Genomic DNA, 57,671 nt, shown 5'->3' on the forward strand with positions numbered 1-57,671 from the left:
TAAAGCTCGGAATGACCGTGTCGAGCTTGACCAGTTGTACGTCGAGGTCGGTAACGTTCGTGATCGTGTAGCGGAACTCGAGCTGCCCCAGGGTCGCCACCGGGTCCGGATTGGCTTCGATCTGCACACGAAGGGCCGGAGCTGTTGATATGCTCGTCGTCTCGTCCGCACTGGCCGATCTCTGGACGCCGGCGATCGTCCCGGTGGCACCGGCGCTCGCGCTGAGCAGCGTGCCGCCGGCAAGCCCCGGGGCCGGCGCGATCCGGAACGAGCGCCGAGTCGCGAAACCCGGTTTCAGGCTGGCGATCGACCACGAGACCATCGGCGAGTTTCCGCCGGTGATCAGGCCGTTGTCGCTCGCTTCGAGGATGGTCGCTCCGTTTGGAGCGAATGCATGCAGGTCGGTCTGGTCGGCGGATCCGACGAGATCCGACTGCTGACTCAAAGTGACGCCATAGATGATCTCTCCGCCGGAATCGGCCGGCGGATCGAAGTCGTCCTGGATCGACACGTTCAGCTGCGGTGTCGCTTCGACGACGACGCTTCGGTCGGCGGTCTGCGTCGACACGCCCGTGCCGCTGGCCGTGACGTGATTCGTGATCGACGTTCCGGTCGGCGTCGAGAGCACCGTGACGATCAATCGCAGCACGCGAGACTGACCGAAGGGAATCGTCCCGACGGACCAGGTGGCTTTGTCGCCGGCGTCGCAGGTCGAGACACACGTCGATGGAAGACTCAGCGTGGCTCCGTCGGTGTGCTCCGGAATCACGGTATCCACGACGACCGCCGGAATATCGGAATTCCCGGTGTTGCTGACGATGTAGCGATATTCGATGCGCCCGCCGCTCACGACCGGATCCGGAGAGGCCTCGATACTGAGCTGCAGCGCAGCGCTGCACGGGATTGCCGAGGAGGCCAGTATGAGCGCCGACATCAGCGGGCTCGCCGCCACGACGCGCAACGACCGCGACGGCCGGCACCGCGATCCCGGAAGATCGACTTGCAGCGGCACGTGGCCGCCGACCCGAGTACTGCTTGATTTCATACGAGGCTTCTCCGCATGACGTGTTGACCGACAAGTCCGAAGCGCACTGCGAGCATGCGTGCCCTGCAGAGCTCGCTTCCAGAGACAGCAGTTGTTCGAGGACGCGCAGACTTGATGGCGGCGACGCACCTGAATCAAACCTGAGATGTGGCCTTCGACACGCGCCGCTGGCTTTATCGGCGCATTTTGTCGGGCAAAGATTCAAACAGCGCAGAGCGCCAGGCTTGACCCTGCTGCGACCAGCATGGTATCGGCGCGTCCGTCGCGGAGTGAGTCGCGTCGCTTCAGAACCGGGGTTTCCTGGCTGCTCGCGCGACTCCACGCACCTTCGAATTCACCGAAAGGGGATCCAACAATGAAAAAGGCACGGGTTCTGATGCCGATCATATCGGCTCTGGTCTTGGCAAACGTCACCGCCGCTCGCGCAGGCGCCTATGGCGAGACAGGAACGGCCGAGGAGACGCCGCACGCTGCGCCGCCTGCCTCGCTGGTCGCCGACGAGGAGGAAGAAGGCTGGACGTTCGTCATCACGCCGCAGCTCTGGGCGCCGCACATCGACAGCGGCGGCTTTGCCGGTAACTCGAACCTGCAGACGGTTTCCAACGTGCTTGCCGCCAACGGCATTTCGGATGGACGCTTCAAGGGCGCGAACAGCGAGGCCGTCGACGACCTGGATCTTCAGTGGGGATTCCAGCTCGGAGCGAAGAAGGGCCGGTGGGCGATCGGATTGAGCTATCAGAGCTCCGACTTCGAGACCCGGACCGACATGGTCTACCACGGCACGGGGTTCTCGGATCCGAACGTCGGCTCGCTGTCACCGGGAGAGGTCGCCGCGCAGGAATTCGTCAACACGTCGCGCACCGACGTCGACTTTGCCATGAGCTACACGTTCCCGGACGTGGTGCCGAACAGGCTCGATCTTGCGGCGGGGCTCGGGCTCAAGATGATCTACGCGGATTCGGTCCGCTACTACTCGAACCTCAACCAGTTCGTCGCAACGGTCAATGCAATCCCGCCGCCGGGCCTCTACGACATCTGCCACGGTGGAAAGACCTGCGACGACGGCACCGGCGTTCCGGGCGCCGGAGAGAAATTCGACCAGCGCGTCAAATCCACCACGTGGATGTACGGCGCGACGATCCCGCTGACCGCAGTGCTGCATCTGACGGAAGATGCCAAGTGGCTGCTTCCCATCAGCGTCGCACCGTTCCTCGGCGCGGAGACACGCGACGACCACCACGTGATCTACAAGGTGAACCATGATGCCGCCGGCTTCGCGACGACCGTCGACCGGCAGGACGGCACGTTCTTCGCGTACGGCGTGACGGCCGACGCAAGGCTTTCATGGGCGCTGTCCGATTCGCTTTCGGCCTATCTCGGCATGCGCGTGCAGTACATGAACGGTGACAGCCCGAACAGCGACGCGTATCTTGCGTATGGTCCGCTTCTCGGCATCTCCGCCAGCTTCCACGCGGGCTGATCCGGCAGGACGAGGGGAATCGTCGCAGCTGCGGCGATTCCTCTCGCTTTCCCATCGCATGCGAACCGTTGCTTTCGCGTTGCTCGTCTCAGTCGCGGCAGTCTGCTGGGGATGTGCGCCGCGACAGGATTCGGCTGCGGAATTTGATCGCGGCGCGGCTTCGGTAGTTGCGGGCGGTGACCGGACAGTCGGCCACACGCGCCAGGCGCACCATCGTCACCGGTCGCACACCGTGCTCCCGCCGTTCTGACGCTCGTCAGAAGATCGGACTGCTCGTGCTTCGTTTGGTTTTCGGCCTGGTCTTCGCCTGAGCGGCGGCTTCCTCGTAGAACCGGATCGCAGCGCGCTGCTCGGCAATCGCGTCCTGCAGTTTGCCGTCGCGCGCGAGACGCCGCGATTCTTCCTGCTTGGCCCCACCCTTGCCGTAAAGATCCGAAGCGAACTTGCCCGCTCCGGCGTCGAGCGCTTCGGACCGTCGTGCGTTGGCCTCGCTGATCGTCCGCTCGAGATCGCGCCCGAGCGACGCAACTTTTTCGACGGCGCGGCTTGCCGCGGCGCGATAGTCTCTGGTCGCGTCGCCATACAGTCGGGCGGCTTTCGCGTAGTCCGACGCGGCGAGCGCGCTCGCCGCCTGGTTCTCGCTCGACGCTGCCTTCGACAGCAGGTCCGCAGCATACATTGCGGCTTTCGCACGCACGGCCTCCGACTTTGCGGACGACATGTCGTTGCGTGCGGACGTGGCGCTGCTTTGCGCAGCAGTCGCCGCCTCGCGAGCTTTCGCCGCTTTGTCTGCTTCGGCCTTTCCCGCTTTGTCAGCCTCAGCCTTTGCCGCTTTGTCAGCCTCAGCCTTTGCTGCTTTGTCAGCCTCGGCCTTTGCTGCTTTGTCAGCCTCAGCCTTTGCCGCTTTGTCTGCTTCAGCCTTTGCGGCTTTGTCTGCTTCCGCCTTCGCCGCTTTGTCTGCTTCGGCCTTCGCCGCTTTGTCTGCTTCCGCTCTCGCCGCCTTGTCTGCCTCGGCCTTTGCAGCAGCTTCGGCTCGTGCCTTCTCCGCTTCTGCTCGGGCTGCGGCTTCTGCACGCGCGGCGGCGTCGACTCGTTCCTTCTCGGCTCGTTCGGCATCTGCACGGGCGGCAGCGTCGGCTCGAGCCTTGTCGGCTTGCTCGCGTTCGGCTCGAGCGGAATCTTCGTCCCGCGGGGCCTTCTGCGCTTCGCTGCCCGGTGACGGCTGCGGCGACTGCGGCACTTCGCCGCTGCGCGGCTGCGGCATCGGAACCTCGCCGTCCGTCGCGGGCCGTCGCGACAGCATCACCGCGACTACAGCTGCAATCGCGAGCACGCCGGCTGCCAGTGCGACTCGAGTCCGGACCGGCAAAGCGAGCATGTTCCAGCGGGCGGCAGATGCCGGCTTCGAGACCGGCGCAGCATAGACAACGGTGCGATCTTCGGGTGCAGCTTTGCGCGCTTCGGTCGAGGCCGGCGCGGGATGGCGCAGCAGTGTGCGATCGTCGGGCATGGCACCGCCCACGATCGTGGCGTCGCCGCCGTCGCGTTTCGGCGGTCGGCGCGCGGCAGATTGCTGCTTGCGACGTTCCGCGTCGCGCGCCTCGGCTTCGCGCTTTCGCCGTTCGAGCTCGCGGCGGCGCTGGTCTTCTTCGTCGCGGCGACGCTGATCTTCCTCTTCGCGGCGACGCTGTTCTTCCTTCTCGCGGCGGCGCTGTTCTTCTTCGCGCTTGCGCCGCTGATCCTCCGCGCGCTTGCGTTCCTCGTCGGCGGCACGCCGGCGCTGGTCTTCCGCCTCGCGCCTGAGCCGTTCTTCGGCCTCGCGACGCTCGGCTTCCCTTGCCTCCGCCTCGCGGCGCTCGGCTTCCTTTGCCTCAGCCTCGCGGCGCTCTGCCTCGCGTCGCCTGGTTTCCCTGGCCTCTGCCTCGCGGCGTTCGGCTTCCCTCGCCTCGGCCTCGCGTCGTTCGAGCTCGAGCCGCCGGGCCTCCGCCTCCTTGCGCTGGCGTTCGGCCTCAACCTCGATCCGGTGCTGCTCCGCTTTCCTGGCTTCCTCGCGCCGCCGCTCGGCTTCCTCCGCCTCTCGCCGGAGCTGCTCCGCGACGTCCTTCGCAACCTGCTCGTAACCGGCGCCCGCTCTCACGAACGATGCCAGTGCATCCTTTGAGCGGCCGGCCGCGAGCGCGTTGCTGCCGTCGGCGGAAATTTTTTCGACTACGGCCCACGCGCCGGCTGCATGAGCCGGGGCTCCCGATCGTTCCGCCGCGTCGCGCGCCGCTTCCATCCGCGCGCGCGCGGTTTCGGCCTCGCGCCGAAGCCGCAGCTCTTCCTCGCGATGGGCAATCGCTTCCGCGCGCAACGATTCGATGGCCGCCTTCAGCTCGTCCGGAGGCGGAATCTCGGCGGCCTGCTCGAGAATGCTGAGGCAGAGCGCAACGTCTCCGTCGGCGAGCGCGGCGCGCGAATCGTCGATCAGCTTGCGGGCGAGCTCTTCACGGCGCTGCGACGCTTCGAGCTCGCGCGCGTCGGCGAGCAGCTTCTGCACGCCGGCATGCTCGGGAACCTCGGCAAGGATCGCTTCGAATCGCGCCACGGCGTCGACGGCCTTTCCGCTGCGCAGACATTCCTCTGCCGTCCGGATGTCTTCGAGCAGCCCGTCCGCGCGCTCGATGCGGTGACGAATCTCGTCGAGGCGGCTTTCGATCTGCTGATCCCATCTCTGCAGAGTCGTCAGGCGCATCGTGCGCTCGCTGTCCGGCGGCAGGTCCGCAACGACCGCGCCGACCCGGCTGCCGTAGCGGCCGGCGAGCTCGCGGAATTCCTTCAGCCGGGGACCGAGAGAGCGGCGAAGGCGGTCGCTTTCGGAACGAAGATGCTGCTGTACGTCCTCGAGCTCGGTCTTCATCTCGCCGAGATCCGCGTAGCGCGCTGCGGCGTCGCGCTGGATGGACCGCTCGATGATGGCCGCCAGGTCCGCGGGAATCGCCGGGTCGAGCTCGCGCAGCGGCGGCACACGCTCCGAGCGAAGCTTCTCGAGAAGAGCGATCGGATCGTCACCGACGAACGGCGGGCGATAGGCGAGCATTTCGTAGCAGACCGCGCCCAGCGAGTACTGGTCCGACCGCGCATCGGCCCGCCCGCGGACCTGCTCGGGCGACATGTACTTGATCGTGCCCATGATCAGACCGGTGCGGGTGGCCGAAGCCGACTGCGTCATCTTCGCGATGCCGAAGTCGATGATCTTGACCGAGCCGTCGCGCTGGACGACGACGTTGCCGGGCTTGACGTCGCGATGGATGATGCCCTGCCTGTGCGCGTAGTGCAGCGCATCGCAGAGCTGCACCATGATCGAGACCTTGTCTTCGATATCGAGCGCGACGCGGTCGACGATGAGCTTCTTCAGCTCCTGGCCGTCGAGCAGCTCCATGACGATGAAGACCCGCTCGCCCTCCTCGCCCACGTCGTAGATCGTGACGATGTTCTGGTGCCGCAGTCCCGCGCACGCCTGTGCTTCGGAAATGAAACGCGTGCGCAGGTCGTCGGTGATCTCGATGTCGGGCGAGATGACTTTTACCGCGACGAAACGGTTGAGACGCGCGTCGCGCGCCTTGAAGACCGTTCCCATGCCGCCGCGGCCGATGCGCTCGACGATGTCGTATTTGCCGATCTTCTCAGACATCGGTCATCCGCATGCTGCGCATGGTGCGCACGGTGCGCGCTCGGCACGATGCCGGCACGTCATTCACCGAACCGCACCACGATTGCGCTGATGTTGTCGCGCCCGCCCGCGCGGTTGGCGGCGTCGATCAACTCCTGCGCGGCGCGTTCCGGATCGCCGCGCCTTGCGGTCACGATCGCCAGGATTTCCGCGTCCGCCACCATGCTCGTCAATCCATCGGAGCACAGCAGCAGCACGTCGCCATCGGCGAGCTCGTGAGTCCTGACCTCGAAATCCGGGTCTTCGTGCGTGCCGAGCGCCTTGGTGAGCACGTTCTGGAGCGAGCTGCGCGCCGCGCTGTCGACCTCGTCCGGACCGAAGGCAGCATTGATCCAGGAATCGTCGCGGCTGAGCTGGGCGATCGTGCCGTCACGGATGAGATAGATGCGGCTGTCGCCGACGTTCGCATACGAGACGCATTCCCTGTCTCGTTCGAACAGAGCTGCGGCGACGGTGGTACCCATGCCGGCGTTGTCACGGGAGTCGGCGGCGAGCCGTCGAATCTCGCTGTTTGCAACCTGGATCGCCGACTTGAGGCGCTGCGCAATTGCGGGGTCGCAAGCGCCCGAGCCGTCGCGGGGCTCGGCTCCGTCGAGCGAGATCTCGCCGCGGATCGTCTCGACGGCGATCCGCGAAGCGATCTCGCCAGCCTTGCGCCCGCCCATGCCGTCGCAGACGAGGAACAGGTCCGCGGAGGTCAGGATCGAATCTTCGTTCTGCTTTCTCTGCCTGCCGGCATCGGTCTTTCCGCAGTAGAAGATCATACAGGACTCGCCTTGCGCGAAACGCCGATCTTATGCGGTCGGCCGCAGGTCAGGCAACGTGAGCGGGCAGGCCCGCTCACTGCGCATAGCCGAGCGACTTGAGCGCGCTCTTGTTCACATCGGCCGCCTTGCCGGCAACAGGCGATTCGATCGCGCTCGCTTCCCGGTAGACGTTTCCGGCTGGATCCGCCGGCAGCGGATTCTGCTCGCCGGGATCGGCCGCGAGGTCGTAGCGATCCCAGCGCTCGCCGACAAGCCCGCGGCGGCTTCCGATCACCCGTTCCTGCTGGTCACGCGCGCTGCGCATCGTGCCGCCGTAGAGATTGCCGTAGCTGGTTGCGATGCGCCCGGGCGGCAGCGGTTTTCGAAGATCGAGCCCGTCTGCCTCCAGGCCGGCCAGCGCCTCGAGCGTCGGCGCAAGGTCGATCAGCGACGCGACGCCGGCGCGCTCGCCCGGCTCGATGCCGGGAGCGGCGATCACGAGCGGCACTTCGGTGACTTCCCGATGGTGCGAGTGACCGTGCTCGATTCCGCCGTGTTCCCAGAATTCCTCGCCGTGATCCGACGTCAGCACGACGACGCCCCGATTCAGCACGCCCTGTTCGTCGAGCACGTCCAGAAGGCGCATCACTTCGTGGTCGTTATAGGCAACCTCGTCGTCATAGGCTTTGCGAACCGCGACGCGGAACTCGGGACCGGTCACGCCTCCGGTGCGCAGCGCTTCTCCGGTGATCGACTGCAGCTTCGCGTTGGTCGAGTGCATGTACGGCATGTGCGGTCCGATCAGATGCACCCACAGATAAATCGAAGGTCCGTGCGAGCCGCGCAGCCATTCGATCGCCTGACTCGTAACGACGGCCGAGTCCTGAGCCGGCAATCCGGCCGGAGGTCCGGCTAGCGTCAATCGAAACGGCGGAACGCCGGCGAAATCGCGAAACGTCTGGAAGCCGCGTGCAAGGCCGGTCGAGCGCGTGATCCATGGATTGGCGGTGAACGCGGCCGTTGCGTAACCGCGCCGCGAAAGATTCTCGGCGAGTGTCGCGACCGACGGATCGATTCCCTGGCAGCCGGAATCGATCACGCAGTCGGCGCCGTGCGTCGTCACGCTTCGGCCCGTCTGGATCGATGCCACCGCCGGAAGCGTCCACGACGAGCTCGAGACGGTCGTCGTCCACCATGCTCCTTTCTGCGAGAGCCGTTTCCACGACTCCATCGACGGCGCGGCATCCGCGCGCAGCGTATCGATGCTGATCACGACGATCGGCGGGCCTCCGGGCCCAGCCGGCGCAGGACTCGAAGCGGCTCCTCGCAACTCGTAGGCGAGCTCGCTCGAAGAGTTGCCCGATGTTCGCGCTCCTCCAAAACCGGCCGAAATCTGGCCGCTCAACGTATCGAGGTCGAGCGCGCGATTTGCGATGGGAGAAGCGATCGCGAGCACGAGCGCGATCGCGAACGGCACGTCGAAGCGCTCACAGAAATCACGGATCAGCGATGTGACGAGAAGGACGATTCCAGCCAGATAAAACAGCTGCCAGCGAAGAGGCTCGGCCGGACCTGCCACGGCGAGACCGGAAAGGACCACGAGAAGGGACGGCCACAGAAGGGTGCGCTGCCACGGCTCGTCGGCAAGACGCCATTGCAGCGCGCCGAGACCCGCGAAAGCGATGCATTCGAGGGCCCATTGCCAGGCGGCCGGACCCGGACTCAGGCCGCGGCCGACGATCCACTCGCCGGCCGGCACCGCAAGCCATACCAGCATGTGAATCAGCAGCGAGCTTCGCCGCCGAACGTCTGTCGCGAGAGATTGCTGTGCCATTTCAACCCCGCTCGCGCCCCCCGCGCGCGTTTGACGGCATGATCAGAATTACAGAACCACGATGTCGAGGATAGCGACGCCGCGCGTCGTGCTGTTTGGGGGGAACGCCGCGTGAAAAGAAAATGACATGAAGTGTTGAACAAGGCCCAGCATCACGCCTATGGTTGCCCGCATGAAAACATTAATCGCCGCCGCATTTTCCGCATTTATTCTTACTCTGTTCTCAGCCGCACCGGTGCGCGCCCAGGAAGAGGAGCTGACTTGCGAGGACTACCGCTGCGAGTTCCAGGCCCGCCTCGAATCCGAGTGTCAATGCACCGAGCAGACCAACCACGGCCAGTGGGTCAGCTGCGTCACGCACGTCATCAAAGGCCTTACCGAGGAGGGCCTGCCCAAGAACTGCAAGGGCAAGCTCGTGCGTTGCGCCGCCAAGTCGGTCTGCGGAAAGCAGGACCGCGGCTTCGCCACCTGCACGAAGACCGAGTACGGCACCTGCGTGGACAGCATCTGTGATACCGACGGCGTGACAGCATGCGCGTCCAACACCGATTGCGTGGCGGGCACGACTTGCCACATCACCCGTCATTCGCAGGAGTGCACGGACAGCGGCGGGCTTCTCAACCTCACGCCGACCTGCTGCTCCAGCTGCACGGTCCAGTAGCCGGCATTCTTCCAGATACCTGTGGAACCTGTCTCGAGGCCGGCTTAGTCCGGCCTCGAGTCGTTTGAGGCGGCCGACTCGAAGGAAATCGGGGACCGACACGGATTTGTGAAAATCGGTGCCGGTCCCCGATTTCCCCGCCCCGAAGTGGTCGCTTCTCGTGCGCTGCCGTGGACAATGGCCGTCTCGATGCGCGCGGGAAGATCCTCCGGACGGCTTCGCCTGCTGACGCACATCGGTGCGTGGCTTCTCATGACCTGCGTCGCGGTCGGCATCCTTCGATCAACGATCCCTCCCGAAAACGTCGGGCCCGATTTCATCCAGTTCTGGACGGCGGCAACACTTCTCGTCCACCACGAGGATCCGTACGACCCGGGCCATCAGGCCGCCATCCAACGAAGTCTCGGCTGGAAGAAATCCGAAGAGGGACTCGGGCTTTACGACTTCATGCCGTACTACTATCCGCCCTGGCTCGGGCTCGCGTGCATCGCGCTGCTGCCGCTCGGATATCCGCTCGCGAAGATGACGTGGATCGTGCTCGCCGCCGATGCACTGATCGCCGGCGCGCTGCTACTGAAAGATACGATCCGCGGGCTGACCGCTGCGGTCGCCATTGGCGTCGTCGTGCTGTTCGGCTTTTCGATCAAATCGGTCGCGATGGGCCAGATTGCGCCGCTGGTGGTGTTTCTCGCTGCGCTTGCATGGTGGCTGCTCGACCGTCGTCGCGACGTCGCCGCGGGAGCAGCGCTCGCGCTGCTTACGATCAAACCGCAGCTTACGCTGCTCGCGATCGCGGCGCTGCTCGTGTGGTGCATGCGTCGGCGGCGCTGGCGCGTGGTGGGGATGTTTGCCGCGACGCTCGCCGCGCTCGGGGCCGTGAGCGCCGCCTTCTTTCCGGGCTGGCTTCGGTCCATGCTCTCGGCAACCACCGCAACTCCGATGCCGACGAAGTATTTTCCGGGCATCGGGACCACCTGGTATTCGGTCCTCGACGCGGTCGGCATTCACGGAATGAATCTCGTCATCGTCGCGGCGGTGACCGGCGCCGTCCTGATCGTTGCACTGATGGAGGCCGCTCTTCGAAAGGACACGACCCTCGAACACGTGATCGGCCTCGGCCTGATCGCACCGTTCTTCGTCGCACCTTACGCACGCGCATACGATTTCCCGGTGCTGCTCATTCCGGCGCTGGCGCTGATCGGCTCGAAGATGACCGCAATGTCGCGCGGGCTCATGATCGCATCGCTCACCGTGCTGACCGGCCTCCATATCGCGGCTGTGACGACCAACTGGGAACCGGCGATCGTCGGCGTACGGCGACCGGAGTTCACGTATTTCTGGATACCGCTTCTGATTGCGCTCGTGTGGCTGGCGTTCGGCGGCTCGCGGACGGCGAGCGAATCCGCCGCGCTCGAGTCGCAGCCGCTGCGATCGCGTGAAGCGTAACGACAACCGGCGGCAAGAGATCCGGCACGGATATCAGGAAGGGATATCAGGGAGGGATAACGCGATGAGCTCACCCAGCATTTCGATCGAAGGCGCCGTGCGCGCCGGCACATCGCTCGCAGCAGGCGACCTTAAAGCGCTGCCGGGCCAGGTCGCCGACGTGGCTCCGCTCGTCGCCGGTCGCAGCGGAACGGCCGTGCGCCTCGCGAGCGTGCTCGATGCAGCGGGCGTGGATTCATCCGCAACGTACCTGACGGTGGAGTCCGACGATGCGTCGTTTGCAGCGAGCGTTCCGCTGGATGCCGTGCGCGAGGCGGTCATCGTCTATGCGCTCGACGGCAAGCCGCTGCCGCGGGAGAAGGGCGGCCCGTTCCGGCTGCTCATTCCCGATGCCGCGCGATGCGGCGGCGCGGAGGTCGACAAATGCGCGAACGTGAAGAATGTCGGCGTGCTGCGCCTCGACGTCGGTCACGGCCATGACACGCGTCCGTCGACCAAGGCTGACCACGCGGCGATGCACAGGAAGCCGGGGCACGGGCATTCCGAATAGGCCCATCTGACGAAGAATGCCGCAGCCGCGTGCTCTCGCATCCGGTTCCATATACGACCGCTGCATTCGCGTTCGCGCGGACCCCGCGCAGGCGGCCTGGAACGTAACCAGGGTCTCGCGGCGAGATTTCGCTAACGCCCGCCCAACGATCGACAGAGCAAAGCCATTGGCAAAACCCAACTATTCTTTCGAGAAACGCAAAAGAGACCTGGCGAAGCAGCAGAAGAAAGAAGCCAAGCGCCAGAAGAAGTTGCTCGAGTCGGGTAAATCCGGGTCAGAATCCCAACCGGAAATCGAAGCCGAGCCGACCGCGGACGCCCCGCCGCCCGAAGAGAAAATCATTCCCTGACCCGAACCGGGCTTCCTCGCTCATCAAAGCCGAGGAAGCCCGATCGCCCGGGGTCAAACCTCAATCGCCCTGTCCTCTAGGGCACGCACGCACCGGCCATGCACGCCGACGCCGTTCCCGGGTTGCAGTCGCTGAAGGCTGCGCAATTCGTCTTGCAGGCCGTCGGACCGCACGCATACAGACCGCATGAAGACATCCCTCCGGGCACGCAGTTCCCCGCACCGTCACACTGGCTCGGCGCGGTCTGCGTAAACGAAGAACAGCTTCCTGCGCTGCAGACGGTGACGTTCGAGTAGAGCTCGCACGCGCTGCTGCCGTCGCAGAATCCGTCCGTGCCGCAGGTCGATGCGGACGTCATCGTGCATTCGAAGTCCGGATCGCTTCCGGCCTGGATCGGGCCGCACGCGCCGTTCATGCCGGCTCCTTTCTTGACGGCGCTGCAGGCGTCGCAGGTGCCGGTGCAGGTGCTGTTGCAGCAGAACGCGTCGACACAGTTGCTGGAGCTGCACTGCGCACCGCTCGAGCACGGACTTCCATTGCTGAGCAACGTTACGCAGATTCCGCCCGAGCACGTACCCGACGTGCAGTCGGATCCGCCGGCGCAGCCTTCGCCGTCCGGACACGTCGGACACGATCCGCCGCCGCAGTCCACGCCCGTTTCCGAACCGTTCTGCGACAAGTCGCTGCACGTCGGCGCGTCCGCGACCGGCGCGCACAGATAGCCGGTCGATTTGACCGTGATCGCGTGCGTTCCGAACTGATCGTCGAGACTGTCGGTGGGAGAAGACTTCGTGCACTTGGTCTTGTAGCAGAGGTACTTTTGCGCCTGCAGGCCCGCGGCGCTTCCGGGCGGCACGGGCGAGACGGCGCTCTTGGCAACGTCGACGCAGAGCAGCTTGGCCGGAACTTTCACCGTGCAACCGATGGAGGCCTGATAGGTGATGTCGGCCGGCGTGAGAGTGGCCGTGTAGCTGGTCTTCGCCAGTGCATCGCTGATCTTGAAGCACTGCAGATGGTCCGTAAGCGCCGCGGCCGAAACCGGCGACGCAGCCATCGACAGAAACGCTGCGACGCCGAGAAAGCGGATGAAGTTTTTCATGATTCCCTCCGTAGATGCCGCCAAGCGTGCGCAGCGCGGCGCATCATGAGCGCCAGCCCGTCTTGCGACAAGGGCCGCGACCTCGCGCACGAGCATCCGGGTGGGACTGCCGGGCTCAGAAATCGGGGACAGACACTGATTTCGCGAAATCGGTGTCTGTCCCCGATTTCAGAGCAGGAAGTTCCCGGTCCCCGACGCGACCGGCTTTGACGGATCATCCTGCCACGCAATCACGCGAACGTTCGCGATGCGCCGGCCGTGCTTTACGATCTCGGCCCTGCCCCGCGTATCGCGCGGCCCTGCCGAACGAAGGTAGTCGATGCTGAAGTTGATCGGACGCGCGACGCGATCCGAATCGACGACCTCGACGAGCTGCAGCAGCGCGGTCAGCTCGAGGAACGCACCGACCACGCCGCCGTGCACGGCCGGAAGCACGATGTTACCGACGAGGTCGGCGCGAAACGGCATCACGCAGACCAGGCCCGATCCGGTGTCTTCGACGCGCACGTCGAGAAAGCGGGCGTACGGGATGGCAGCCGCAGCCTGCGAAGCTTTCATTGCTCGCCCCTTGGAGCAGCATGCCCGCCCCGTGAAGCGCCATCGCCGTCGGCCTGTTCGGCGAGCCCGAGATCTTCGCGGCCCTTGCTCATGGCCTTCCACCACGAGTCGGGATGCAGCGGGCCGACCAGCATGAACGTCGCGAGCATGCTCGCGAACGGATCGGACGCATCGCGATCCCACGCGCTGCCGCGCACGAACGCCACGTTGTTGGTCAGCTTGTAGCATTCGGCCGTGGCGACCAGCTCGTGTCGCGGCGCGGCGGCGCGAAGGTAGTCGATGCGCAGGTCAAGTGTCGCGATGGTCTTGAACTCGGGCAGCGCGCACTGCACGGCGACGCCGCTTGCCTGGTCGAGCAGCGTCGTGATCACGCCGCCGAAGACCACGCCGCGAACCGGATCTCCGACCAGGTCTTCGTTCCACGGAAGCCGCATCGTCGCGCGGCACGGTCCGATCTCGACGACGCGGATGCCGAGCCGGATGCACTGCGGGATGTGCTCGACGAGCTCGTCGCGCGCGATCCCGAACATCGGCTCCATCGCGAAAACGCGGGCTCGCTCGGTCATGGGCGACGGCGCTATCCCGATCTCCGCAGCCCCGCAAGCGGAGCGCTGCAGCGGCCGTGCTCGAAAACATCCGGGCAGATGCGGGCCTCGCCTCATCGACGGCGCGTGCTATGGTCCGGCGCGCAGCAGCACCTGCCGCCTTCCGGGTCTCGCGGAAACGGCCTTCTGCTGCAGATCCTTCACGGACGCGCACGAAAAGTGCACGGAAAGCCGAGAGCTGCACGGAGACTGCCATGTCGTACGAATGTTTCACTGTCGAAATCCGCGACCACGTTGCCGAGCTCACGCTGTCACGACCCGACGCGTTCAACTCGATGATCCGGCCGTTCTGGAGCGAGCTTCCGGAGATCGTCCGGCGCCTCGACAAGGCCGGTTCGGCGCGCGCGATCGTGCTCGCATCGACCGGAAAGCATTTCACCGCCGGCATGGACCTTTCGGTTTTCGCGTCCGGGCCAGACATGGCCGGCAAGGAAACCGGCCGCGTGCGCGCGAACCTCATGCGCACGGTGCTGCACCTGCAGCAGACGTTTTCGTGCCTCGACGAAGCGCGCATTCCGGTGCTCGCCGCCGTGCAGGGCGGCTGCATCGGCGGCGGCGTCGACATGGTCTCGTCGTGCGACATGCGCTACGCCACGCGCGACGCGTTCTTCTGCATCCAGGAGATCAACATCGGCATGACCGCCGACGTCGGAACGTTCCCGCGCCTCGCCTACGTGATGCCTCAGGGAATCGTGCGAGAGCTCGCCTACACCGGCCGGCGTTTCCGCGCCGAGGAAGCGAAGGCCTGCGGCTTCGTCAACGAGGTCTTCGATTCGCACGACCAGATGCTCGACGCCGTGCGCGGCATCGCCGCCGATATCGCCGCACGCTCGCCGCTTGCGGTGTGGGGATCCAAGGAGATGCTCAACTACGGCCGTGACCATACGATCCAGGATTCGCTGCGCCAGATCGCCGTCTGGCAGACCGGCATGTTCCAGCCGGCCGACATGAAGGAAGCGTTCGCCGCCAAAGCCGAAAAGCGCGACCCGAGCTTCGACGACCTGCTGCCTGTCGAAGACGGGATCTGAGCGGCGCACGCGGAATCGGACACGGCGATGAAACGGCGGCTCAACCCGAACATCGAAGGCCTTTCGCAGTCGGCGATCCGCGCGATGACGATCGAGTGCACCAAAGTCGGCGGCATCAATCTCGCGCAGGGAATCTGCGATACGCCGGTGCCCGGCATCGTTGCCGAGTCGGTCGGACCGGCGATCGCCGGCGGGCGCAACACCTACAGCCGGTGCGAAGGCACCGACGAGCTTCGCTCGGCGCTTGCCGCAAAAATGGAGGAAGCCGGCGCCAGCTACGACCCGGAGACCGAGATCGTCGTGACGATCGGCGCGACCGGCGCGTTCCAGATCGCGGCGACCGCCCTTCTCGAACGCGGCGACGAGGTCGTCGTGTTCGAGCCGTTCTACGGCTACCACGTGAGCACGCTTCGCACTCTCGGACTGGTGCCGCGCTTCGTCGCGCTCTCACCTCCCGGCGCGGGCGGAAGCTGGCAGCTCGACGACGATGCGCTGCGAAGCGCGATCGGACCGCGCACGCGCGCGATCGTCGTCAACACGCCGTCCAATCCGTGCGGGAAGGTCTTTTCGCGCGATGAGCTCGTGCGTCTCGGTGCAGTCGCCGACCAGCACGACCTGTGGATCTTCACGGACGAAGTCTACGAGCACTTCATCTACGACGACCGCTCGCACACCAGCCCGGCGTCGCTTCCCGGGCTTCGCGAGCGCACGATCACGATGTCGTCGCTGTCGAAGACACTGTCGATCACCGGCTGGCGTCTCGGATGGATGGCGGCCGACCGGCGCTGGGCGAAGGCCTTCGCGCAGGTCAACGACCTCGTCTACGTGTGCGCGCCGACGCCGCTTCAGGTCGCAGCCGCCGCCGGACTTCGCGCGCTCGGACCGGATTACCGCACGCGCCTTGCCCGCGAGCATCAGAGCAAGCGCGACCGCCTGTGCGCGGCGCTGCGGATCGCAGGTCTCACGCCATACGTTCCCGAAGGCGCGTATTACGTGCTCGCCGACGCATCGATGCTTCCGGGCACGACCGGCATGGAGCGGGCAATGCACCTGCTCGCGAGAACGCGGCTTGCCACCGTGCCCGGCGATGCGTTCCACACGGGAGGCCGCGGGCACGACATGCTGCGCTTCTGTTTCGGGAAAACCGACGAGGACCTCGACGAGGCATGCGCGAGGCTCCGCGAGGCGCGGCTTTGATCCACGTCGCACCCGGCATCTCGATCTGCGAGGCCGAGCTCGGCGTCAGCTACGTGCGAAGCAGCGGGCCCGGCGGCCAGAACGTCAACAAGACCAGCACCAAGGCGGTCGTGCGCTGGAACGTGCGCGCATCGCGCGGGCTTCGCGACGACATCAAGGCGCGCTTCCTTGCGCGCTTCGCGTCGCGCATCACCGATGCCGGCGACGTGATCCTGACCAGCGACCGCTATCGCGACCAGCCGCGCAATCTCGAGGACTGCCTCGAAAAGCTCACGCGCATGCTTGCCGAGGTTGCGGTCGCGCCGGTGAGACGGCGGCCGACGCAGCCCGGCCGCGCCGCCCGCGAGCGCCGCATCCATGCGAAGAAGCAGCGCGGCAGCCTGAAATCGCTGCGCGGGCGCATCGACAACGACTAGCCGGGTGCAACCGGCGATCCCGGGCTACGCCGCGGATCTGCGCACACCTGTTCGCCGCACGTCCCGCGCTGGCGATTCCAGCAGGGCGAGAAGCGCCTGCGCCGCAGCCGGCGCACGGACCTTCGCGCCGTCGATGAAAAAGAGGAACACTTCGCGCGGCTGCGATGCGGGCTGCGGTGTCGAATCGACATAAGGCAGACCAGGAGGATTTCTCCCCGCGGCCCATTCCCGCGCTGCGGCGAGGCACGCCTCGAGCTCCTTCGCGGAGTACCCGGCCGGTTCCTCCTCGCGCGCATTGCGAAGCCGCGCGTAGACGAAATCGGCGGTGCAATCGGCGACGTGCGGATATTCCGGAGAGTCGCCGAAGACGACCGCCACTCCGGCCGTCCTTGCCATCGCGAGCAGTTCGGAATTGCGGAAGCTCTCGTGCCGGACTTCGAGCGCGTGGCGAAGCGCGATCCCGCGATACGCCTTCGGCAGCAGCGCGAGGAACGCACGGATCTCGGCGGGATCGAAACGCTTCGTCGGCATGAGCTGCCACAGGATCGGACCGAGCTTGTCGCCAAGCTCGGTGACGCCTTGCGCGAAGAAGCGCTCGACGGCCTCGCCCACTTCGGCGAGGTTTTTGCGATTCGTGCAGATCCGCGACGCCTTGACGGCGAACACGAATCCCGCAGGAACGCTTGCCGCCCACTTTGCAAAGCTGCCCGGCGGCTGCAGCCTGTGGTACGTCGCATTGATTTCGATCGCGGTGACGGCGCGGCTCGCAAACTCGAGCTCGCGCTCGTGCGCGAGGCCCTTCGGATAGAACGATCCGCGCCATGGCGGGTACGTCCAGCCGCCGATTCCGACGTGGATCGCCGCGTCGCGAGCCGCCGGCCGGCTGCGTGCGCCGCCGCTCAACGCGCGCTCCCGCGAACGACTCCGGGCTCGCGCACACGGAACGCCGCCGACTCGAACGCGACCAGCAGCAGTGCGCCCACCGCGTAACCGGCCAGCACATCGGTCGCCCAGTGCACTCCGAGATAGATGCGCGAAAGGCCGATGCCGAGGACCAGCGCCGCAGCTCCGGCGTAAAACGCCCAGCGCAGTCTCGGGACCAGGCGCGCGAGCACGATTGCCATCGCGCCGTAGGACGCGCTCGAGATCAGCGCGTGACCGCTCGGAAAGCTGTAGCTGAGCGGCGCCACGATCTCGAAGAACAGGTCGGGACGAGTCCGGTGAAAATGTGTCTTCAACAGCCAGTTCAGAAAGATCGACGTCGAGACGATCGCAATCAGCAGGAAACACAGCGCACGCGCCCTCTGCCACACCAGGACCGCCGCGAGCGTCGCGGCCAGAATGACGATCGCGCGAATCTCGCCGGCGACGGTAAAGGCCTTCATCACGCGATCCATGCCGTCGGAGTCGAGCTCGTGAACCCGAAGGCTCACGGCGCGGTCGAGCACGGTCGAGTGTCCCTCGCGAACGAAGTCCGCGATCTCGAGAAACGCGATGGCAGCGATCACGCCGAGGCCGAGTGCGACCACGGCTCGCACCGGAACGGACCGCTTGATCCGCTCGGCCGTTTCACCGACCGCCGCTTCGTCCGTGCGAACGGCCTTCGCGTCCGGGCGGCCGGTGCTCTTGCGAGGCATGTCGGCGGAAGCCATGGCTTCGTTCTTACAGGCCGCTGAGCGGGCTGTCGCGTACGCCGGGCTGATTTCTCGAAGATGCGCGGCCGAGTGGCACTCGACTGTGTTGACCTTGCCCGTCGTACCGGATGGAAAACCGCATATGAACGACCGGCATCGCGCCAGCTCCGACCGGCTTCGGGTGGTCGGCATTTACGGCTCCCCGTACAGCCGCAAGCTCGTCGCCGCGCTTCGCTACCGGCGCATACCGTATGCGTGGATCGTCAAGGATTCCGAAGAGGACCGCGGCCTGCCGAGGCCGCGCGTCTCGCTGCTGCCGCAATTGATCGACGGCGAAGGCGACGCGGCCACGGCGGTCACCGACTCGACGCCGATCCTTCGCGACCTCGACAGCAGATACGCGGAGCGCAGCGTTCGCCCCGGCGATCCGGTCGTCGCGCTCGTCGATGCGCTGCTCGAGGACTGGGGCGACGAGTGGCTGACACGGCCGATGTTCCATTATCGCTGGGCGTATGACGACGACATCCGCAAGGCATCGTCGATCCTTCCGCGCTGGTCGAAGCCGTCAAGGTCCGACGACGAGGTCCGCTTCGGCGGCGGGATGTTCGCCGAGCGCCAGATCGGAAGACTCGGCGTGGTCGGATCGAATTCGGTGACCGCTCCGCTGATCGAGGAAAGCTACCGGCGAAGCCTGCGCCTTTTGAGCGAGCACCTCGCTGCCCATCGCTTCCTGCTCGGCGCACGTCCGGCCACGTGCGATTTCGCCGTCTACGGACAGCTCACACAGCTTACCGGCTTTGATCCGACGCCGTCGGCGATCGCGCTCGAAACGGCGCCGCGCGTCGTCGCGTGGGTGCACTTCGTCGAGGATCTGTCCGGCCTCGAGCCGTCGCCCGACGACTGGGTCCGTCGCGACGCGCTGCCCGACACGCTGCGCACCCTGCTCGCCGAAACCGGGCGCGTGCATGTGCCATTCCTCCTCGCGAACGCCGCAGCGATCGATCGCGGCGAGACCGACGTGTCGTGCACGATCGACGGACGAACCTGGACGCAGCAGGTGTTTCCGTACCAGAGGAAATGCCTCGCGTGGCTGCGCCAGGAATACATGGCGCTCGGCCGCAGCGACCGCACGGACGCCGACCGGCTGCTTGCCGGCACCGGATGCGAGGCGCTGTTCGCATGACGGGCACCGCCGCGTACGAACCGTACACGCTCTACGTCTTCGACCTCTCGTACTTCAGCGGGAAAATGCAGGCGTACCTGCGCTACAAGGAGATTCCGCATCGCACGGTCGATGTGAGCTGGCGCGAGCTCGCGTCGCGCATCGCACCGAAGACCGGGCTCGTCGAAGTCCCGGTCGTCGAGCGCGCCGACGGCGTGTTCCTGCGTGACAGCACCGCGATGATCGAATGGTTCGAGCAGCGCTATCCGCACGCGCCGGTCCTTCCGGAGGATCCCGCTGCAAGGTTCGTGTGCCGCCTGCTCGAAGACTATGCCGATGAAGGCCTCTGGCGCCCGGCCCTGTATTACCGGTGGGCGTTCGACAAGGACGCGCTGCTCAATGCGCGTCGCTTTACCGAGGATTTTCTCTCGTATCCGCTGACGCCGAAGTTCGTCATGCGCCGCATGGCGCTGCGGCGGCAGCGCCAGACGTACATGCAGCACGATGGCGTGACCGCGGAGAACCGCGCCGACGTCGAGCGCCACTACCACGACGAGCTTCGCGACCTCGAAGCGATCTTCCGCGAGCGGCCGTTTCTCTTCGGCGCGCGCCCGAGCTTTGCGGATTTCGGGTATTTCGCGTCGATGTTCCGGCACTTCAGCATCGACCCCACGCCGGCCCGCATCATGCGCGACGAAGCGCCGGCCGTTTACGAGTGGGTCGCGCGCATGTGGAACGCCCGTGCATCGAAGATTGGAGACGCCGCGTGGACGCCGGCTCCGGACGGAGTGCCGCCCGGCATCGAGCCGCTGCTTGCGCGCGCCGCACGCCGCTATCTGCCGGTTCTTCATGCCAACGCGCGCGCAGTCGCCGACGGACAAACCCGGTTCGATGCGACAATCGACGGAAAGACCTATCCGAAGCTCGCCGCGGTCCGGTTCCAGGCGTGGCGTCGAAGCGTCCTGCAGAACGCGCTTGCCGAAGTGTCGTCGCCCGGCCTGCGGGAGGTGCTCGCGCGCACGGGCTGTCTCGAGATGCTCGAGAAAGACGGAGTGATCGACGCGAAGTATCCGGCCGGTACGCTCCTTCCGCTCTCGCAGCCGCGATCGATCGGGCTCGCGGATCGAATCCGCATGCAGCTTTTCGGCACTCCGCACCACGAAGAAGCGGGCACCGCCGGCCACTGATGCAGAAGATCGCCGCCACCGCGACCAACCTGTTTCCGCTCTGGGTGCTTGCCGCCGGGGTGGCGGCGCTCGTGCACCCTCCGCTGTTCGCGTGGTTCTCCGGATCGCTGATCGTCTGGGGCCTGGCGGTGATCATGCTCGGCATGGGCCTGACGCTGTCGCTCGATGATTTCCGGCGCGTCGGCGACATGCCGGGCGCCGTCGTTGCCGGTGTTGCCGCGCAGTACCTGATCATGCCGGTGCTCGGCTGGGCGAGCGCAACGCTCTTTGCGCTGCCGGCGCCGCTTGCCGTCGGCGTCATTCTCGTCGGCTGCTGCCCGGGCGGAACGGCGTCGAACGTGGTCTGCTACATCGCGCGCGCCAACGTCGCGCTGTCTGTCGTGCTGACTTCGATTTCGACGTTCGTTGCGATCGTCATGACGCCGCTTCTTACCCAGCTCCTCGCCGGTGCGCTCGTCGAGGTCGACGCGTGGGGGCTGTTCGTCAGCACGCTTCAGGTGATCCTGCTGCCGGTTGCCGCGGGCCTGGCGCTCAATCACCTCGCGCCGCGCGCGGTTGCCCGCATACTGCCGGCGGCTCCGCTGATCTCGGTCGCGGCGATCGTGCTGATCTGCGCGAGCATCATCGCGCAGAGCGCCGACGCGCTGCGGGCCTCCGGGCTGCAGCTTGCCGGAGCGGTCTTCACGCTCCATGCCGGCGGCTTCGCGCTCGGATACCTGTTCGGCAAAGTCTTCGGCTATGACGAGATGGTTTCGCGCACGATCTCGGTCGAAGTCGGCATGCAGAACTCGGGGCTCGGAGCGGTGCTCGCGCGCCGGCATTTCGCCGATCCTCTGACCGCACTTCCGGCTGCCATCTCGGCGACGTTCCACTCCGTGATCGGAAGCGCGCTCGCGGCATGGTGGCGACGCACGCCGTCATGAAGAGACAGCGAATTTTTCGGCGACAAAATGCACCTGCCCCCTTTTTGTCCGCGATACGCGTGATACGAAAGATCCACGATGGCTGATCCGGTATATCGCTCGCAGATCGACAGGTGGCTTCTCACGGTATTCGGCGTCTCGAGCGCCGTCAGCCTGCTCGCCGCGATCGGAATGTTTTTCATGGGCGCCACCGCGAGCACGCTGTTGATGGTTCCGATTCTGGTCGCCACGTTCGGCCTGCCGTGGTGGATCGTGCTGACGACCGACTACACGGTGACCAACTACAGCATCGAGATCCGCAGCGGCCCGTTCCACTGGTCGGTGCCGCTTCGCGACATCTCGCGGATGGAGTTCACGCGCAGCCCGCTGTCGAGCCCTGCGCTGTCGCTCGACCGGCTGCGCATCCAGTACACGGCCGGCAAGCTCATCATGATCTCTCCCGAGAATCGCGAGAAGTTCCTGGCCGACCTGCGAAGACGCGGCGTCCACGCCGAAGTGAGCCGCTGATCTCCGCAGCGCACCGGTCAGCCGGTCATACTTCCGGATTCTCCGGATACTTCTGGTAGTAGAAGATCGTCGTCTCGGGGGCGTCGCGGCAGTTCGAGCGGATCGAGTAGAGATCGCGCGGCAGCTTGAGATCTCCCTCCCACTGCCCCGAGGGAAGACGCCAGAACAGCACGCTCTGGGCGTCTTTCCCCCGCCATTTTCCCGAGAACATCTGCCGCAGCGGCTTGCCGTCCTTGTCCGTGGCCGGATCGGTTCCGACATCCAGATCGACGACGAACTCCTGTCCCATCGCATTCCAGCGAATTTCCACGACTTCGTGCGGCTTGCCGTCCGCCGCCGTTTCGGTTCGCCGATTCTCCGTGACGTGCACGACCTCGGTCTTCTCGGCGACTTGAGCGAACCACTTCGTCTCGCGCTCGCAGTCGGCCTTGGGAATATCCGAAGCCGCGAGAACGGGCGGCGCAGCCAGAATCGATCCTGCGATCAGCAACAAACTGCCCAGGCGCATCATCGGCCTCCTTTTCCGCACGTCACGGAGTCCTTCGCCGACCCGTTCTCCCGATGCCTGCGGTCAGTTGCCGCAGGCAGGCGGGTAGTCGATCGGAGAGCATACCGAATAGTCGAGCAGAGCGTTCGCGTCACTCGAATTCAGCGCTCCGAACGGCGGGAACACGTCGGCCAGGTGCGAATAGCTCACCGGATTTGCCTGCCCGACCGCCAGTTTCAACGCGATCAGCGCGTCCGTCGGATTGACGGGCTGGGGGCCGCCGTCCGGACACGGCACCGGGGAGATTTTCGCATCCGCGTTCACGTCTCCACAGTATATCGGCGTGCGGCAGGCTGCGGTCGCGTTCACTCTCGAATTCATGAGATTGACTGCACAAGTGGAATATTGCGGAACGGTCGAGTCGCCTACGACCGGTGACATCAGGGTCTTTGCATCGGGACAGCCCGTCGGCGCCGAGCAGCCCGGTCCCGGAACCGGCCCGTCGTGGCATGCGCCGAACACATGGCCCAGCTCATGAGCGAGTCGCGCGAAACGCGCATAGGCCGAGCCGGTGGTCTCGATGACCGCGGCCGAATTCGCCGAGCAGAGGCCTCCGGTTCGCGCGATTCCGGCGATCCTTCCGGATTCGGGCGGCGACTTGTGAAGCCCGGTTCGCGACACCAGAAGCGTCGCGATCCTGTCGCTGCCGTAGAACTGGCCGCCGAGGCACGACGATGAAGCCTTGCACGCGATCACCGACGAAAGCAGCAGCCCGCCATCGGTTTCGGTCGGGTTCGTGAATGGAGGCGACGGCAGGTTCTGGTGCAGCACGGCCCATCCGTGACTGAGCGCGACGCCATAGGACGAGACCTGCTGCTGCATCGCATTGGACGTTGCGTAGTGCATCGCAAAGATCTCATCCCCGATCACGTTGTCGTCCTGGCCGCGCGCGAGCCAGTAATCGCTGGCCGCGACGTAACGGACGTCGTACTTGACGATCTGGCCGTTGAGCACGACATGCCTCGGCGTGTCGTCTGCAGCGGATGGCGCATCCTCGTCGGCGGCGAGATCACCGCAGCCGGCGGGACGCAGAAACTCCTCGGTGTCGTCCTCGCGGAACACGTAGCTTGGGGCCTCGTCTTCGCCTTCGACGAGCTCGCGGTGTTCAGACGGATCGCTCCAGCCGGACGGTTCGAGCATGTAGGTCCCGCCTTGGAGCTCGATCCGACCGCCCCAGCCGTCGGACTCGGTCCTGTACAGCGTGACGAACGAGCTGCGGTCGCTGGTCTCGCGACCGACGTAAAACCGCGTGCCGTTGCGAACGACCGGCTGTGACTGCCACGAACCGTCGGGCAGCTGCTCGAGCACCGCGCCGTCGTCGAGCACCGGTTCGTACTCCGCCAGGCGAAGCCGCATGTCGCGGCCTTCGACCCGCACGCGCGCGTTCAGCATGCTGGTCGGCCCGAGAATTTCCTCGAGCCTCGGATCGACTCTCCGATCGACGGCATCTCCACGCGCCGCACGCAGGGCTTTCGATTGCGAAACCAGCTTCGCCCGCAGCACGTGCAGCGACGTCTGCGAGTAAGTCCGCGGCGTCGCCGAAACCGGCTGTGCATCGACCGCACGCGCGGTGGTCAATGCGATGGCAGCCAGGAATGAAGCATATTTCCGTTTGTTCATGGCCCGGATCCTCCTTGAATCGAGGACCGGGATACTGCCGTGCGAGGGCGCGCGGCAATGCACGCGATGTGATGATTGGTGTGCCGCTTGCGTCGTATCAGCGCGTCGGTCTCGACGTCATCGCGCTTTTCAATGGACTTTTTCGAAGTCGCGCAGCCGCAGAACCCAGCGCCACGGGAGCGCTTTCCATTCTGCAGTGAGCGATGCGACCTCGCTGCCGACGGTCACCTGCGTCGTCATCGTGCGCAGCGTGGCAGCCGAGAAATCGCCGTACGCGCGGACGCGGAAGACCACATATGACATGCCCTTGACGGGTTTCACCTCGACGCTGACTTTCCACAATCCTTCGCGCGAGCTCGCTTCTCCGAGAAAGCGCGCGCTCAGATCCCTGAAAGAATAGCGGCCTCCGCCGGTCGCGTTCGGATCGAGGTCGCCGACTCCGAGCGACGCGCGATAGATCGGCTGCTTCGCATTCGAGAGCTCGATCTCGAACCCGCTCGCGAGAGGATCGGGGGTTCCTTCGAGCAGGAATCGGCCATGGACCCAGAACATGTCCGGGGCATCGGGGCCGTGGAACTGGATCTCGGCAGGATCCGACCGCACCCGTTCGCAGAACTGGTCGTAGCGGCAGTCTTCGCCGCAGACCTTGCCGCGGCCGGAACCCTTGTTGCAATCGCGATCGAGGCAATCGACGGCGCCGTCGTGATCGTCGTCGAGCTGGTTGTTGCAGTCTTCATAGGTCCCGGCGCGCGCCGGAGGATCGCATTCCTCGAGACCGGTGACCTCGCGGTCGCCGCAGACGCAGCGCGAGAAATCGCTGATGCAGCCGTCGGCCGACTCGCTGCAGGTCTCGACGGAGCACACCGTTCCGTCATCGCGGCATCGCACCGGTTCGCCTTCCTGGCAGCCGGAGGACGCGTCGCAGGTCTCGCGACCGTCGCAGTATCGCCCATTGTCACACCGCGAATCCTCGACGCTGTGCATGCATTCGTCGCGCGCTTCGCTGCACCAGTCTTCGGTGCAGTCGATGCCGTCGTTGCAGGCAGGCGCGGCTGCAGTCTCGCAGCCGATCGCTGGATCGCAGGTCTCGCTGCCGGTGCAGAAAAGGCCGTCGTCGCACCTGGCCGCGCTCGGAGCATGATCGCAGGCGTTGGTCGCTTCATTGCAGCTGTCGACCGTGCACGCGACCGCGTCGCCGCAGGCTATCGCGACGCCGGCGCGGCACGCGCCGTCCGCGCAGACTTCGTTTCCGTTGCAAAACAGCCCGTCGTCACAGTCGCCGTCGGCGATGCAACCGATACAGGCATTGCCGGTTTCGTCGCAGACCGCAGCACCGGCGCAAGGGGGATTCCCGGATACGCAGCCGGCCGCCCCACAGACCTCCGCACCGTTGCAGAAGGAGCCGTCGTCGCAGGTGCCGTGCTCGGCCACGCGAACGCACCGGTCGTCCGCTTCGTCGCATGCATCCAGCGTGCATGCGACGCCGTCATTGCAGTCGCGAAGGATTCCCGCACGGCAACCGGCAGCGGGATCACACGCTTCGTCACCGTCGCAGAAAAGCCCGTCGTCGCACAGCGCGTCCGTCGGGGCGTGGTCACAGGCGTTCGCGCTTTCGTCGCAGTGGTCGATCGTGCACGCGATGCCGTCGTTGCACTGCGGCGCGGCGCCGCCGATGCATCCGTCGCTTTGGTCGCAACGCTCCGCGCCGGTGCAGAACAGGCCGTCGTCGCAGGCCGCATCGACAGGAGCATGCCCGCAGGAATCGGTGGCCTCGTCGCAGATGTCGTCGGTGCAGGCTACCCCGTCGCTGCAGTCCGGCGCCGACCCTTCGATGCAGCCGTTCGCCGCATCGCAAATCTCCAGGCCGTCGCAGGACAGATCGTCGTCGCACAGCGAATCGCGCGCGTCATGGACGCAGACGTCGTCGAGCTCGTCGCAGTCGTCGATGGTGCAGTCGACCGTATCGTCGCACGATCGGGCCTCGCTTCCGCCACAGAACCCGAGACTGTTGCAGCTTTCGCCGTCAGTACAGAACAAGCCGTCGTTGCAGGGAACGCCGCTCAGTGCCTTGTGCGAGCAGATACCCGGCACTTCACACTGGTCAGCGGTGCACGAATTGCCGTCGTCGCAATCGGCGTGTCTCGAGCACTCCGAGTACAGGATGCAGTCGTCCGGATCGGAGTTCGGCGACATCGATGGAAACGAGCAACTGTCGAGAATCCGCAGCGTGCTGCTCGTGATGCCGAAGTCGTCGAGATCGATCGCGCACAACAGCTCGCTGTCGAAAGGATATTCGTCTCCGGGTCCGTTGGACGCTGCCGGGCTGAACGGATCGGTGTCGGGATGGCGGACTTCGCACGCGGTGTTGTGCGCGCCGAAGATCTGCACGCTCGACATGCACCGGTCGGGCTTCGTGTCGATGCAACGGAAGAGGCGAACCATGCCGAGGAACGTCGGACCGCCGTCGTCGCCGCGCAGGGTCGCGCACACGGCATAGTTCACGAACGCGTCGTCATCCACGTTGAGGAGAAAGCAGATGTCGATCGTGTTGGCGCCGCCGGATTCGATCTCGTCGCTGTTCGTCAGCGCGTAAAGCTCGAACGGCGAGCCGTCGGCTTCTTCCACGCAGAACTCGGTGACGTCGCGCTGTCCGGGCCGATCGTTGGCGCCGCCGGTATCGACCTGGCAGCTTTCGGGAACGGGGTAGCCCTGCGCGCGGGCGCTGAAGACGGGGACCAACGTCGCGAGGGCCGCGACGATCGCGCAGCGTAGGACTCTGGAAACCCGACAGGCATCGGGCGCGGTTCGAGGGGATGTGAGAGTTTTCATTGGCGCTCCTTGCCTGTCCCTCCACAGACCGGATTTCCGGTTTACTTAGAATGAACTCAGCAAAGAGGATGCCACGGCGCTGCAACTGTCCGCGCGCGGGACGCTGCGCGGATTCTCATGATTGCCGCGCACTTGGAGGCGCCGGCCAACGCGGGAAAACCGCCGGAAGGTTTTCTCTGGGCGTCTCAGGCAGCTTTGGGAAGAACCGCGACGCCATGTTCCTGTTTTTGAAACCGCCGGTGCTGAGCCGGCGGCCGGGTCCCATCGAGGAAGTCGACTGCTTCTCGAGGCGGACCGGCGCGCGTCTACGATCGGAAGGGGCAAATAAAAAGCGCGCATCGACTGCTCGATGCGCGCCTGCCTGTCCCAGCGATCTCCCGCTTACGCGGTCAGTACAAGATGAGGTAGTACATCGCCAGGACTGCTGCGGCGATCGTGAAGGGTACGCCGACGACGAGCCACTCGAGTCGATGCGCAGCCTCGTCGTGGAACATGTCCGGCTGGTTCTCGTTCATTTTCGTGACGTTCATGTTGCACCTCTCTTCGCGCCCGACTTGACGCCGTTTGGCCGTACGCGTTCCAAAGCTAGGCAGCGCACGTCGGCTGTCAACCGCGAGCGTCCCTCACTTCGGTGCTGCGGTCGGGAACTGGTGAGTGCTAATTGACCAGCCTGGTCTTGAGCTCGCGCCCGCCTTTCGACCAGCTCGCTTCGAGAAACGGTACGCGCCACTCGCGATCGGCTGCGTCCTTCACGATGAAAAGAAACAACCCTGTGCGCTTGTCGCGCGATTGCTTCGTCCAGCTTACGAGGCCGCTTTCAAACGAATAGTCCGTCGCGGCGGGATCCGTGCTGAAATATTTGTACGAGATGTCGGGACCCTGAACCAGGCTCTCCGGAAGTACGCTCGTTTCCTCGGCGCTATCCGTATCGACGAAAATCGTCCGCACGGTTTTCAGCGGATACCCGGCTCCCACTGTGAGCGTCAGGTAGAGCGGGCCCGGATATGCGTCGATCGTTTTCCTCGCGTTCGCGCGTTCGGCTGCGGGAGAATCCAGGATCACGCGCACGGCGTCCGCCGACAGGCGCTGCTCGTCGGTTCGCGGATTCGAGAAGTCGCCTCTTGCTTCGAACTGCACCGTGGGAGCGCGAAAGATCTTGTCGAAGATCGGCAGGTCGGGAGCCGGAATGATCTTGGAGTCGTCGTCGAAAACCGACGTGCACCAGTCGTCCTCGCGATTGCGTTTGCAGGCCTCGTGGGCGTCCTCGAGCCGGGCGAGATAGCGCCGCAGCGTCGGCTTCATGTAGTTCGAGATGAGCTTCGCGTTGCCGTCGCTGATCAGCGGGCGAAGCTGGCTCGCCGGTTTCTCGAGATCCTCGATCAGGCTGAGCCTGGCGGACGCGCGCTTGTACTCTTCGGAGATCGCGATCAGCCGCTGATAGTCGAGCGGCTCTTCCACATACGCGGACTTGTCCCAGCCGAACTGCTCCATCGACGCCGACACGTACTCGACGGCCGCCGCGTTGCTCTCGCTGAACGACTTCAAGTACTCGGCCAGGCTCTTCTTGATCGAATCGAGCCCGGCATCGGTTGCGGCTTCGGCGATCACCACCGAATTGAGACCGCCGAGGCCGACGCCTCCGGTGCTGACGATGTCGACGCTGAGGCGTCCTTCCTTCGCGGACTTCTTCAGCTCCGAGTTGAACTGCTGCTGGACGGACGCCGAGATCGGGCCGTAAGCGGCCGATCCGCCGAGCGAGAGCTCGAGCGCGCGCTTGAGCTCGTCGGTGCGTGTGTTCAAGGTCAGGATCGCAGCAACCGAAGCACCACGGCGTTCGATGCTGACGAATTCGGTGCCACAGAACTTCGCGAAGTCGGCGGGGGAGCTCACGCGCCGTTTCGCGTCTTCGGTCAGTGAAGCCCCCGCTTTCAGACCCCAGCGTCCGAAATCCGTCGTCGCGTTGACGACGACGCGGACGCTGTGAGCATCGGTGGTTCGCGCAGTCGTCGCCTTGATGCCGCTGCTCGCCTTGGCGTCGAGGTAGGCTGCTTCGGCGCGCAATTCGTAACCGATCGACTCGTAGAGCGAGCGGTCGGACGTGACGTACGTTTGCGAGAACGTCGTCAGCGGCGGGCCCGGATCGAGACGGACAGGCACGAAGTCGATGCAGCCTTCCTTCGCCGCAAACAGGTCGTTCGGCGAGAAGCCCCTGCCCAGAGCCAGGGTCAGACGCGGGTGATACCGGTACGTGTCGGCAAATGCGTTGCCGCTGCCGGCAACCAGCACCAGGACGGCAACTGCAATTTGTGCGAGCACGAGCATCACGTTCCGGAGCGGGTCAGCCTTCCGCACCTTCGAGGCAGTGCCGGATCCAACGCGTCGTGATCTTCTCCGACAGCGAGTTCTGCCCGAGGCGGTCGCGCAGGCCCGCGAAGTCGACATGGTCGAGATCCTGGTCCTGGTTGAAGCACGAGAACACGTACGTCGTCTTGCCGGTGGCCGGATCGCGGTGCGGCTGCAGGCACTGCGCGCAGATCTCCTTCATCATGCACTGCATCGGCGAGTTGATGGAGCCGATTCCGCAGTGTCCGGGCTTGAGATACGGCGCGAGCAGCGTGTGCCGCGACTCTGCGACGGCTGCCATCATGCGATCCGATCCGATCGCGATGATGCGCGACGCATCCGCGAGCGACAGCGGCGCCGCGCCGAGCGCACCGGTCGCATACGCGTGCATCGCCTGCACGACGTTGCCGACGAACGTCTTGTCGCCGTCGCGCGTCGGCTCGAAGCCGGGCGCTTCGTCCGAGCACCAGATCACGATATCGGCTGCGTTCTCGATCTCCTCGACCTTGTAGCGGTCGATCGCCTTCTTGTAGGCAGCAAAGTAGATGACCTTCGTGCCGGCGCGGCGCAGCGCCTGGCCGATCGAGAACAGCACCGCATTGCCGAGACCGCCGCCCGCAAGGATTGCCGTCTGGCGCTCGATGATGTGTGTCGGAGCTCCCGTCGGTCCCATCAGCACCACCGGCTCGCCTTCGCGCAGCAGCGAGCACAGGCTCGATGAGCCGCCCATCTCGAGCGTGATGGTCGAAACCAGGCCCTTGTCGGGGTCGACCCACGCACCGGTGAGCGCGAGACCTTCCATCTGCAGCTTGGTGCCGCCGACTTCGGGCGCGAGCGTCTCGAAGTTCTGGAGCCGGTAGAACTGTCCCGGCTGGAATCGCCTTGCGGCAGCGGGCGCGCGCACCATCACTTCGATGATGGTCGGCGTCAGGCGGTCGACGCGCTCGACGGTCGGCCGGAACTCGTACGACATCCTCGCAAAGAACCCGCGTGCCGTTTCCGGCGAATTCGGCGGGCGCCGCGCGAGCACGCGGCTCACGACCGGATAACCCTGCTTGGCCGAGCCGAGCGCCTTGACGACGTTGCCGAAGAACGACGGATGCACGTCGCCGAAGAAGCTCACGAAACGCCCGTCGGGAAGCCGGCTGAGCAGCACGTCGGCGCGGTCCGGCTTGCTCAGCTGCATCGCAGGCTTGACGGGATTCCCGAGCTCGTCGCACGCGCGGAAGTATTTGCCGTCGAGCTGGAAGTGATCTTCGTCCTCGCGCGCGAGCACCGTGTTCGGCTGCGTGCCGGCGGCGACGAAGACCGTCCGAGCCGGGAGCCGGACTTCGCCTTCGGCCGCGACCCAGCGCCCGTCGGCGCTGTGCACCTGGCGCTTGAAGCGGATGGCTTCGACGCTGCGGTTCGCGTCGATGTCGATCGCAATCGGAGACAGGCATTCGGTAAAGATCGCGCCCTCCTCGAGCGCTTTCTCGACCTCTTCGTGATTGAGCGTGTACGACGGGCTGTCGATGAGGCGCCGGCGATACGCAATGGTCGCGCCGCCCCACGACTTGAGCAGCGCGGAAAGACGCGGCTCTTCGCCTGCAGCCTTGGCACGCGCACGCTCGGCACGGATGGCGGCGGCGTGCGCGAGGAACTCCTCGGCAACCGCGTTGTCGGACGCATCCCACCACTCGCGTACGGACGCCTCGCCGGATTTCTCGACGAGCTTCTCGTAGCGCTGCGCAAATTTTTCGACCTGCACCACGTAGTACGCAAGCGATTCGGTCGCGGTATCGATCGCGGTCAATCCGCCGCCGACCACGACGACCGGAAGCTGCATCTGCATGTTGGCGATCGATTCCGGCCTGGCCGCACCCGTAAGCTGCAGCGCCATCAGGAAGTCGGACGCGATGCGCACGCCGCGCGCGAGCCCGTTCGGGATGTCGAGCACGGTCGGCTTGCCGGCGCCGATGCAGATGGCCACGTGGTCGAAGCCGAAGCGCATCGCTTCATCGAGGGTGAGCGTGCTGCCGAAGCGCACGCCGCCGATCATCGAAAACGCCGCGCGCCGCTCGAGCAGCAGGCGGATGATCTTGAGGAAATTCTTGTCCCAGCGAACCGTGATGCCGTATTCGGCGACACCGCCGAAGCCGGCCATGACGCGGTCGCCGAGACGCTCGTACAGGCAGTCGACCTCGCGGATCGGCACGAACGGCGAGCGCGAGCCGTCGTGCCGCACGCCGCAGATCTCCTTCGGCAGCGGCTCGATCTTGAGCCCGTCGATCGCGACCACGGTGTGGCCGTCCTGCATCAGATGATGCGAGAGCCCGAAGCCGGCCGGGCCAAGGCCGACGACGAGAACCTTGCGGCCCGTCTCCTCCTTCGGAAGCGGGCGCTCGATGTTGAGCGGATTCCACTTGGTCAGCAGCGAGTAGATCTCGAAGCCCCACGGCAGCTCGAGCACGTCCTTTAACGTTCGCGTCTCGGCCTGCGGGATGTCGACCGGCTCCTGCTTCTGGTAGATGCACGACTTCATGCAGTCGTTGCAGATGCGGTGGCCGGTCGCGGCCGCCGTAGGATTGTCGACGGTGATGATCGCGAGCGCGCCGATCGCATGGCCTTCGACCTTGGCGGTGTGAAACTCGGAGATCTTCTCGCCGAGCGGACATCCGGCCAGGGTCACGCCGAATGCGGATTTCTTGTAAGCGCCGACGGCTTCTCCAGCCGCAGGCTTCTCGCGCAGCCCCTTCGAACAGGAATCCTTCTGCTGGTTGTGGCACCAGATGCAGTAGTTGGCCTGGTCGAGCGCACCCACCAGATCCGTGCCGCGATCGGTAAGATCGAAGCCTTCGCGATGGCGTTCGTACTCCGGATCGATCGAGTACGAAACCACGCCGTCTTTTTCCGCGCGCACGCCGTGGTGCATCAGGTGCATCGGATCGGTCTTCTTCGGCGTGTGGAAGAGCACGCCGTCCTTGTGGCGGGCGCGGCCGGCTTTCGAATGCAGCGCCCACGCCGCGTAGCGCGTCGCCGCATCGATGCTGCCCGCCCACGATTCGGCGCCGTTCAGCCAGTGCGTGAGTTGCCGGGCGAATGCCAGCTCGAACGCGTGCAGGTCGTCGCTGGGATCCTTCCCGACGGCCTCGCGGATCTCGACCGTGAGCGCGGCGCCGTCGAACGCCGACGCTTCCGCCGGAGAAACCTGGCTGACCGGCTTGCGCTGCACGAACTGACGCTTGATCTCGAAGAGCGGGACGAGATCGAGATGGCGCTGGCGAAGAGCAGCGAGCTCGGCCTGGATGCCGAACAGCTCGCCGACGAAGTCGTCGAGATACGGAGCCAGCGCGAGCAGCAGCGCCGATTCTTCCTTGGCCGGCAGCGAGGACGGGTTGTCGCGCGCGGCGCGCAGGCGGGCTGCGACGCCGGCGTCCGCGCTTTCGAGCCGCGTCAGGAACTCCGAATCGAGACGGACGAGTCCGCTGCGGTTGTAGAGGTCGTCAAAGGACAGGCCAAAGGCCAGGTCGAGTCTGTCGGGCATCGTCCGGAATCCTCGCCACGGCCGTGGCTGCGAGGCGGCGTGGGACCGTGCCTGTACGGCAGCTTCGCAACGTCTTCAACCAACGCTGCCGCGGCGGGACGAGCCGTCGTGCGCTGCTCAGCGCGCCGGTGTCACGATTTTTTCTTTCCGCTGGCGACGATCGCCTCGGCGATCTCGCTGCTGAGCCTTGCCAGCACGCGGCTGTGTGCGGCAGCCAGCGCGTCGTAGCCCGGCGTGCTTACGGACTCTTCGGCGACGGTGTGGCCCGAGCGCGCGACTCCGGCGACAGCCGTCGGCGTAACCGTCCACAGCGCATCCACGGTGACTGCTTTTCCGGGAATCGAGTCGAAACGCTGCACGTTGAGAATCACCCGATGCGTTGCGCGGAAGTTCGCGACCGGAGCGACCGCGACATCGTGGGTCGCCAGCAGCACCGCGAGGTTTCCTGCCACCGTACGCGCGATGCCGTCGCCGAGCGGCGCGGCCCAGCAGTTGAGCTCGTCGATCGCGATCTGATTCGGGGCGATCTGCACGACGAACTGCGGGCGGTCGACCGACGGCGGAATCTCGACGGGACCGACGAGGATCGAGTAGTGCGCGGCCGGCGCCGGTCCCGGCGTCGCGAGCGAAGCCAGCGTGTAGAACTGCGTCGTCGCCGACGAGCACCCGATCGCGGCGAATGCCAGCAGCGAATACGCCAGTTTGTTCCTGATCACTTGGAATCCTCCGTCTTGCCGCGAATGAGCGACTCGGGATGGCGTGCGAGATAGTCGGTGAGCACGCGTATCGACCGCGCCGCCTGGGCCACTTCCTGGAGCGTGTTGGTGAGGTCGGCATTGAACGCCGAATTCGGCTCGAGCATCTTGTTGGTGCTGTCGAGCGTGCCTTGCGCGCTCGACACTGCACCGCGCGCGCCGACCAGCGTCCTGTTGAGCTCGGCGACTGCTTTCTGAACGTCGCTGCCGATCGCATCGAGGGGCAGCCGGTCGACCTTGTCGATGATGCGGCCGACGCTGGCTTCCATCGCATCGAACGCGCCGGGCATCGTCGGCAGCTGCACCGGTTGCTGCGACCAGTCGAGCTTGACCGGCGGCGCGTCGGTGAACGTGTCGAACGCGATATACATCGCGCCGGTGAGCAGGCTGCCGCTTCGAAGCTGCGCCCGCACTCCATGCGAAATGAGGTTGTCCATCAGCCTCTGCCGGACGGCGGCGACGTCGGTTCCGGCCGGCAGGTCGGTGATCGCGACTCCGAGCCGCTGGACATCGAGGCGGATCGTGACCGGCACCGAGAATTCGAAAGTCTCGGCGTTCAGGCGCGCGTCGAGCGAGACGACCTCGCCGATCGGCATGCCGTGAAACTCCACCGGCGCACCGGCTGCAAGGCCGCGCACCGATTGCGTGAAGATGAGCTGATAGGTCTGCGGATCGTGAGCAGGCGGACGAAACGCGGCGGCACGATCGTCGTAGAGCGAGAAGACCGTGTCCTCTGCAGCCTCCTCGCGCACGGCCCCGTCCGCCGGGGTTTCGAAGGCGATTCCGCCGATCAACACCGAGAGCAGTGACTGGGTCTGAACCGACAGTCCGGACGCCGAAAGCGACACATCGACGCCGCTCGCGTTCCAGAAGCGGGTGTTGGCATTGACGTACTGGTCGTACGGCGCATTGACGTAGATCCGGACGATCATCGTCTGGCCGTCCTTGTCGAGCTCGTACGAAGCCACCTGCCCGACTTCGAGCCGCCGGTAGAACAGCGGGACGCCGGTATCGAGCGAGCCGAGGTCCGGAGTCTTCAGCGTGAAGAAGCGGCCCGGCACGTCGGCGTACACGACCGGCGGCGACTTGAGCGCGACGAAATGCTTCTCCTTCTTGCCTCTCTGGCTGCCGCGGCCGAAGTCGAGGGCGATGTAGGATCCGGAGATGAGCGTGCTGAGCCCGCTCACGTTGGCGCCGGAGATGCGCGGCTTCACTACCCAGAACCGCGTATCGTCGAACAGAAACTTCTCGCTGCCGGGCTCCATCTTTGCGGTGCCGCGCACCAGATGCTCGTCGCCCTCGAGAGCCACGCTGTCGAGCGTCCCGACCTCCACTCCCTTGAACTTGATCTTGGTCTTGCCGGCCTCGAGGCCGTCGCCGGTCCGGAAATCGATGGTGATCGTGGGCCCCTCGCTCATGATGCGTGTGACGGCAACCCACGCACCGAGCGCCATGGCTACGATCGGTACGATCCATACGGCCGACAGCCGCGTGCGCTTCTTCGGAACCGCGCGGGCTTCGGGCATCTCGGACGATTCGGGCAGGAAAGGATCAGCCATCAAAGACCTCGAGGGTTGGAGGAATCCCAGATCAGTCGCGGGTCGAACGATTCCACGGCCAGCATCGTCAGGACGACCACGGCCGAGAAAAAGAACACGCCGGGAGCCGGTCCCACCGACATCAGCGGCTGCAATTGCACGAGCGCCGCCGTGAACGCCGCGACGAAGACATCGACCATCGACCAGCGGCCGATCAGGTCGACGATGCGATACAGGCGCGTGCGCTGCTCGTTGTTCTCGACCGATCCTCGCCGCACGCTGATCACGAGAAAGACGAGCGCGAGGATCTTCGCGCTCGGGATCATGATGCTCGCGAACAGGACGATCAGCGACAGCGGCCAGCCGGTGGGTGACCAGAGCAGCACGACTCCCTGCAGGATGGTGTCGGTCTCGGTGCCGGTCGCCGTAGTCGTCGTCATGACCGGCAGAACATTGGCGGGGATGTAGCAGACGGCGGCAGCAATCAGGAAAGCGATGGTGCGCTGGAGGCTGTCGCGCTTGCGGAACTCGACGTGCGCGCCGCAGCGAGGACAGTGGCCTTCGGCCGCGCCGCCGGGCGCACGCGACAGCAGGCCGCAGCCTTCGCAGCTGTGCAGCCCGTGAGCCATCGCCGAAGTGCCGGCGACGTTCATGATACGACCCGGACCGCCGCAGCGGGCACGTGGTCCGGTTGCTCGCGATTCGCCCACTCGACCCGGTCCCACACGTCGCGCGAATCGAAGTTGGCCTGGATGGCGGCGAACAGCAGCACCAGAAAGCCGAGCGCGAAAAGCGCCAGTCCCGGAATCACGGTCGCGAGCTCGGCGATCTTGATCAGCGCGACCAGCACGCCGAGCAGCATGACCTCGATCATGCTCCAGGTGCGCGTGAACGGATGATGACGAAGCAGAGTGCCGACCCAGTGCGGAGGACGCGGCTTGTGGGCGGCAAGGATGATGATGAGCATCATCCCGATCTGCAGGGCCGGCGCGACGACGGCGGCGAACATCACGAGCATCGCGACGATCTTTTCGTTGTCGCGCCAGAGCTGCATCGCGCCGCCGAACACGGTCGTCGAGGCGTGGTGACCCACCGCCGACAGGCTCAGCATCGGGACAGAGTTGGCGACCACGTACGTGAGCATGGCCGCGAGCGTCAGTGCGAGGGTACGATTGAGGGAATCGTCCCGCCTGCGCCACAGCTCCCGGTCGCAGCGCGGGCAGCGCGCCGATCCGCCCGGTTCGACGTCGGGCAGGCGCTGCACGAGGTCGCATTGCAGGCAGGCGAGCAGCCTCGGATCGCGAAGGGGCTCATTGTACATGGCAGCGCATACAAGCATTCGCGCCCATTTGAGAAAACCCGCCCCCCGCCGGAGAACAGCGAACGCGAACAAGGAGCATTTATGGACCTTCTCATCGTGCGCCATGCGATTGCCGTCGAGCACACGGACTGGAAAGGACGACCGGACGGCGAGCGGCCTCTGACCGACAAAGGCCGCGACCTGATGAAGCGAAACGCGGCTGGTCTCGCGGTCGCGTTTCCAAACCTGGATCTCATCGCAACGAGCCCGCTCGTGCGTGCGGCCCAGACCGCGGCGGTGCTGAAGGGCGCCTACAAAAACGCCAGAGTGGAAGAAGTCCCGGCGCTCACGTCGGGAGCCGAGAAAGGCGAGATCGCTGCGTGGCTGAAAAAGCGGCAGCCGGTGCAGCAGGAGAGCGAACAGGCTGCGGCAGCCGCGCATCAATCCGGCCAGCGTATTGCGCTCGTCGGCCACGAACCCGACCTGGGGCAGCTGATCTCATGGTTGATCACCGGCCAGACCAGGACTCCGTTCGAGATGCGAAAAGGCGGCGCATGCCTGCTCCGGTTGACCGAGCCTCCGGGCCCGGGCAGCGCCGTGCTGCGATGGTTCCTTCCGCCGTCGCTGCTGCGAAAGCTCGGGCGCTGACGGAAAACATCGCGCCGGCGGATGCCGGCTGGATCGCACAACGTCGCTCGATCTCGCGCGGGCTGGCGCGGTGCACGAAGTCGTGCGAGCGGGTTGCTTTCTCTCGCGTCCTCGTCAGGAAATCGCGTCGAACCGACTTCCCCCAGCCTGAGGATCCGACATGAGCTCGACCGCCCAAACGAATCCGATCTCACCGAGCGAGCTCGAGCGGCTCTGCATCGACACGATCCGCACGCTCGCAATGGATGCTGTCCAGAAAGCCGACTCGGGCCACCCGGGAACGCCGATGGCGCTCGCCCCGGCGGCGTACGTGCTGTGGTCGAAGATCCTTCGCTACGATCCGAAGAATCCGCTGTGGCCGGACCGCGACCGTTTCGTACTGTCGTGCGGTCACGCGTCGATGCTGCTGTATTCGGTGCTCTATCTGACCGGTTACGAGATCTCGCTCGACGACATCAAGAGCTTCCGCCAGCTCGATTCGAAGACGCCGGGACATCCGGAACGCGGAATGACGCCCGGCGTGGAAGTCACCACCGGGCCGCTCGGCCAGGGCGTCGGCAATGCCGTCGGAATGGCGATCGCCGAACGACTGCTCGCGAAGCGCTTCAACCGCCCCGGTCATGCGATCGTCGACCATCGCACGTGGGCGTTCTGCAGCGACGGCGACCTGATGGAAGGCGTCTCGTGTGAAGCCGTCTCGCTTGCCGGACATCTGCAGCTCGGAAAGCTCGGCCTTCTCTACGACGACAACCACATCACGATCGAAGGCGACACCGCGCTCGCGTTCAACGAAGACGTCGGCAAGCGCTTCGAGGCCTGCGGCTGGCACGTCACGCACGTCGCCGATGCCAACGATACGGCAGCGCTCGAGCGCGCGTACCGGGAGTGCGAGGCCGAAACGACGCGCCCGTCGCTCATCATCTCGCGTTCGCAGATCGGATTCCCGGCGCCCAAGCTGATGGGCAAGGCCGAGGCGCATGGTGCGCCTCTCGGCAAAGACGAAGTTCGTGCGACCAAGGAAGTGCTCGGCTGGAATCCGGACGTCGACTTTGCCGTTCCGGAGCAGTCGCTCGCCGAATGGAGACGCGCGGCCGCCGAAAGCGCCGGACACAGCGCCGACTGGAAGCGACGCTTCGATGTGTATGCGCGCGAGTTTCCCGATCTTGCCCGTGAGCTCACCGACGGATTCGCGGGCGTGCTTCCCGCCGGCTGGGATGCCGCCATTCCGACGTTCAAGCCGTCCGACGCCAAGGGCGGCCAGCTCGCTACGAGGAAAGCATCGGGCAAGGTCCTCAACGCGATTGCATCGCGCTATCCCGCGCTCGCCGGCGGATCGGCCGACCTCGCGCCTTCGACCGACACGCTGCTCTCCGGCGAAACCGACTTCGACGCCGAGCACAGCGGACGCAACTTTCACTGGGGTGTGCGCGAGCATGCGATGGGTGCGGCCCTGAACGGCATGGCCGCGCACGGCGGCGTGCGGCCGTTCGGCGCGACGTTCTTCATCTTCTCCGACTACATGCGCCCGTCGGTCCGCCTGGCTTCGCTGTCGGAGCTCGGAGTGCTGTACGTCTGGACGCACGATTCGATCGGCCTCGGCGAAGACGGACCGACCCACCAGCCGATCGAGCATTTGTCGTCGTTTCGCGCGATGCCGGGCGTCGTGCTGATCCGTCCGGCCGACGCCAACGAAACCGCGCAGGCGTGGAAGACCGCCATCGAGCACAGCCACGGGCCGGTCGGCCTGGTGCTGACGAGGCAGAACCTGCCGATCCTCGATCCGGAAAAATATGGAGGCGTGATGCGCGTCGATCGCGGCGGCTACGTGCTGTCGGACGCACCGGGCGCGAAGGCGATCCTGATGGCAAGCGGCTCGGAGGTATCCGTCATCCTCGAAGCGCAGGCTCTTCTTGGCGCGCGCGGAATTGCTGCGCGCGTCGTCTCGATGCCGTCGACGTGGCTGTTCGACCAGCAGGCGCCCGAGTATCGCGAGTCGGTGCTGCCGGCGTCGATCAAGGCTCGCGTATCGGTCGAAGCCGGTTCGACGTGGGGCTGGGACCGGTACATCGGCTCCCAGGGCATCGCGATCGGCATCGACCATTTCGGCGCATCGGCACCCGGCGGCACCAACATGAAGGAAGCCGGTTTCACGCCCGAGCACGTCGCCCGGGAAGTGGAGCGACTCGTCCAGGGCAAGTGAGCCGGCCGGAACCATCGGCGGAGCGCCTGATCGTCGCATTCGGCAGCGATCACGCCGGCTTCGATCTCAAGCGCGGCCTCATGCCGCTGGCCGAAGCGCTCGGACACGAGGTCGTCGATCTCGGCAACTGCGTGCTGGACCCTCAGGACGATTATCCCGATTTTGCGCGGGCGGTCGGGATTGCCGTGGCAACCGGTGAAGCGCAGCGAGCCGTTCTCGTGTGCGGCTCCGGGGTCGGCGCATCGATTGCCGTCAACAAGGTGCCGGGGGCGCGCGGCGCCGTGTGCCACGATACGTTCTCGGCGCGCCAGGGTGTAGAAGACGACGACGCCAACGTGCTCGTGCTCGGCTCCCGCGTGATCGGCGTCGAGCTTGCACGCGAAGTCGTCCGCGCGTTTCTTGCAGCAAGGTTCTCCCATGCCGAGCGTCACGAGCGCCGGCTGGCCAAGGTTCGAAGCATCGAAGCGGAAGCGTCGAGCGGCGCACTGCCCGTTTCGGAGGTGAAGAAATGAGCGATACCAGAAACTCCCTGTTCCGTCTCAAGGACTTCGGCGTCTCGGTCTGGTGCGACGAGCTCTCGCGCGACATCATCCGCGGCGGCCGGCTGAAGCAGCTGATCGCCGAGAAGGCTGTCGTCGGCGTGACGTCCAATCCGTCGATCTTCCAGAAAGCGCTCTCGGAGGGCACGGCGTACGACGCCGACATCGCCGCGCTCGCGGCGCGCGGAAAAACCACCGAAGAGATTTTCGACGCCCTCGCCATCGACGACATCCGCGAAGCTTGCGACGTGCTTCGCCCGGTTTACGACTCGACCGGCGGCGAAGACGGCTACGTGTCGATCGAGGTCTCGCCGTCGCTCGCCGACGACACCGAGAAGACCGTATCGGAGGCAATCCGGTATCACCGCGAGATCGCGCGGCCGAACCTGATGGTGAAGATCCCCGCGACGCGCGCCGGCCTGCCTGCCATCCAGCGAATGATCGCACTCGGCAAGTCGATCAACATCACGCTGATCTTCTCGGTCGACCGCTACGCTGCTGTGGCCGAAGCCTACCTTGCCGGCCTCGAGGAGCTTGCGAAAAACGGCGGGGATCTGCGGCCGGTCGCGTCGGTTGCGTCGTTCTTCGTGTCGCGCATCGATACCGAAGCGGACAAGCGAATCGACGAGGCGCTCGCGCGCGAAACGGATCCGGATCGGAAGGAGCGGCTCGAACACCTCAAGGGAAAGATCGCGATCGCCAATGCCAAGCTCGCGTTCGCACGGTTCAAGGAAATCTTCTCGGGACCTCGCTGGGAGGCTCTTGCAATCAAGGGAGCACGCGCGCAGCGCTGCCTGTGGGCATCGACGTCGACCAAGAACAAGAACTATCCGGACATCCTCTACGTCCAGGAGCTCATCAGCGGCCCGGCCGTCAACACGCTTCCCATCAAGACGATGGAAGCGTACCTGGATCACGGCATTCCGGAGGAAACGCTTTCCCACGGCGTCGACGAAGCCCGGCACCAGATCGAAACCCTTGCGGAGTTCGGAATCGACTACCACGACATCACCGACAACTTCGCCGAGCGCGACGGCGTGCAGAAGTTCGTGGACTCGTACGTCCAGCTTCTTGCGGGGCTCGACGAGAAGGTGCGCCACAAGGCAGCTTCCTGAAGACCGCACTCGGGGTGCGATCTTTCACTCCAGCGCGCCGACTTCTTCGGCTTTGCTCCGTCGCGGCCCGATAGCGGCGAATCTTCACGGCGCTCCCGCGTCATTGTTCGCGCAGCAACCTGGTGTTGCGCGAATGAGGACGTTGTATGAGAAACCACCGCCGCCTGTCCGTCGTAATCGCTATCTCCTGCCTGGTCGTCGTGACCGCTTCCAGTGCGGCGCAGAAGAAACCGGCACCAAAGGCAGCCAGATCCGAAACAGCTGCGATCGTCGCTGACCAGGTGAACAGCACCTCGCAACCTGCGCTGCCTGCACAGCCGGAGTCGGGTGCACAGCCTGCAACAGGTGCCCGCAAGGCGACATCACCAGCGCCGGCAGCGACCGGCGCCGAGCGCGCGGCAATTCTGCGAGCCGAGATCCTGCTCGATCGCGCGCGCTTCTCACCGGGCGAGATGGATGCCAAGTGGGGGCAGAACGTGGAAACCGCGCTGCGCGGATTCCAGAGCAATCGTGGCCTCAGCGTCAGCGGCCAGCTCGACGAAGCAACCTGGGCCGCTCTGAATGCCGACAGTGCGCCGGCGCTCATCGAATACACTGTAACCGAGGCCGACGCGGCGGGACCGTTTCATCCGGTGCCGGCCGACATGATGGCCAAGGCGAAGCTCAAGGATCTCGGCTATGCGTCGGCAGCCGAAGCGCTCGGCGAGAAGTTTCACTCGAGTCCGCAGCTGCTCGCCGAGCTGAACCCTGGACGTTCTCTCGGTCGTGCCGGCGAGAAGATCCTCGTGCCGAACGTCGAGAATGCGCCGCTCGCGCACGCAGCAAAAGTCGTCGTCGACGAGTCCGATGCCACGGTGTCGGTCGTCGACGAGTCGGGCAAAACCTACGCGCAGTTCCCTGCAACGATGGGCAGTGAGCACGATCCGCTTCCGATCGGCGACTGGAAAGTGACCGTCATCCAGCAGAATCCGAAGTTCCACTACAACCCGGATCTGTTCTGGGATGCGAAGGCCAAAGACAGCAAGGCGACCATTCCTCCCGGCCCGAACAATCCCGTGGGCGTCGTCTGGATCGATCTCTCCAAGGAACACTACGGAATCCACGGAACGCCGGAACCGTCGAAGATCGGGCACACCGAATCGCACGGCTGTATTCGCCTGACGAACTGGAGCGCGAATGCGCTTGCGGGCGCGGTGTCGCCGGGAACTCCGGTCGTGCTCCAGAAGTAAGCCGTCTCACTCAGGTTACAGAATCGCAGAAGCGTGCGTGCGTTTTCCCAAGGCTATGGCTGCCGTCGCAACGGCGAAGTACATTTTACACGAACAGCGGCGCTGCATCGGCGCGCAAGTGTGAAGCGCCCCGAACGAGCGACAAGCAATCACGCCGACGAACCACGTTGCTGTCAAGGAAGTGAAGATGGAACCGAATCGCACGCAGGAAAGCATCGGCGCAATGCCTCAATCGGGCGCCGACAATCGGATGAAAGCCGACAAGCCGTTCCTCACCGACGTGAAAACGCTGCGCGAGCGTGCGCGAATGCACATCGAGCGCGGCGCCGTCACCGAGGGCTACAAGGCCGATCGCGAGACGGTTCTGCGCCTGCTGAACGAAGCGCTCGCAACCGAGATCGTCTGCGTTCTCCGCTATAAACGCCACTATTTCACTGCCACCGGCATCAACGCCGAAAGTGTTGCAGCCGAGTTCCTCGCGCACGCCGCGGAGGAACAGGCGCACGCCGACCAGATCGCGCGCCGGATCGTGCAGCTCAATGGCGATCCCAACCTTTCTCCGGAAGGACTGCTGAGCAGAAGCCACTCGGAATACGTCGAAGGCGAATCCCTGATCGAAATGATCAAGGAAGACCTTGTCGCGGAACGTGTGGCGATCGAGAGCTACACCGAGATGATCCGGTATCTCGGCCACGACGATCCGACGACCAAGCGCATGCTGGAAGAAATTCTTGCCGTCGAAGAAGAGCATGCGGACGATCTGCAGAGTCTGCTCGAGCAGATGGGTCACTGAGCGATCCCCGTTCGCGGAGCTGCAATGCATCATCGTCGCAATCCTTTGAAAAGTTCTTGCAACACTGCACGTCGCGCATCCACGCCACGTTCCCTAAGCGTGCAGAGTTGTTGCAGCAACGAATCCGGTGCGTGGCATGTTTTCTGCTCTGTAATCCCGAGAGCCGGTCGGCGCCCCGCTCGTGTGACACATCGAAGCGGCGAGGTTCCGCGCATCGGAGTTCACTCCATCGCGTTCCGTGTGTCGCTCGCACGCGGACGCGACAGCCAGGATCGGCAGGATCGGCAGGATCGGAAAGAAGGGTCCGGCAGCCGATGGAGTGAAGGTTCGAGTGTGAGAGCCAAGGCGGATTAACCGAGTGCAGTGTCGCACTCATAGCGAGGTACGAGATGAAGAAATTCGTGACGACAATAGCAATGGTCTCCGTGATCGGAGCGACAAGCTCCCTGGCTCTGGCCGAGACCGCGGCCGAGAACGCGCGTGAAGCCGGCAACGCCGTAGAGAATGGCGCGAAGAACGCCGGAAACGCGGCGAAGAACGCAGTGGTGCCGAATCCGGCCGATGCCGCACGGTATCCGGCCGACAACTCCGGCAAGAATCAGCGCGACGTGAACGAAGCGGCCGTGACGCCGGGCGATCAGGGCAATTCCGATGCGGATATCCAGATCACCCAGTCGATTCGCAAGGCCGTGACTGCCGACGACTCGCTGTCGGTCAACGCCCACAACGTCAAGATCATCACCAACGGTGGGGTCGTGACGCTGCGCGGCCCGGTCAAGAGCGAACAGGAACGGGCGAGCATCGCCTCAAAGGCCCAGCAGGTCAGTGGCGTCACCCGGGTCAACAACCAGCTGGAAGTCGCGGCGCAATAACGTCGCTCCACGACCCCGTCCGAATGGACGGAATGCACTCGTCCAAAGGACGGAGTGAGCGAGTCCGCAGCCCGCAAGGGCGAGGATCAAAATTCCGCAGCCCGCGAGGGCGAGGATGAAATAGGAGAAAGTATCATGGCGAAGAAAGCAGTATTTTGTATCGCATCGAATGCAGGTCAGGCGGAGCGCATCGCGAACGATCTTCGACTCGCGGGTTTTTCGGGAAACGACATTTCGGTGTTGTTCCCGGATCGCAGCGGGACGCGCGATTTCGCGCATGAGCAGCACACCAAGGCTCCCGAAGGCGCAGCAACCGGTGCCGGCACGGGTGGCATCCTCGGCGGCGGCCTCGGCTGGCTGGTCGGCATCGGATCACTCGCCATCCCGGGCGTCGGTCCGTTCATCGCAGCGGGACCGATCATGGCCGCTCTCGGCGGCGCAGCCCTCGGTGCGGCGGTCGGCGGACTCACCGGAGCTCTCGTCGGTCTCGGCATTCCCGAGTACGAAGCCAAGCAGTACGAAGGCAAGATCAAGGAAGGCAACATCCTGATCTCGGTCCACGCCGAGACCAGTGAAGAGATCGACCGCGCGAAGGAAGTCTTCACGCGCGCCGGGGCGCACGACATCTCCTACACCGGAGAAGCCGGCGTCTCGCAGCGGAAAACGGCCTGATCCGATTTTCCTGGGCGCGCCCGGCAATCCGGCCGGGCGCGCCACTCCTGTCCGATCCGACAACGCCGTTCGTGGAGAAACCGGACTTCCGGTTTTTCTGCATCGTGCACGTAGTAGTCAGTTCTCATGCCAGCCGAGCTCTGGCTCGTGCGTCACGGTGAGACTGCGTGGAGCATCGCCGGCCGTCACACGGGCACCACCGACCTTCCACTCACGGAAAATGGCCGCGCTGCGGCCGAGGCCGCCGGCAGACGGCTCGGCGGCATCGAGTTCGCACGCGTCGTTACAAGTCCCCTCGCGCGCGCACGCGAGACCTGCTCGCTCGCCGGATTCGGCGAACGCGCGGAGATCCTCGCCGAGCTCGCCGAATGGAACTACGGCGAGGACGAAGGCGTGACGACCGCCGCGATACGCGAGACCCGCCCGGGATGGACGATCTGGACGCACGGTCCACGCGGCGGCGAATCGCGCGAGCAGGTCGCTTCGCGTGCCGACCGCACGATTGCCGGCATTCGCCGTGTCGAGGGGCGCACGCTCGCGTTCTGCCATGGCCATTTCTCGCGTGTGCTCGCCGCCCGATGGATCGGGCTGCCGCTCGTCCAGGCCCGCCACCTCAGGCTCGAGACCGCCGCCATTTCCGTGCTCGGATGGGAACGCGAGACGGCGGCGATCCGGCTCTGGAACGACACCGGCAAGCTGCCGGACTAGTCACCCGTGTTTTTTCCTTCGTGCTCGTCAGCCGTGCAGCGAGGGGATACGCTCGGCCTGTGACTGGCCCGTCGCGAGCTGTTCTTGCGATCGCCACCGTATCGATGCTGGCGTTCACGCTGGTGCCGGCGGCGACGCATGCCGATCCGAAGCAAACCGTGCACACCGCAAGAGGCGCCGCCGCGCTGCTGTTCGACGGGCGTCTCGAGCCCGACGACAGGGTCTTCGGCATCGTCGTGGCGGACGAACCACGCGCCTATGCGATTGCCGATCTGGAGCACGCCGGTCCCCTCGTACACGACGCGGCCGGCGGCGGCGGGCTGGACATCGCATTCGATGCAAGCGGAGCGCACGTGGCTGCGCGGCCGGGCGTCAACGCCGAACAGCACACGACGAGCTGGAAGGAATGGATACGCGCGCATCCGGACACGTCACTGTGGCGAATGCCGGCGATCGCAGAGCCCGAGCCGAACCGTCCCGTCAGCGACGTGCGCGTGGCCGAGTCGCACGACTATCGGACCGGATTCGGATGCACGCTGATGCAGACGCGCGTGACGAGCGTCGGAGCGGAGCCGCCGGGCCTCTTCGTGATCAGCGGCACGATCGAGAACGTCGCGGCCGCCGCCGTCGATCACGTCGTGCTCCGCTTCGAGCTGGTCGGCGCGGATGGTCGCGTGGTCTATCGCGACGAAGGCTTCAACCGTTCGGCCGAGGCGCTGGCGGCGCCGGTGGCGGTCCGCGGCGACGACGTCGTCCCGATCGCCGGCGGAGCCACCGACACGTTTCGGATGATCTTCCTGTCGGACGAGCTGCCGGCGTTCGAACGCACGCGCGTGTCCGTCGCGCGCGTGTACTGAGCGCGTGCGCACACGCGCCCCTCTGGCTCCGGCTGTGCGAGTCGCATAGGGCTCGCGGCCGGCGGGCACGCACCGGGGCGCCGAAGCGACCGGCGTCGCACAAGACTGGCGAGCCGATTGCGATGATCGCGAAAAGCATCCTTTTTCTCCTGCTCGGAGCATGTACGGTCGGCTTTGCCGCGCTCTGGTATCGGCACGAGCGCGGATTCACTGCGGCCCTGCCGAACCGGATGCAACTCGCGATCGGCTTCGTCACCGATTTTCTCGATACGCTCGGGATCGGCTCGTTCGCAATCACGACGTCGCTGTATCGCGGGAGCGGCCTCGTCGACGACGCCGAGATTCCGGGCACGCTCAACGTCGGACACGCGATCCCCACGTTTGCCGAAGCATTCATTTTCATCGCCGTCGTCGACGTCGACATGACCACGCTCATCGCGATGATCGCTGCTGCCGTCGCGGGAGCATGGCTCGGCGCCGGAGTCGTCACGCGCTGGCCGCGGCGCAGGATCCAGATCGGAATGGGATCGCTGCTGCTCGTGGCAGCGGCGATCATGGTCCTGCGGCAGACCGGCGAGGTGCCATCCGGCGGTGAAGCGCTCGGCCTCGCCGGAGCGCCGCTCGTTGCAGGCGTGCTCGGCAATTTCGTGCTCGGCGCGCTCATGACGCTCGGAATCGGGCTTTATGCGCCGTGCATGATTCTCGTTTCCCTGCTTGGCATGAACGCGCGCACGGCGTTCCCGATCATGATGGGCTCATGCGCATTCCTGATGCCGGCCGCATCGGCACGCTTCATCCGCAGTGGGCGCTACGACCGGCGTGCGGCGCTCGGCCTTGCGCTCGGCGGCACGCCGGCGGTGCTGATCGCCGGACTGATCGTCAAATCGCTCCCGCTCGAAACGATCAAATGGCTCGTCGTTGTCGTCGTCATCTTCACGGCGATCTCGATGCTGCGTTCCGCAGCAGCTGCTCGATCCGTCTGAGGGTCATGCGCATGCGCGCACGAGCGTCCTCAAAAGATGCGATTGCAGCGCACCGTCCGATCGCAGTGACATTTTGAGTGACGTAAATAACGCGGGTTATATGGGGGAACCGTCCCCTCGCTCGCGTGTAAACTTCCTGCGTCGCACCCCGACGTCGGCAAAACCCACTGGCTGTTCGCATCGCAGTCGCACTACCGTCGTCTGAGTAGTCTGTGCTCGTCGCTGAGAACGCATCGCCGATGCGTCCCCGAAACCTGAACTGGTTATCCAAAGGCGAACACAAAGGAGACGATCATGATCAGAGAGCTGTTCGTATCGGCCGTCGTGGCACTCGCATCGATGCTCGGTCCGCTCCTTGCGCACCAGGCGGACGCGCAGACGACGGCATCCACGCTCATCGCTTTCGACACGATGTACGGAGTGGACGGTCCATTCGTGCACCACAAACTTCGCGGTCTCGTCGGCGACGATCTTCCGTGGGAAATCGAATCCGCAGTCGGCAGCGTCGATACTTCCGGTCACGTTACGATCGCCGTGCGCGGTCTCGTCTTCGCCGACGACCCGTCCGTTCCGATCAATCTGCGCGGCACCAACGACGCGGCCGAGTTCCGAGCCGGCGTCAGCTGCATCACCGAGGCCGGCAATGCCTTGAAGCGCGTGCTCGTGATGACCGACGGTTTTCCGGCCACCACCCAGGGCGACGGCGACATCAATGGTCAGGTCGAGCTGCCGAATCCGTGCGTCGCGCCGGTGGTGTTCGTGATGCCCGGTGACGAAAAAGACTGGTTTGCCGTCACCGGCTTCGAGTCGGAAGAGGACGAGGACTGATCGGCAACGCCGATTCGCGCGGACGCAAAAAGACCCGCGATCGCAGCGACGAGCATGAGAACATCCGCTGCTGCGATCGCGGCCGTATGCGAACATCCGCGCGCCATGAGCACAGAAACCGCCGCACCACCGGCGCCGGTACCGAGCGCGACGCCCAGCACGTTCGCAAGCTGCAGTGCAGCCGCCGCTTCGCCTTCTTCGCCCTTCGGCGTGCGCTCGAACACCATGAGCGTGGCGGACGAGTAACACAGGCCGATGCCGAGCCCTGCCGTCGCCCAGCTCAAGCCAGCAAGCACCACCGGCCACGGTGAGACGAGAACGCCCGCCGCACCGACAATCGCCGCCGACAGCAGGATCATTCCAGTTCGCACGATGGCGATTCCGCTCACGCGAAGCACCAGCCGTTCTTGAATCCACGCGCCGGTCGTCCACGCCATCGTTCCGGTGGTCAGCACCAGTCCGGCAAGTGCGATCGACTCGCCTCGAACGATCGTCAGTGCGAGCGGCAGGAATGCCTCCGTGCCGAAAAACGCGAACGTGATGAGCGCCTTGGCGGCAAGCGCAGCCGGCGCACCGGGTGCGGCCGATAGCGTGCCCGCGGGAACCAGGCGGCGAAGCGCAGGGCCTGCAACGCACGCACCCGCGATGAACGCGGCAGCGGCCGCCGCCGGCTGCGACAGCGATGGTGCCGCGAGCACCAGGCCACATCCGAGCGCGAGTCGAACTGCCAGTGCGATCTGCCGTCGGCTCGTTCGCCCGGAGCTCGTTCGTCCTGAAGATGAGTCGTCCGGAGAATCTCCGGATCCTGCAAGGCTCGCCAGACCGCCGGTCGCCAGCACCGCCCCGACGAGCGTCAGCGGAACGATCGAGAAGAACACGGCCCGCCAGCCGAAATGCGTCGCAATAGCCGCGGCGATCGACGGCCCGAGAAGTCCCGGCAGCACCCATGCGCTGGCGAGAAGCGCGAGCATGCGAGGCTGGTCTCGCGAATCGTAGCCGCGCGCGACCGCGACGTAGGCAACCGAGGAGAGGGCGCCTGCTCCGAGCCCCTGCGCGACGCGCCCGGCGATCAGTGCCGGCATCGACCACGAAGCACCGGAGAACACGAGGCCGCCGGCAAACAGCGCGCACCCGCCGAGAAACGGTCCGGTTGCACCGAAGCGATCCGAGAACGCGCCTGCGGCAGGAATGCCGACAAGGTTGGCCAGCATGAACCCGCTGAAGACCCAGCCGTACCAGCCGAGATCACCGCCGGCGAGGTCCGTGGCCGTTGCCGGCAGCACGGTTGCGACCGCGAGAGCTTCGAACGCGGTCAGCGACACGACGAGCAGAAGACCGACGGTCAGACGCCGGTGACTTCGGTCCCAGACGCCGGCCGCTCGGCCACCGTCTCTTTCGCCGCCGGAATCCATGCGTGAACGCGACGCTAGCGGCTTACGATATATAGTCAAGGTTTATCTTGCTAAATGTTTTCCGCCGACTATTGTCGGGCGATGGACGCAGCCGCCCTGACCTCGGCCCGTGACAGGGTTCTCTTTCATCTGAAGACCAGGGGGCCGCAGACTGCGACCCAGCTCGCCCACCGGCTCGGCGTGACCCCGATGGCCGTACGCCTTCATCTTCAGACGCTTGCCGGCGAAGGAATGATCTCGTTCACCGACGAGCGCCGGAAGGTCGGCCGTCCGTCGCGCATCTGGTCGCTGCTGCCGGCCGCAGCGCGGATGTTTCCCGATTCGCACAGCGAGCTGACGGTCGAGCTGCTCCGGGCAGTGCGTTCGACGTTCGGAGAGGAAGGGCTCGACCGCCTGGTCGGCGAGCGCAGCCGTCAGCAGCGCGACAGTTACCGTGAGCGCATGCCCGGTGCGGATGCGCCGATCCAGGCGCGCGTCGAGGCGCTCGCCGCGATCCGCAAGGACGAGGGCTACATGGCCGAATGGTCTTGCGAGCAGAGCGGGTGGCTGCTCGTCGAGAATCACTGTCCTATCTGCGCCGCTGCCGCCGTCTGCCAGGGCTTCTGCCGGGACGAGCTCGAGATTTTCCGTGAGGTGCTCGGCAGAGACGTGTCGGTCGAGCGCGTCGACCATCTCCTTGCCGGCGCAAGGCGCTGCGCGTATCGAATCGAAAAGGCGACGCGCGATCCAGAGCCGCAAACGGCCGGCGGATCCGGCGGTCCGGCATCAACCGGCCGCGCCGGCGGTTCGAAGGAAGGTCCAGCATGAGAGCATACGATGTAGCGACCTCGTACATTGCGAGCATCGTCCGTGCGGGCAGCGGCATGGCCGTCGCCGGCGCGGGCAAAAGGCCGGAAAAGCTGCTCGAGCTCTACGAGTTCGAAAGCTGCCCTTACTGCCGCAAGGTCCGCGAAGCCCTGTCGATCCTCGACCTCGATGCGATGATCTATCCGTGCCCGCAAGGCGGCCCTCGCTTCCGGCCGCGGGTTGTCGCGCGCGGCGGCAAAAGCCAGTTTCCGTTCCTCGTCGATCCCAACACCGGCCGCGAAACCTACGAGTCGGAAATCATCGTCGGCTACCTCTACGCGACGTACGGAGACAGCAACGTCCCGTGGGCGCTGTCGACGCCGCTCGTGACCGACATCTCGTCCGGAATCGCGTCGGCGGTACGAGTCACCGCCGGCCGCATCTACCGCCGCTCGCAGCCGCCGGCCGAGCCGCTCGAGCTGTGGAGCTTCGAGGCTTCGCCGTACTGCCGCCTCGTCCGTGAAAGGCTGTGCGAGCTCGAGCTCGCATACGTTCTGCACAACGTCGCCAAGGGAAGCGTGGGACGAAAAGCGTTCGTCGAGCGCTCGGGCGAGATGATGGTGCCTTACCTGTACGACCCCAATACCGGAGCCGAGATGTTCGAGTCGGCGGATATCTGCGAGTACCTGGAAAAGACCTACGCCTTCCGTTCATAGGGCCGCCAGCCGGCGTCGGAAGGCGTCCGTCATCGGCAAAAGCCCCGGGCAGACCGGCAGATGGCCGGCGAGCGTGCCCGCCGGTGCCGTTCGACTCGCCGAAAAGGCCTGCTATAGAACCCCGGTTTCGATCCCGAACACACTATCCTCGGAGAGGACCTCTACAAGATATGGACGTAATGACACGCACCCTCCAAGGGCGCGCCGGTTGGGGCAAAGCCCTGCTCGCCGCCGCCGTATTTCTCGCCTGCTGCGGCGCTGCCCCGGCCTTCGCCAGCGAAGCCAGCCTGAAGCTCCCGTCGTTCTCTGCACCGCTGTTCTTCGGCGGCAGCACCAGCGGAGCTTCGATCCTGATGTGGGGCCTGGTGGTCTGTGCACTCGGGCTGCTCTTTGGACTCTCCGAATATCGCACGCTGCGGAACCTTCCGGTCCACAAGTCGATGCTCGAGATCTCCGACCTCATCTACGAGACCTGCAAGCAGTACCTGATCACGCAGGGCAAGTTCATCCTGGTGCTCGAGATCTTCATCGGCGCAGTCATCGTCCTGTACTTCGGCTTCCTCGTGAAGGACGCCTCGATGACGCCGCTGCGCGTGCTCATCATCCTGCTGTTCAGCTTCGTCGGCATCGGCGGAAGCTACGGCGTGGCGTGGTTCGGCATTCGCGTCAACACGTTCGCCAACTCGCGCACGGCGTTCGCGAGCCTCGGCGGAAAGCCGTTCCCGACCTACGCGATCCCGCTGCGCGCCGGCATGTCGATCGGCCTCGTGCTGATCTCGGTCGAGCTGCTGATCATGCTCGCGATCCTTCTGTTCATTCCCGGTGACCTCGCCGGCCCGTGCTTCATCGGATTCGCCATCGGCGAGTCGCTCGGCGCGTCGGCCCTTCGTATCGCCGGCGGCATCTTCACGAAGATCGCCGACATCGGCGCCGACCTGATGAAGATCGTGCTCAAGATCAAGGAAGACGACGCCCGCAACCCCGGCGTGATCGCCGACTGCACGGGCGACAACGCCGGCGACTCGGTCGGCCCGTCGGCCGACGGCTTCGAGACCTACGGCGTCACCGGCGTCGCGCTGATCACGTTCATCCTGCTGGCAACGGGCGGCCATCCGGCCGCGGAAGCCTCCCGCATCCAGGTGCAGCTGCTGGTCTGGATCTTCTCGATGCGCATCATGATGGTCGGAGCGAGCTGGCTCTCGTACATGGCCAACGGCGCCATCGCGAAGAGCCGCTACGAGAATGCCAACGAGATGGACTACGAGCAGCCGCTGACGTTCCTCGTCTGGCTCACTTCGATCGTGTCGATCGTCCTTACCTACCTCGTCTCCTATCTCCTGATCAGCGACATCCAGATCGGCGGCGTCGTGAACCCGACGCTGTGGTGGAAGCTCTCCACGATCATCAGCTGCGGCACTCTCGCCGGCGCGGTCATTCCCGAAGTCGTCAAGGTCTTCACGTCGACCAATTCGGCGCACGTGGCCGAAGTCGTGCAGAGCTCGCGCGAAGGCGGCGCGTCGCTGAACATCATCAGCGGACTCGTCGCCGGTAACTTCAGCGCGTACTGGATGGGCATCGTGATCGTCGGCCTGATGGGCATCGCCTACGGCGTCAGCACGCAGGGCCTGATCGCGCTGTTCCCGATCCCGGGCAGCTCGCTCGACCCGTCGGCGATCTTCGCGTTCGGCCTCGTGGCATTCGGATTCCTCGGCATGGGCCCCGTCACCATCGCCGTCGACAGCTACGGACCGGTTACCGACAATGCGCAGTCGGTCTACGAGCTGTCGCAGATCGAGGAGATCCCCGGCATCGAGAAGGAGCTTCAGAGGGACTTCGGCTTCACGCCGAACTTCGAGAAGGGCAAGCTGTTCCTCGAGGAGAACGACGGCGCCGGCAACACGTTCAAGGCAACGGCCAAGCCGGTGCTGATCGGCACCGCCGTCGTCGGTGCAACGACGATGATTTTCTCGATCATCTTCGTGCTGACGCAGGGGCTGACCTCGGCGGCGGATATCGCGAAGATCTCGATCCTGCACGCCCCGTTCCTGCTCGGCCTCGTCACCGGCGGCGCGATGATCTTCTGGTTCACCGGAGCGTCGATGCAGGCCGTCGCGGTCGGCGCCTACCGCGCCGTCGAATTCATCAAGGACAACATCAAGCTGGATACGACCAAAGCGTCGGTGGCCGACAGCCGCCGCGTCGTGGAGATCTGCACGCTGTACGCACAGAAGGGAATGTTCAACATCTTCCTCGCGATCTTCTTCGCGACTCTGTCGTTCGCGTGCGTCGAGCCGTTCTTCTTCATCGGCTACCTGATCTCCATCGCGATCTTCGGTCTCTACCAGGCGATCTTCATGGCCAATGCCGGCGGCGCGTGGGACAACGCGAAGAAGGTCGTCGAAGTGGATCTGAAGATGAAGGGCACGCCGTTGCACGACGCGTGCGTCGTCGGCGACACCGTCGGCGATCCGTTCAAGGACACGTCGTCGGTCGCGCTCAACCCCGTCATCAAGTTCACGACGCTGTTCGGCCTGCTCGCGGTCGAGCTCGCGGTCGAGCTTCACCACACGAACCCGACGCTGACGGCGCTGCTCGCAGCGGCGTTCTTCGTCATCTCGGCATTCTTCGTGCACCGCTCGTTCTACGGAATGCGCATCGAGAAGTCGCTGACGTCGAGCTGAACGCGTTCGCACGATTCTGCTCGAAAAGAAGGCCGCCGGAGGAAACTCCGGCGGCCTTCCCTGTCCGGCAGTCACCTTCGCTTCAACGCGTCCGGTGCAGTCCGATTCACGATCATTCTTGACGTAGTCACGGGCGGCCAGCTATGGATGCGGCGCTTCTTTGGAGGGCACCTTGAGCAATTCTTCCCGCTCGCTTCCGGCTGGCAATTCACTCGTGACGGCCGTGCTCACGATGGGGGCGCTTCTGATGGCTTCCCCGGCCTGGTCCATCGCTACGGTCACGCGGTGCGGAGAGACCGTCCAGGGCAATTACAAGCTCGATGCCGACCTCGACTGTTCCGAGTATGGATACGACTACCTCGGGTTCCTGATCGTGAACGGGACTCTCCATCTCAACGGCCACACGATCACCGGCAAGCGGACGACGGACCCCGACAATAAAACTCCCGTGATCAAGTGCGTCTACGACTGTACGATCATCGGACCAGGCGTCATTCGCCAGGGTTACATCGGCGTCGATGCCTGGGAGGACATGACGCTGGAGAACGTCGAATTGCGCGAGAATACCACCGCAGCCGCAATCACGCTGCGCTCCCTGACGGCAACGGACGTCACCGTGACAGGAAATGGATCGGGCTTGCGCGGCATCTTCGTCGACGTCGTTCATTCGACCATATCGGGCAATGTTTCGCGCGGCGTGGCGTGCAACAACGGAATTTCCGGCGGCAAGGCGCAGTGCAACGTCGTCGATTCGACCGTCACCGACAATGGTCGCGGAATCAGCTCCGACAACCGCATCGACATGCGGGGAACGGTCGTCTCCGGCAGCTTCGAAGGTGTCTCCTCCGTGCGGCTTCGCATGGACGAGTGCGTCATCCAGGACAATGGCGACGGCGGCGGAATCGTGACCAGCGGGCCGACGCGAATCCGCAACTCACAGATCACCGGCAACACCGGCGACGGTGTCTTCGTTGGTGGATCTGGCGACCATCACACGTCCAAACTGAAGATTGCCGATTCGACCGTGACCGGTAACGGCGACAGCGGGCTTCGTTCGTACGGCCGCAGCTTCGTCGTCACCGGAACGGACGTCTCCGGCAACTGCGCCGCGGGCGACCAGACGTACTGCGCGGACCTCTCTTCGTGCGACGCGCTGAGAGTCGCCGGAAGCACGTGCGGAACGAGCTCCAACTGGTGCACGGACGGCGCCGGCTTCGGGGTTTGCTCGCTCGACTGACCTTTACGGACGCACGAAGCGGAGCACGAACCGGTCGCTCGTGCCGCGACGCTTGCCGGCAGCCGTCGGCGAGTCGTTCCAGTCCATCGTATCGTTCGGGTTACGGAGAAAATCTGCTTCTGCCGCCAGCCGGAAACCGGCCCGCTCGACTTCGTCGCGCACGACTTTCTCTTCGATCCGGTGGAGGGTCTCGGTCTCGCTCGTTCCGGTTCCCGGGCGGCCGCTGTGGTCGACAATGACGTACTGGCCGCCCGGCTTGAGCGCGTTGAAGATCGCGCGATTCATCGCGTCGCGATCGACGTTCTGCCAGACGGTGTCGTGGTAGAAGAGCACCATCACGACGGCATCGAGATTGGTCGCCTCCGGTGGAAGCGGATCCTCGAGCTCGCGGTCGACCCGGACCACGTTCTTCATGACCCGCTTGCGAAGCCGCTCGCTCCACGGCTTGGCGGCAAATTTTTTGGTGACGAAAGCGTTGTTCTGGCTGTAGACGACGCCGGTCGGTCCGACGCTGCGCGCGAGCAGCTCTGCGGTATATCCGCCGCCCGACATCAGGTCGGCGACGCGCATCCCGGGATGCAGGTTCAGGAAAGCGAGCAGCTGGACGGGCTTGCGGCCGGCGTCGAGCGCGCGATCGGCTTCACTTCGGTCGGGCGCCGCGACGATTGCGCCGGCATCGAGCCACGTGCTGCGCGCGGCCGGTGCGTCCGGCTTCCCGGCGGCGCACGCCATCGCGAACATCAACGGGCACAGGGCAAGTAGGGCTGCTCGTCGCATGGAAATCCTTTTCGCCGTCACGCGCCGCAGGATGGATTCCTGCAGCGGTGACCGGCGATCGGGATTCAAACCATTCGGCCCGGTGACGCAAACCTTACGGCAGCGGCAGCACCACGCACTGGCACCCGCCGCCGCTCGCCTGGCACGTCGAGCCGAGCGAACAGGTGCCGCCGCACGCCGGTGCAGATGCCTGCGCACATGTCGGCAGCCCCGCCGACACGCAGATGCACGAATTGCCGCTTGCCATGCACGTCGATCCGACGTCGCACGTTCCTCCGCACGCGGGCGCAACGGCCGTTCCGCATGCCGGCGCGCCCGGTGCACCGCACTCGCACGCACCACCGACGTCCTGGCAGACCTCGCCGTTCGGGCAGACGCCGCCGCACAGCGGACCGTCCGCGTCCGTGCATTGCGGCAGCGTCGGGATCACGCATTCGCAGGCGCCCGCGCCGTTGTCGCGGCAGACCTCGCTCGTTCCGGTGCAGCGGCCGCCGCAGACCGGCGAGGTCGCGTCGTCGCAGAGCGGGATCGGCGGAGCGGTGCATTCGCAGACTCCCGAACCGTTGTCTCCGCACGTCTCGCCGTTCGGACATACCCCGCCGCACAGCGGCGCATCCGACTCCTGGCACGACGCGAGCGGCAGCAGCGTCGTCGTGGTGGTCGCGTTGTCGTCGCAGTTCGCGCCGGCGGGGAACTCGTAGACGAGATTCGGATTGCTCTGGCAGCGGATGTCCGCGTTGAAACTGAGGATGTATTTGCCCGGGCCCGGCAGTCCGCCGGTGATGTTCACGCCGGCGTTCGACGTCGGGGCGATGCAGAACAGCGCCGAGCTCGACGGTTCGAACGGATCCGCAACGCCGCTGGTCGTGATCGGATCCGGGAAGCATCGCCGGATATCAATGATCGTGCACGACCCAGCCTGGTAAGGCGTGCAATCCGCGTCGCTCGAGCACGCGATGAAACCGCGGTTGTCGGGATGCACGACGCCGTCGCAGTACTTGTCGACCGGCCCCGTCACGCAGTGACCGTCGGAGCCGCACTGGAAGTTCTCGCAGGCGTTCAGGTTGACGCCTGCCCCGCCGCCGTCGCTGCAGGTGCCGGCACCCGACGCCGCGCATTGCGCGTCCGACGAGCAGCCGAGGTTGCCGTTGCCGGTGCAGACGCGGCACGGACACAGCGCGCCGTTCGGCGTCTGGCACGGAAGAGTAGCGGTAAGACTTTGCGGCCCGGTCGATGCGTTGAGCTCGATCAGAAGCCCGGTGCCGCTGACGTTGGCCGCCGACGCGGGCATGCAGTCGAAGCTCGTCGGACCGAACGTTGCGTGCGCGCCGTTCTCGTCGCACGCGTTGCTGCTCACGCCGCCCGCGCACACTCCGTCGCGCACGCCGTCGTTCGGCTTGATGTCGCCCTCGCAGGTCGGACACGGCGCGGTCTGCGAAATGCCGAGATGGACCACCGACGCGAGCCGGATCTGGTCGTGCCATTCTCCGGTCCGCAGGTTCATCGTGCCGCCGTAGTCCTGGCGGATGCGGCTGATCACGCACGCCGGAGTCCCGCCCGACGACAGCGCGAGCGGCGCACCGAAATAACATCGGCAGGTCGGGTCGACCGAGCCGCAGTTGGCCGGATCGGAGCCGTTGACGACCGAGCAGTTCTTGGTCGAATCGGCCGTGCAGCGGCAGATCGATGCGGGATTTGCCGTATCGGTGTTCAGATCGATCTCGCAGTTCTCGCAGTTCTCGTCGCAGGTCACGTTGACGGTGTCGCCGGTGTGATCGGGCACGTCGACGTCGAGTGCCTTTCCGGACCATCCGGTGCTCAGCGAGGTATGCGACGGGAAGTTGCCGTAGCGTGCGTGAATCGAGCGGATGATCGTCGCAGGCTGGCACGGGCCGGTGCCGTCGGCGACGCAGTTGCACGAAGAGCCGAGCGACACGCACGTCGATCCTTCGCTGCATGTGCCGTTGCAGGTCGGGAACGTGTCCCCGCATTCGGAGGACGGGATCGTCGTGGTGGTCGTG

At 65.3% G+C, this 57,671-nt stretch carries 50 protein-coding genes (2 of these 50 cut by a window edge); 28 read left to right on the forward strand and 22 right to left on the reverse strand.

What is annotated here, in order from left to right; genetic code table 11:
• Positions 1–1,045, reverse strand: the 5' portion of a protein-coding gene (locus tag VN634_00860; protein HXC49406.1) for a hypothetical protein. 4,031 nt of this gene lie to the left of the window's left edge; only the first 1,045 of its 5,076 coding nucleotides appear in the window; its start codon is at positions 1,043–1,045; its stop codon lies beyond the left edge, outside the window.
• Between the two features lie 400 nt (positions 1,046–1,445).
• Here VN634_00860 and VN634_00865 point away from each other — a divergent pair, with 400 nt between their 5' ends.
• Entirely contained in the window at positions 1,446–2,525 is a 1,080-nt protein-coding gene (locus VN634_00865) for a hypothetical protein (protein ID HXC49407.1), read from the forward strand.
• Positions 2,526–2,781: 256 nt separating this feature from the next.
• Here the strand turns inward: VN634_00865 and VN634_00870 are convergent, their stop codons facing one another.
• From VN634_00870 to VN634_00880, 3 genes are all read right to left on the reverse strand, one after another.
• On the reverse strand, positions 2,782–6,198 hold the full coding sequence (locus VN634_00870) for a serine/threonine-protein kinase (protein HXC49408.1): 3,417 nt from the start codon (positions 6,196–6,198) through the stop codon (positions 2,782–2,784).
• A 59-nt stretch (positions 6,199–6,257) separates the two neighbouring features.
• Complete coding sequence (locus VN634_00875) at positions 6,258–7,001, reverse strand: protein phosphatase 2C domain-containing protein (GenBank protein HXC49409.1); 744 nt, start codon at positions 6,999–7,001, stop codon at positions 6,258–6,260.
• 76 nt (positions 7,002–7,077) lie between these two features.
• A complete protein-coding gene (locus VN634_00880) occupies positions 7,078–8,817 on the reverse strand; it encodes a sulfatase (GenBank protein HXC49410.1) in 1,740 nt (579 codons plus the stop codon).
• Positions 8,818–8,989: 172 nt separating this feature from the next.
• On the opposite strand from VN634_00880, the gene VN634_00885 reads away from it, so the two are divergent.
• From VN634_00885 to VN634_00900, 4 genes are all read left to right on the forward strand, one after another.
• Positions 8,990–9,478 (forward strand): hypothetical protein, encoded by a 489-nt coding sequence (locus VN634_00885; protein HXC49411.1) that lies wholly within the window; start codon positions 8,990–8,992, stop codon positions 9,476–9,478.
• Positions 9,479–9,667: 189 nt separating this feature from the next.
• Entirely contained in the window at positions 9,668–10,924 is a 1,257-nt protein-coding gene (locus tag VN634_00890) for a glycosyltransferase family 87 protein (protein ID HXC49412.1), read from the forward strand.
• Between the two features lie 64 nt (positions 10,925–10,988).
• Positions 10,989–11,474, forward strand: a complete 486-nt coding sequence (locus VN634_00895; GenBank protein HXC49413.1) for a molybdopterin-dependent oxidoreductase — start codon at positions 10,989–10,991, stop codon at positions 11,472–11,474.
• A 166-nt stretch (positions 11,475–11,640) separates the two neighbouring features.
• On the forward strand, positions 11,641–11,823 hold the full coding sequence (locus VN634_00900) for a hypothetical protein (GenBank protein HXC49414.1): 183 nt from the start codon (positions 11,641–11,643) through the stop codon (positions 11,821–11,823).
• Between the two features lie 76 nt (positions 11,824–11,899).
• Here the strand turns inward: VN634_00900 and VN634_00905 are convergent, their stop codons facing one another.
• The 3 genes from VN634_00905 to VN634_00915 form a co-directional block, all read right to left on the reverse strand.
• A complete protein-coding gene (locus tag VN634_00905) occupies positions 11,900–12,922 on the reverse strand; it encodes a hypothetical protein (GenBank protein HXC49415.1) in 1,023 nt (340 codons plus the stop codon).
• 168 nt (positions 12,923–13,090) lie between these two features.
• Complete coding sequence (locus tag VN634_00910; GenBank protein HXC49416.1) at positions 13,091–13,480, reverse strand: PaaI family thioesterase; 390 nt, start codon at positions 13,478–13,480, stop codon at positions 13,091–13,093.
• Positions 13,477–14,046, reverse strand: a complete 570-nt coding sequence (locus VN634_00915; GenBank protein HXC49417.1) for a PaaI family thioesterase — start codon at positions 14,044–14,046, stop codon at positions 13,477–13,479. Before VN634_00915 ends, VN634_00910 begins: the two co-directional genes overlap by 4 nt.
• 233 nt (positions 14,047–14,279) lie before the next feature.
• On the opposite strand from VN634_00915, the gene VN634_00920 reads away from it, so the two are divergent.
• The 3 genes from VN634_00920 to arfB are packed head-to-tail and all read left to right on the forward strand — an operon-like array spanning position 14,280 to position 16,726.
• A complete protein-coding gene (locus VN634_00920; protein ID HXC49418.1) occupies positions 14,280–15,113 on the forward strand; it encodes a crotonase/enoyl-CoA hydratase family protein in 834 nt (277 codons plus the stop codon).
• 27 nt (positions 15,114–15,140) lie between these two features.
• Positions 15,141–16,310, forward strand: coding sequence for a pyridoxal phosphate-dependent aminotransferase (locus VN634_00925; protein ID HXC49419.1), 1,170 nt, complete (start codon positions 15,141–15,143; stop codon positions 16,308–16,310).
• A complete protein-coding gene (gene arfB, locus VN634_00930) occupies positions 16,307–16,726 on the forward strand; it encodes an alternative ribosome rescue aminoacyl-tRNA hydrolase ArfB (GenBank protein HXC49420.1) in 420 nt (139 codons plus the stop codon). The genes VN634_00925 and arfB overlap by 4 nt, the downstream gene beginning before the upstream one ends.
• Before the next feature lie 24 nt (positions 16,727–16,750).
• Here the strand turns inward: arfB and VN634_00935 are convergent, their stop codons facing one another.
• On the reverse strand, positions 16,751–17,629 hold the full coding sequence (locus VN634_00935) for a DUF72 domain-containing protein (GenBank protein ID HXC49421.1): 879 nt from the start codon (positions 17,627–17,629) through the stop codon (positions 16,751–16,753).
• Positions 17,626–18,378 (reverse strand): phosphatase PAP2 family protein, encoded by a 753-nt coding sequence (locus tag VN634_00940; protein ID HXC49422.1) that lies wholly within the window; start codon positions 18,376–18,378, stop codon positions 17,626–17,628. The genes VN634_00935 and VN634_00940 overlap by 4 nt, the downstream gene beginning before the upstream one ends.
• Before the next feature lie 124 nt (positions 18,379–18,502).
• On the opposite strand from VN634_00940, the gene VN634_00945 reads away from it, so the two are divergent.
• The 4 genes from VN634_00945 (at position 18,503) to VN634_00960 (ending at position 22,139) form a co-directional block, all read left to right on the forward strand.
• A complete protein-coding gene (locus VN634_00945) occupies positions 18,503–19,543 on the forward strand; it encodes a glutathione S-transferase N-terminal domain-containing protein (protein HXC49423.1) in 1,041 nt (346 codons plus the stop codon).
• A complete protein-coding gene (locus VN634_00950; protein HXC49424.1) occupies positions 19,540–20,709 on the forward strand; it encodes a glutathione S-transferase family protein in 1,170 nt (389 codons plus the stop codon). Before VN634_00945 ends, VN634_00950 begins: the two co-directional genes overlap by 4 nt.
• On the forward strand, positions 20,709–21,632 hold the full coding sequence (locus VN634_00955) for a bile acid:sodium symporter family protein (GenBank protein ID HXC49425.1): 924 nt from the start codon (positions 20,709–20,711) through the stop codon (positions 21,630–21,632). Before VN634_00950 ends, VN634_00955 begins: the two co-directional genes overlap by 1 nt.
• Before the next feature lie 78 nt (positions 21,633–21,710).
• Positions 21,711–22,139, forward strand: a complete 429-nt coding sequence (locus VN634_00960) for a PH domain-containing protein (GenBank protein HXC49426.1) — start codon at positions 21,711–21,713, stop codon at positions 22,137–22,139.
• 25 nt (positions 22,140–22,164) lie between these two features.
• On the opposite strand, the gene VN634_00965 is transcribed toward VN634_00960, so the two are convergent.
• From VN634_00965 to VN634_01010, 10 genes are all read right to left on the reverse strand, one after another.
• Positions 22,165–22,647, reverse strand: coding sequence for a hypothetical protein (locus VN634_00965; GenBank protein HXC49427.1), 483 nt, complete (start codon positions 22,645–22,647; stop codon positions 22,165–22,167).
• 63 nt (positions 22,648–22,710) lie between these two features.
• Positions 22,711–24,306 (reverse strand): M12 family metallo-peptidase, encoded by a 1,596-nt coding sequence (locus tag VN634_00970; GenBank protein HXC49428.1) that lies wholly within the window; start codon positions 24,304–24,306, stop codon positions 22,711–22,713.
• 129 nt (positions 24,307–24,435) lie between these two features.
• Positions 24,436–27,135 (reverse strand): hypothetical protein, encoded by a 2,700-nt coding sequence (locus VN634_00975; GenBank protein ID HXC49429.1) that lies wholly within the window; start codon positions 27,133–27,135, stop codon positions 24,436–24,438.
• Between the two features lie 389 nt (positions 27,136–27,524).
• The gene (locus tag VN634_00980) at positions 27,525–27,665 is read right to left on the reverse strand and encodes a hypothetical protein (GenBank protein ID HXC49430.1); all 141 of its coding nucleotides are present in this window, start codon (positions 27,663–27,665) and stop codon (positions 27,525–27,527) included.
• Between the two features lie 127 nt (positions 27,666–27,792).
• Positions 27,793–29,451: a hypothetical protein gene (locus VN634_00985; protein ID HXC49431.1), complete on the reverse strand. Its 1,659-nt coding sequence runs from the start codon at positions 29,449–29,451 to the stop codon at positions 27,793–27,795.
• Positions 29,452–29,473: 22 nt separating this feature from the next.
• Entirely contained in the window at positions 29,474–33,004 is a 3,531-nt protein-coding gene (locus VN634_00990; protein ID HXC49432.1) for an FAD-dependent oxidoreductase, read from the reverse strand.
• Positions 33,005–33,135: 131 nt separating this feature from the next.
• Positions 33,136–33,720, reverse strand: coding sequence for a PqiC family protein (locus VN634_00995; GenBank protein HXC49433.1), 585 nt, complete (start codon positions 33,718–33,720; stop codon positions 33,136–33,138).
• The gene (locus VN634_01000) at positions 33,717–35,318 is read right to left on the reverse strand and encodes an MlaD family protein (protein HXC49434.1); all 1,602 of its coding nucleotides are present in this window, start codon (positions 35,316–35,318) and stop codon (positions 33,717–33,719) included. Before VN634_01000 ends, VN634_00995 begins: the two co-directional genes overlap by 4 nt.
• Positions 35,318–35,950, reverse strand: a complete 633-nt coding sequence (locus VN634_01005) for a paraquat-inducible protein A (GenBank protein HXC49435.1) — start codon at positions 35,948–35,950, stop codon at positions 35,318–35,320. Before VN634_01005 ends, VN634_01000 begins: the two co-directional genes overlap by 1 nt.
• Positions 35,947–36,618: a paraquat-inducible protein A gene (locus tag VN634_01010; protein ID HXC49436.1), complete on the reverse strand. Its 672-nt coding sequence runs from the start codon at positions 36,616–36,618 to the stop codon at positions 35,947–35,949. The genes VN634_01005 and VN634_01010 overlap by 4 nt, the downstream gene beginning before the upstream one ends.
• A gap of 81 nt (positions 36,619–36,699) precedes the next feature.
• Between VN634_01010 and VN634_01015 the strand changes: the two genes are divergently transcribed.
• The 12 genes from VN634_01015 (at position 36,700) to VN634_01070 (ending at position 48,041) form a co-directional block, all read left to right on the forward strand.
• A complete protein-coding gene (locus VN634_01015) occupies positions 36,700–37,245 on the forward strand; it encodes a histidine phosphatase family protein (GenBank protein ID HXC49437.1) in 546 nt (181 codons plus the stop codon).
• A gap of 160 nt (positions 37,246–37,405) precedes the next feature.
• On the forward strand, positions 37,406–39,445 hold the full coding sequence (gene tkt / locus VN634_01020; protein ID HXC49438.1) for a transketolase: 2,040 nt from the start codon (positions 37,406–37,408) through the stop codon (positions 39,443–39,445).
• The gene (locus VN634_01025; GenBank protein HXC49439.1) at positions 39,442–39,957 is read left to right on the forward strand and encodes an RpiB/LacA/LacB family sugar-phosphate isomerase; all 516 of its coding nucleotides are present in this window, start codon (positions 39,442–39,444) and stop codon (positions 39,955–39,957) included. The genes tkt and VN634_01025 overlap by 4 nt, the downstream gene beginning before the upstream one ends.
• Positions 39,954–41,099, forward strand: a complete 1,146-nt coding sequence (gene tal, locus VN634_01030) for a transaldolase (protein ID HXC49440.1) — start codon at positions 39,954–39,956, stop codon at positions 41,097–41,099. Before VN634_01025 ends, tal begins: the two co-directional genes overlap by 4 nt.
• Positions 41,100–41,245: 146 nt before the next feature.
• Entirely contained in the window at positions 41,246–42,328 is a 1,083-nt protein-coding gene (locus tag VN634_01035; GenBank protein ID HXC49441.1) for a L,D-transpeptidase, read from the forward strand.
• A gap of 187 nt (positions 42,329–42,515) precedes the next feature.
• The gene (locus VN634_01040) at positions 42,516–43,121 is read left to right on the forward strand and encodes a ferritin-like domain-containing protein (GenBank protein HXC49442.1); all 606 of its coding nucleotides are present in this window, start codon (positions 42,516–42,518) and stop codon (positions 43,119–43,121) included.
• A 389-nt stretch (positions 43,122–43,510) separates the two neighbouring features.
• Positions 43,511–43,993 carry a BON domain-containing protein gene (locus tag VN634_01045; protein ID HXC49443.1) on the forward strand — a complete coding sequence of 161 codons (483 nt, stop codon included), beginning with the start codon at positions 43,511–43,513 and terminating at the stop codon, positions 43,991–43,993.
• Between the two features lie 135 nt (positions 43,994–44,128).
• Positions 44,129–44,665, forward strand: a complete 537-nt coding sequence (locus VN634_01050) for a hypothetical protein (GenBank protein HXC49444.1) — start codon at positions 44,129–44,131, stop codon at positions 44,663–44,665.
• Between the two features lie 126 nt (positions 44,666–44,791).
• Positions 44,792–45,373 (forward strand): histidine phosphatase family protein, encoded by a 582-nt coding sequence (locus VN634_01055; protein ID HXC49445.1) that lies wholly within the window; start codon positions 44,792–44,794, stop codon positions 45,371–45,373.
• A gap of 59 nt (positions 45,374–45,432) precedes the next feature.
• Complete coding sequence (locus VN634_01060) at positions 45,433–46,230, forward strand: FxLYD domain-containing protein (protein HXC49446.1); 798 nt, start codon at positions 45,433–45,435, stop codon at positions 46,228–46,230.
• Between the two features lie 122 nt (positions 46,231–46,352).
• Positions 46,353–47,213 (forward strand): sulfite exporter TauE/SafE family protein, encoded by an 861-nt coding sequence (locus tag VN634_01065; GenBank protein ID HXC49447.1) that lies wholly within the window; start codon positions 46,353–46,355, stop codon positions 47,211–47,213.
• Between the two features lie 294 nt (positions 47,214–47,507).
• The gene (locus tag VN634_01070; GenBank protein ID HXC49448.1) at positions 47,508–48,041 is read left to right on the forward strand and encodes a hypothetical protein; all 534 of its coding nucleotides are present in this window, start codon (positions 47,508–47,510) and stop codon (positions 48,039–48,041) included.
• Here VN634_01070 and VN634_01075 read toward each other — a convergent pair.
• Positions 47,930–49,453 carry an MFS transporter gene (locus VN634_01075; protein HXC49449.1) on the reverse strand — a complete coding sequence of 508 codons (1,524 nt, stop codon included), beginning with the start codon at positions 49,451–49,453 and terminating at the stop codon, positions 47,930–47,932. The two genes, VN634_01070 and VN634_01075, sit on opposite strands and share 112 nt — an antisense overlap.
• A gap of 81 nt (positions 49,454–49,534) precedes the next feature.
• Here VN634_01075 and VN634_01080 point away from each other — a divergent pair, with 81 nt between their 5' ends.
• The 4 genes from VN634_01080 (at position 49,535) to VN634_01095 (ending at position 54,873) form a co-directional block, all read left to right on the forward strand.
• Positions 49,535–50,260, forward strand: coding sequence for a metalloregulator ArsR/SmtB family transcription factor (locus VN634_01080; GenBank protein ID HXC49450.1), 726 nt, complete (start codon positions 49,535–49,537; stop codon positions 50,258–50,260).
• Positions 50,257–50,955, forward strand: coding sequence for a glutathione S-transferase N-terminal domain-containing protein (locus tag VN634_01085; protein HXC49451.1), 699 nt, complete (start codon positions 50,257–50,259; stop codon positions 50,953–50,955). The genes VN634_01080 and VN634_01085 overlap by 4 nt, the downstream gene beginning before the upstream one ends.
• A gap of 179 nt (positions 50,956–51,134) precedes the next feature.
• Positions 51,135–53,636 (forward strand): sodium-translocating pyrophosphatase, encoded by a 2,502-nt coding sequence (locus VN634_01090; GenBank protein HXC49452.1) that lies wholly within the window; start codon positions 51,135–51,137, stop codon positions 53,634–53,636.
• A 172-nt stretch (positions 53,637–53,808) separates the two neighbouring features.
• Positions 53,809–54,873, forward strand: a complete 1,065-nt coding sequence (locus tag VN634_01095) for a right-handed parallel beta-helix repeat-containing protein (GenBank protein HXC49453.1) — start codon at positions 53,809–53,811, stop codon at positions 54,871–54,873.
• Between the two features lie 3 nt (positions 54,874–54,876).
• Here VN634_01095 and VN634_01100 read toward each other — a convergent pair whose 3' ends face one another.
• Together VN634_01100 and VN634_01105 are read right to left on the reverse strand one after the other, a co-directional pair.
• Positions 54,877–55,650, reverse strand: a complete 774-nt coding sequence (locus tag VN634_01100; protein ID HXC49454.1) for a hypothetical protein — start codon at positions 55,648–55,650, stop codon at positions 54,877–54,879.
• Positions 55,651–55,744: 94 nt separating this feature from the next.
• Positions 55,745–57,671 carry the 3' portion of a hypothetical protein gene (locus tag VN634_01105; GenBank protein HXC49455.1) on the reverse strand. It continues 818 nt past the right edge of the window, so 1,927 of the gene's 2,745 nt are visible here — the last part of the coding sequence; its start codon lies beyond the right edge, outside the window; it ends in the stop codon at positions 55,745–55,747.

This window comes from Candidatus Limnocylindrales bacterium, from assembly GCA_035571835.1.
Classification (GTDB): Bacteria; Desulfobacterota; Binatia; order UBA1149; family CAITLU01; genus DATNBU01.

Excerpts from the sequence above, each read along its gene's own strand:
- VN634_01075 (HXC49449.1), bottom strand. The coding sequence starts at position 49,453 with ATGGATTCCGGCGGCGAAAGAGACGGTGGCCGAGCGGCCGGCGTCTGG.
- VN634_01050 (HXC49444.1), top strand. The coding sequence starts at position 44,129 with ATGGCGAAGAAAGCAGTATTTTGTATCGCATCGAATGCAGGTCAGGCG.
- VN634_00965 (HXC49427.1), bottom strand. The coding sequence starts at position 22,647 with ATGCGCCTGGGCAGTTTGTTGCTGATCGCAGGATCGATTCTGGCTGCG.
- VN634_01065 (HXC49447.1), top strand. The coding sequence starts at position 46,353 with ATGATCGCGAAAAGCATCCTTTTTCTCCTGCTCGGAGCATGTACGGTC.
- VN634_00915 (HXC49417.1), bottom strand. The coding sequence starts at position 14,046 with ATGACCGAGCGAGCCCGCGTTTTCGCGATGGAGCCGATGTTCGGGATC.
- VN634_00880 (HXC49410.1), bottom strand. The coding sequence starts at position 8,817 with ATGGCACAGCAATCTCTCGCGACAGACGTTCGGCGGCGAAGCTCGCTG.
- VN634_01035 (HXC49441.1), top strand. The coding sequence starts at position 41,246 with ATGAGAAACCACCGCCGCCTGTCCGTCGTAATCGCTATCTCCTGCCTG.
- VN634_01070 (HXC49448.1), top strand. The coding sequence starts at position 47,508 with ATGATCAGAGAGCTGTTCGTATCGGCCGTCGTGGCACTCGCATCGATG.
- VN634_00885 (HXC49411.1), top strand. The coding sequence starts at position 8,990 with ATGAAAACATTAATCGCCGCCGCATTTTCCGCATTTATTCTTACTCTG.
- VN634_01055 (HXC49445.1), top strand. The coding sequence starts at position 44,792 with ATGCCAGCCGAGCTCTGGCTCGTGCGTCACGGTGAGACTGCGTGGAGC.
- VN634_00945 (HXC49423.1), top strand. The coding sequence starts at position 18,503 with ATGAACGACCGGCATCGCGCCAGCTCCGACCGGCTTCGGGTGGTCGGC.
- VN634_00970 (HXC49428.1), bottom strand. The coding sequence starts at position 24,306 with ATGAACAAACGGAAATATGCTTCATTCCTGGCTGCCATCGCATTGACC.
- VN634_01045 (HXC49443.1), top strand. The coding sequence starts at position 43,511 with ATGAAGAAATTCGTGACGACAATAGCAATGGTCTCCGTGATCGGAGCG.
- VN634_00895 (HXC49413.1), top strand. The coding sequence starts at position 10,989 with ATGAGCTCACCCAGCATTTCGATCGAAGGCGCCGTGCGCGCCGGCACA.
- VN634_00975 (HXC49429.1), bottom strand. The coding sequence starts at position 27,135 with ATGAAAACTCTCACATCCCCTCGAACCGCGCCCGATGCCTGTCGGGTT.
- tal (HXC49440.1), top strand. The coding sequence starts at position 39,954 with ATGAGCGATACCAGAAACTCCCTGTTCCGTCTCAAGGACTTCGGCGTC.
- VN634_00920 (HXC49418.1), top strand. The coding sequence starts at position 14,280 with ATGTCGTACGAATGTTTCACTGTCGAAATCCGCGACCACGTTGCCGAG.
- VN634_00960 (HXC49426.1), top strand. The coding sequence starts at position 21,711 with ATGGCTGATCCGGTATATCGCTCGCAGATCGACAGGTGGCTTCTCACG.
- VN634_00980 (HXC49430.1), bottom strand. The coding sequence starts at position 27,665 with ATGAACGTCACGAAAATGAACGAGAACCAGCCGGACATGTTCCACGAC.
- VN634_01090 (HXC49452.1), top strand. The coding sequence starts at position 51,135 with ATGACACGCACCCTCCAAGGGCGCGCCGGTTGGGGCAAAGCCCTGCTC.
- VN634_00950 (HXC49424.1), top strand. The coding sequence starts at position 19,540 with ATGACGGGCACCGCCGCGTACGAACCGTACACGCTCTACGTCTTCGAC.
- VN634_00875 (HXC49409.1), bottom strand. The coding sequence starts at position 7,001 with ATGATCTTCTACTGCGGAAAGACCGATGCCGGCAGGCAGAGAAAGCAG.
- VN634_00890 (HXC49412.1), top strand. The coding sequence starts at position 9,668 with ATGCGCGCGGGAAGATCCTCCGGACGGCTTCGCCTGCTGACGCACATC.
- VN634_00910 (HXC49416.1), bottom strand. The coding sequence starts at position 13,480 with ATGAAAGCTTCGCAGGCTGCGGCTGCCATCCCGTACGCCCGCTTTCTC.
- VN634_00870 (HXC49408.1), bottom strand. The coding sequence starts at position 6,198 with ATGTCTGAGAAGATCGGCAAATACGACATCGTCGAGCGCATCGGCCGC.
- tkt (HXC49438.1), top strand. The coding sequence starts at position 37,406 with ATGAGCTCGACCGCCCAAACGAATCCGATCTCACCGAGCGAGCTCGAG.
- VN634_00905 (HXC49415.1), bottom strand. The coding sequence starts at position 12,922 with ATGAAAAACTTCATCCGCTTTCTCGGCGTCGCAGCGTTTCTGTCGATG.
- VN634_01085 (HXC49451.1), top strand. The coding sequence starts at position 50,257 with ATGAGAGCATACGATGTAGCGACCTCGTACATTGCGAGCATCGTCCGT.
- VN634_01000 (HXC49434.1), bottom strand. The coding sequence starts at position 35,318 with ATGGCTGATCCTTTCCTGCCCGAATCGTCCGAGATGCCCGAAGCCCGC.
- VN634_01010 (HXC49436.1), bottom strand. The coding sequence starts at position 36,618 with ATGTACAATGAGCCCCTTCGCGATCCGAGGCTGCTCGCCTGCCTGCAA.
- VN634_00955 (HXC49425.1), top strand. The coding sequence starts at position 20,709 with ATGCAGAAGATCGCCGCCACCGCGACCAACCTGTTTCCGCTCTGGGTG.
- VN634_00990 (HXC49432.1), bottom strand. The coding sequence starts at position 33,004 with ATGCCCGACAGACTCGACCTGGCCTTTGGCCTGTCCTTTGACGACCTC.
- VN634_01005 (HXC49435.1), bottom strand. The coding sequence starts at position 35,950 with ATGAACGTCGCCGGCACTTCGGCGATGGCTCACGGGCTGCACAGCTGC.
- VN634_01040 (HXC49442.1), top strand. The coding sequence starts at position 42,516 with ATGGAACCGAATCGCACGCAGGAAAGCATCGGCGCAATGCCTCAATCG.
- VN634_01015 (HXC49437.1), top strand. The coding sequence starts at position 36,700 with ATGGACCTTCTCATCGTGCGCCATGCGATTGCCGTCGAGCACACGGAC.
- VN634_01100 (HXC49454.1), bottom strand. The coding sequence starts at position 55,650 with ATGCGACGAGCAGCCCTACTTGCCCTGTGCCCGTTGATGTTCGCGATG.
- VN634_01080 (HXC49450.1), top strand. The coding sequence starts at position 49,535 with ATGGACGCAGCCGCCCTGACCTCGGCCCGTGACAGGGTTCTCTTTCAT.
- VN634_00925 (HXC49419.1), top strand. The coding sequence starts at position 15,141 with ATGAAACGGCGGCTCAACCCGAACATCGAAGGCCTTTCGCAGTCGGCG.
- VN634_00940 (HXC49422.1), bottom strand. The coding sequence starts at position 18,378 with ATGGCTTCCGCCGACATGCCTCGCAAGAGCACCGGCCGCCCGGACGCG.